Genomic DNA, 57671 nt, shown 5'->3' on the forward strand with positions numbered 1-57671 from the left:
GAGATGATTATGTCCTTATCGGCTCTGTTCCGTGTGGGATTGAACAATGGGGAAGAGCTTACAACGGTGGGGAAGGAGCTGGAGCATGTAACCCAGTATTTGAAGATTCAAAAGCTATGTTATGCGAGCCTATTTGAATACACGATTGAATGTGATGAGGAGATTAAGCAGCTTTCCACGCTAAAATTGTTGTTGCAACCGTTGGTAGAAAACAGCATCCTGCATGGTTTCAAAGACTATCGAAATGAGGGACAGATTCATATCAGGGTTAAGGTAGTCAATAAGTTCCTGCAGATGAAAGTGATTGATAATGGTCAAGGCTTCGACGTTCAGGAGCATGAGGCAGATAATCCGCATTTTGATGTGTCGGATTGTGAAGGGTTTGCTCTCAGAAATATTGGTAAACGGCTTTCCTTGTACTATGGAAGCAGAGCAGAATTCAATGTAACCAGTACACCATATATACAAACTAGCATCGAAATTCTCATTCCGCTTGAAATCGAGGGGGCATCTTAAGATGAAGCACACATTTTCATTGGTCATTGTGGATGATATTCCTGCTGTCGTTGATGGGATTGCACATGACTTGCCTTGGGACGATTATGCCATAGAAGTGGTGGGTACCGCGTATGATGGTCTCGATGGATTAAAGCTCATTCAAGAGAAACAACCCGATATTATCGTTACAGATATCCGGATGCCGAAACTGAGTGGCATTGAAATGATTGAGCAGGCGAAACAATCCGGTGCGAAACTTATTTTTATTAGTGGATATTCGGACTTTAGCTACGCGCAACAGGTACTCAATCTTGGCGGGTTTGATTATATCTTAAAGCCTTTTACACCGGATGAGCTGTTGGAAACGATATGCAGAGCCACGGCACAGCTGGAAAAAGAAAAAGAAAGTCGTTATCATCTCATGGATGTGGAACGGAAATTGCGCGAAAGTATGCCCTTGCTAAGGCAGGAGTACTTGAATCTACTGGTGCGTTATTCTTCCCATCCGGAAACGGTGAAGGAGAAGTGGGATTTTCTGAACGTCAACATGAATGACCATTATTTCACGGTATTTACCGTGGAGATGGATAATTATTACACGAATAAGGCCGGTGTAAGTGATGTTGAATTACAGCGATTCTCATTACAGAATATTTTGGAGGAGACGATTCGTACATTTACCGGGGCCGTTGTGTTCAGGGACGATATTAACCGGTTCGTATGTATTGTGAACGATCGTGCGGATGCTGACAATGAGGAAATGCTGAAAATCGCTGAAGCCTGCCGAGAGAATGTGGAGAGATACACGCGTTATTCTATATCCATTGGCGTCGGCACCAAGGTGGAGCATATTCATGAATTACCCATCACGTATCAGCAGGCCATGTATGCCTTGTCCTATAACTTCTACACTGGAGGTAACAGTGTATTCGCTTATCCAATCTATGCGGAGAATCACGCGACCTATGTGAAATTTTCGTCGGAAAAAGAACGTGAGTTGGTCTACTTGCTTCGTTCCGGGGCTACGAGCAAAATTAATGAGGTACTGGATGGCATTTTTAGTGAATGGAAAGACAGTCAAGCCATGCCTACACCCGATAAAGTCAAAATGTTCTGGATTGAGTTAATGGTCAACGTTCGTAATGCCATCAACGAAGATCTGGAGTTTGTAGAACCACATTTCTTCGATCGCAAGATTCATAAGCTGACATATGATACAGATTCACTGACAGAGTTACAGTCCATCGTGGCCGAAATCTGTCATATGTATTGTGAGAACATAGGCAAGAAGCAGAAGGAAACTGCACATGTGGTCATTAATGAATCTATCGCCTATATTCGAGAACATCTGCACCTGAATGCATCCGTAGCGGATTATGCCAAACAGGTACATCTAAGTACCAGCTATTACTCCAACCTGTTCAAAAAAGTAACCAACCAATCGGTATTGCAATTTGTGGTGCAAGAACGAATTGAGAAGGCAAAAATTTTGATTTTACAGGGAATGACGCTTCAGGAAGTTGCCATGGAGGTTGGTTATGATGAACGCTCCTACTTCAGCGACGTCTTTAAGAAAAAAGTAGGCATGACGCCTTCCGAGTTTAAGAAGCAATATCAAAATTAATCAGTGGAATCATACATTATCATCAAAAGGCAGAACGCTAGGGAGAAGTTCAAACTCTTGGCGTTCTGCCTTTTTTGAAATTCAGTTGTTTTTGGGTACCATTGCAAGTGGATTTTGGCTTCTCTTACCACCGGAAAATATATAGGATACACATAGATAAGGTTTTGCGAGGAAGTGAAAGATGCAAAATGCTGAGATACCCTAGTTTAGCTCAAGCATTTATAAAATTTTATTGAAAACGCTTTACTTTTTTCTAAAAAGTGAAATTGCTAGTTGATCCCATAGAACATATAGAGAGGAATGTTGATATGCTGGACATTACAAAACATTGGGAGGATCCAACCACTCTACACGTAAATCGGGAGGCAGCAAGAGCCTACTACATTCCATATCATGATGCTGTGAGTGCCAAGACACGAAAGAGGGGCAAGTCACCCTATTTCCAGACGTTGAACGGCCAATGGAAATTTGAGTACCATGCGAGTGTCGCTCAGATCCATGAAGCTTTCTATCAAAAGAGCTATGATGCTAGCGGGTGGGACAATCTAATAGTCCCCTCCTGTTGGCAAGTAAACGGATACGATCAGCTTCAGTATATTAACTATAACTATCCGATTTCGTGTGATCCGCCATTCGTACCCGACGACAATCCTGCAGGGTTATATGTAAGGGATTTCGAGGTGCCATCGGAATGGGATGCCAAAGAACGATATGTCGTATTTGAAGGCGTGAATTCCTGTTTCTATCTCTGGGTCAACGGTCAATATGTAGGATACAGTCAAGGCAGCCGAATACCAGCAGAATTTAATCTGTCAACCTATCTTCAGCCTGGATCCAATCGCATGGCTTTGATGGTACTCAAGTGGTGCGATGGAACTTACATTGAAGATCAGGATATGTGGCGGTATTCAGGAATATATCGGGATGTATATCTGTTGGCACGAGACAAAGCCCATATGCGTGATGTATTTCATAAACAGCAATTTACGGCAGGGGGTAATCTGGTCACACTGGTATCGGAGATTAAAACAACAGGCCGTTTGAACGTAAAGGCTGAACTCAAAGATGCTTCAGGAAAGCAAATTGCAACAGCTGAGGGTGTGATTGAAGACAAGGGCACATTGAAACTGGACGTGGAGAAACCTGGTATGTGGAGTGCAGAGAATCCAGTATTGTACGATCTATATTTAACAGCAGGGGATGAAGTACTGCTCTCTTCTATAGGTTTTCGAACGGTAGATGTGCATGAAGGGGTATTTCGCATCAATGGCAAGGCAATCAAGCTGAAGGGTGTAAATCGGCATGATTCCCACCCATTGCTGGGACAAACCATTCCAATGGAAGCCATGATTGAAGATATCAAGTTAATGAAGCAATACAATATCAACACGATTCGGACAGCTCACTATCCCAATGACCCGCGTTTTTTGGAGTTGTGCAACGAATTTGGTATGTATGTCATTGATGAGGCAGATCTGGAGTGCCACGGCATTGGGCAGGCAGGGAACTTCAAAAATGGCTGTTACCAACAATTTTCTGCCGATCCAGTCTGGAAGGAAGCGTTCCTGGAACGTGCGATTCGCATGGTAGAGCGAGACAAGAATCACGCCTCCGTCATCATGTGGTCCTTGGGCAATGAGTCAGGCTACCACGAAAATCATATTGCCATGGCTGAATGGATTCAAAGCCGGGATGAATCCAGACTAGTGCATTACGAGGGAACCGCTTCGCAATTTGGAGGACATCCAAATACCCAATTGCTGGACGTTGAGAGCAAGATGTACTTTACCTACGATGAAGTACGCAATTATGTAGAAGACAAGAACAACCATAAGCCGTTGTTTTTATGTGAATACAGCCATGCCATGGGAAACAGTTGCGGGGATTTGGGGGATTATTGGGATCTCATCTATGCACACCCGCAGCTCATGGGAGGATGTATATGGGAATGGTCAGATCACGGAATTGCTTCCAAGACAGCGGATGGTCAGTCCTACTATGCCTATGGCGGGGATTTCGGAGATTCGCCCCATGATAGCAACTTCTGTATTGATGGCCTGGTCTCGCCAGATCGAAAGCCACACTCGGGTTTGATCGAGCTGAAGCAGATTCATGCTCCAATTCGTGTAGAAGCTATAGATCTGACGCAGGGGTTATTCAGCATTATGAATCGTCATGACTTTGTAGACTTGTCCCATATCGGGCTACACTGGAAAATCACATCGGGTGGAGTCACTGTGCAGCAGGGACAAATCTGGCAGCTTGAAGCAGAAGCCGGGTGTGATCAGCACATTTCGCTTCCGTATGTGTTATCCGCCTTGAAAAGTCAGGCGGCAGAGCTAACTCTATCCTTTTGGAACAATCGGGAGACCGCATGGGCGAGCATGGGATATGAAGTAGCTTTTGCCCAATTTCTAATGAATGAAACTCAATCGCTTATCCGAGTCCAGGAGCAGATTACGGCCACCGCAATCGCTTATCGCCACATTCACGCGGAAGAGGTTCAAGGAACTCTGGTGATGACAGGTCACGGATATCGGTATGAATTTAATCTGGATCAAGGAGCATTTGCAAGTATTACACGGGAAGGGCTGGAAATGCTTGCAGAACCGCTTCGTTTCCACATTTGGCGCGCACCGATTGATAACGATACCTATATTCTGGGCAAATGGCGTGAAGAAGGGTATGACCGTGCCAAAACGAAAATATATGGAACGACCTGGGAGCAAAAGGAAAACGGTGTGTCCCTAAACGTAAAGTACGCTATAGGCGCTTCAGATCGGTATCCCATTCTGCATGGTGAAGCGATCTGGAATGTGCAACACAACGGTGTAATCCAATTGCAGACCCGTGTGAATATACGTGAGAATTTCCCTTATCTGCCGAGGTTCGGACTAGAATGGATCATGCCTGCCGGGAATGAGGAAGTTGAATATTACGGGTATGGACCACATGAAAGCTATCTGGATAAACATCGGAGCGCACGCAAAGGCAGATATCTTACACGCGTACATGATCTCTTCGAGGATGATTATGTCATGCCACAGGAGAACGGGTCTCGCTTTGGAACGGAATGGGCGATGGTTACCAATTTGCTCGGTATGGGTATGATATTTGCTTCTTCCCAGCCCTTCTCTTTCAATGCATCACACTATACACCTGAAGATCTGGCTGCTGCTTCACATACGTATGATCTTAAACCCAGACAGGAAACGGTCGTTCAGCTGGATTATAAAATGAGTGGCGTGGGTTCATCGTCCGTTGGGCCACAATTGCTGGATGTTTATCGGTTGGATGACAAAGAATTCACCTTCGAACTGTGGCTGAAACCGATCTTCAAAGAAGATGAATAGGCATGATAGTCACAGCATATGGAGAGGAGCTGGAAAATGAGCATGGTCAAGGAAAACACCAACAGTAATCAATCTACGATATGGTTCGACGAGCCAGCGAAAGAATGGAACGAATGTCTGCCCATTGGTAACGGTACGTTGGGGGGAATGGTCTATGGCGGCATCACGAAGGAAGTTATTAAATTGAATGAGGACAGCTTATGGTATGGCGGGGCTACGGATCGGAACAATCCGGATGCTGCTGCACATCTGGGGAATATTCGTGACTTACTTATGGAGGGGCATCTTCAGGAAGCTGAACGTCTTGCATTGCTTGCCCTTTCGGGAGTTCCTGAATCTCAGCGTCACTATCTGCCTTTGGGTGACATGACTTTAACCTTTCGAAATCCATTTCCAGGGAAGATTAATGCACCTCAGTCTTACCGCCGTGAGCTGAATCTGGAGGAAGGATATGTTGCGGTAACCTATATGCAAAACGGAATATCACATCGGCGGGAAATATTCACTAGTTATCCTGACAATGCAATGATGATTCATCTGACAGCTGATCAACCAGGAAGCATCCATGTGGATGTGCAGCTGTCCGGGGTGTACGCAAACGTCATATGGATGGAATGATTCGCCTAAGAGACAACTCTATGGCGATACATGGAAGTACAGGCGGGGGCGGAGTCGAATACGCGGCAGCCATACAGGTACAGACAGTTGGAGGTTCGGTACAGATTCTGGGGGAAACTTTGCTGGTGGGAAACGCGGATGAAGTATTCATATCATTTACCGCAGCAACATCATTTCGCTACGATCAACCGCTAGAGGAATGTGATACTCGTCTGCAACAGCTTGCCAGGTATTCCATAGATACATTGAAAGAACGGCATCGGAAGGATTATCAGGCATTGTACCATCGGATGTCACTCCAGTTAGGTCCAGTAAATAAGGAATTGGAGCATCTGCCTACCAACGCGCGACTAGAACGTGTAAAGGCTGGTGAATCAGATCATGGGTTGGTGGGTCTGTATTTTCAATTCGGTCGCTATCTTCTCGAAGCGAGCAGTCGGCCCGGATCATTGCCCGCCAACTTGCAGGGTATATGGAATGAACATCTTACGCCGCCATGGGATAGTAAGTATACGATAAATATCAATACCCAGATGAACTATTGGCCAGCCGAATTATGCAACCTGTCTGAATGCCATGAACCTCTGTTCGATCTGATTGAACGGATGCGAGAGCCTGGGCGACACACGGCCAAAGTCATGTATGGATGTGAAGGGTTTGTCGCCCATCATAATACGGATATTTGGGCAGACACCGCTCCACAGGATACGTATATGCCAGCTACACACTGGCCGATGGGCGCGGCCTGGCTATGTCTTCATATGTGGGAGCATTATCTGTACAGTGGCGATTTGCCATTTCTGGGACGGGCTTATGAAACGATGAAGGAGTCTGCTGTCTTTTTCCTCGACTATCTGAGTGAACTTCCAGATGGGAGACTGGTGACGAGTCCGTCTGTTTCTCCAGAAAACACCTACATGCTACCGAGTGGGGAAAAGGGGACGTTATGTTACGGTCCGGCCATGGACAACCAGATTCTACACGAGTTATTTACAGGTTGTATCGAGGCGTCGATTCAATTGAACAAGGATCAGGAGTTCCGAAATCAGCTGGTTTCGGTTCGAGATCGCCTTCCCGGAATCGAGATCGGGAAGCATGGACAGATCATGGAATGGCTGGAGGATCACGAGGAAGCAGAACCGGGACACCGCCATATGTCCCATTTATTTGCCCTGTATCCTGGTAATCGTATTACACCTACGAATACGCCGGAGCTTAGTCGTGCTGCACGTGTAACACTCGAACGTCGTCTGGAGAACGGGGGAGGTCACACCGGGTGGAGCCGGGCATGGTTGATTAATTTCTGGGCCCGGTTGCTTGATGGAGAACAAGTCTATCAAAACCTGATATCTCTGTTAAAACACTCTACGTTACCGAATCTGCTGGATAATCATCCGCCATTCCAGATTGATGGCAATTTTGGTGCGACAGCAGGTATTGCTGAAGCGTTATTGCAAAGTCACACCGGAACGTTGTTGATTCTCCCGGCTCTGCCTCCGGAGTGGTCTGAGGGGAAAGTAAAGGGGCTGAAAGCGCGTGGTGGCTATATTGTTGATATCGAATGGTTTGCAGACGGCCGACTAGTTGCCTGCATTACCGCTACACAGACCGGGATGGCCAGTATTCTGGCACAGCAGATCAACGAGATCAGACAGCAGGGAGCTGGTACTAACCTTTCCGACGATATAAACACAAACGGCGAGCCGATAACGTTGGAACTGGAAGCAGGATACACTTATGAGCTGTTCGGTAGATACAGTAACTGATTACACTGGCCGATACGCATGATTACAATACGAGAACGAATCGATAACGGAGGGGTATAAATGAATATTAATTTTCAAGGAGAATCCAAACCATTAAATCATATATGGTCAGCTTGTGTCGGGGCAGGCAGAGCCAATGAAGGACTGCGTGCAGACTGGCAGAACCACTTGTTCAAAGCAGTGAAATATGGGGGATTCCGATACTTGCGATTCCATGGTTTGCTTCACGATGATATGCATGTATACAAGATCGTTGATGGACAGGAAGTGTTCAATTTCCAGTATGTTGATGCACTATTTGATGCGATGCTGGACTTGGGGATACGTCCTTTTGTTGAATTTGGCTTTATGCCAAACGATCTGGCGTCCACGGAACGTACCCAATTTTGGTGGAAAGGTAATGTTTCACCTCCGAATGATTATGCCAAATGGGCGAAATTAATCTCAAAACTGGTTGAACACTGGACCCAGCGATATGGTCTGGAGGAAGTTAAGAACTGGTACTTCGAGGTCTGGAACGAGCCGAACCTGAGTGCATTCTGGGATGGAACGAAGGAGCAATATTTCAGGTTGTATCAAGTGTCTGTCGCAGCAATCAAGGCTATCGATGACCGTCTTCGCGTCGGTGGACCGGCTACGAGCAATTTTGTTCCGGATGCAAGGTTTGATGGTGAGTTAGAAGACATCTCCACCCATTTAACACTGGTAACGGAAGACTTAGACTCGCTGGAATGGAAAGGGGTATGGATTGAGGAATTCCTCGCTTTTTGTGAGCGAAAGAAACTGCCCATTGATTTTATATCAACTCATCCATACCCGACAGACTTTGCCCTGGATGGGCACGGTGAGTTTCAAGGAAGATCCAGACATGCCAGTTCTACTAAAGACGATATTGAATGGCTGAAACGTGTGATTGCAAGCAGCGCTTATCCAGATGTCGAAATCCATCTCACCGAATGGAGCAGCAGTCCTTCTTCGCGAGATTGTAGTCATGACTATTTGCCCGCAGCCGCGTATGTGGTCAAGACGAATCTCGAAGTGTCTGACCTGATCGACTCCTTGTCTTACTGGGTATTCACAGATGTCTTTGAAGAAGTTGGCGCAGGGCCGGCGGCTTTTCATGGCGGATTCGGAATGCTGAACTTGCAAGGTATACCGAAACCAACTTTCCATGCCTATTCGTTTCTGAATCAACTTGGAGAGCATGAACTTGCACGAAATGAAGGTACGGTGATTACTCGCACAGATAAAGGAGAACTTCGCGGGTTGTTTTACAATTATCCAGAAGACTATAAAGGGACGGTACCCATGTCCGTATATCCTGATCAGACCGTAGCGCAAACAGCACAGTCCTTCGGCAGCAGCAAAACGTTCAATCTGGTCGTGGAGCAAGTTACTCCGGGGGGGCAATATGTATTGAGAACCGTCGATCGCGACCATGGCGTTGCGGTGCAGTTGTGGAATGAGATGGGTAGTCCAAATTCCCCGAGCAGAGAGCAGACCGAACAGCTGATTGCCTATGCAAATCAATTGAACGAAAGGAAATTTACGGCTGATAGCAATGGTAGACTAACACTCGATTTTAACATCGGGCCTTGGGCTATTGCCTTATTGTCCGAAGAGGTGTAACGGCAAATATGTTTAAGGGAAGGAATTAGTAATCATGGTGAAAACGCAGGAAACCGGCTCTGTGCTGACATTGGCCAAAGATTGGGTAGAACGCGCGGTGGTGGGAACTGAACCGGGACAATATGCTGAAAGCGATTGGAAAACCATTGTCACACTGGTGGAGGCAGAAGAACAAACACAGCGAGACAAATCGACGATCCGGCATCTACTCGATGGAATGGACCAATTCCTGAGCAGGGTACATTGTTCGAACCGAGTCATCAATGAAGAGAATAACCTGCTTGAATTTTCAACGTATCGACGAGAGCTTATCCGTCTTGTATTCAAAGCCCGGGCGATACTTTTAATAGACGCAGAGCAATACACAGAAGGGGCAAAGGTAGCCCTGATGGATCAAATTACACGAGCAGAGGCGGCATTGAATGGGACGTATACGGCACCATTTGTCCGTAATCGCGCTTTTATTGAGCCACGACCGGATGAGGATATACAGGCAGTGACCGAACATTGTACGATGGCACCCAGCTACAACATGGGCACGTATGGGCTCAGACCTGCTATAGAATGGTACACCTATCAGCATATTATGGCAGACTGTTATGAGACGGAGAAGGTATATGCTTCTTCCATTGGATGTGTAAACGAGAGAACAGCAGATCTGTCACGGGGTGACCTCCCAGCCGTAGAATTGGAGCCAGGCAGCATCGCCTATTTGTCATTCGATTTGCCTTCTCTAGATCAACGCAGGCTTCGTCATGCCCGTCTGCGACTTATTAATCATCATACCGATGGGAAAAGCGTAGATCTGTATGCCTTAGAACATTCAAATCATCACTTCCAGACACTGGAGCAGTTGACATACCGCCAAATTGAACAACAACCGAAGATGCAGCCCTGTGCGGATCAGTATCTACGTTCGTTCCAACTAGGCTTCGCTGAAGGTTTCAGTTATGCCGATTTATCCGAGTATGTCATTCGTTCCATGGAGAAGGGAGGAAAGCTGCAGCTGGCACTGACCCTGGGAGAGGGAGAGCTACCTTGCGGATTTTACACCTGTAACCAATCGGAACAACAAAAAAGACCTCTGATTGAACTGTTCTGGGATGAGGTTCAGGAGGATGTTTGGCAGCAAAAAGTAAGAGAAATATGCCAGCGAGCGAAGCAAGTCCTGGCGAATGAAAAGCCCGGTAGCGAACTGGGACAGGTTGACCCCGAAGCTTATCAGCAAGTACAGCAGGAATTGTCCAATGCGGAATGCTTAGCCCGATCACAGCTAAAGACAGAAGAGGTGTCTGTGTCTGGCAGTGAACTGGTTCGTCTTCTCAACGCTATGCGTCATCTTAGGCACAGCCGGGTTTTACGAAGCGATTTGCACGGAAAGTGGAATTTATTTTTCACCACTCAGGGATTGACCGAACTTCGTGAAAAAACGGAACGCAATGACGAACTCAAACGTGAATTTCAGAAGGTCAGAGAATGGTCTGAACGGAGAAGTCTGGCTGATCTGCAATCGTACGCTTCCGTGATGCAGGACGAACCGGACTGGACTTTGCTGAATAAACAATTTGGCTTGTGGACTCGCTCGCGACTGCTTACCTTCACCCCGCCAGAAAATGCAGCATCGGCATCCCTTGCCTTCGTTCTTCCTTCAGAAGACAACGAGGAGCATTACAAACTGGGTCATGTCTGGATTGATCGTGTAAGCATTCTGCCTGCACATGATGCCAATTTGGAAATTGAAAATAGTGGATTCAATGAAGGGAAGCAGCTTCCGAAACACTGGACGCCCGTGGCAATCAAGGGAAAACCAGTATTGCACTGGGAAGACCGCGAGGAATATGTGCAGGACGGCAGTCATTCCATTTATCTGGAAAACCCGACGTCAGAAGACGAGGGGGCCTGGATTTATGACAAGGATATCCCGTTGCAAGGGGGAGTGAACCATACGCTCACGTATTTTGCAAAGGTCGAAGGAAAGTTTAAAAAGGGTGTTCAGGCTGTGCTCACATTCAAGGATGCAGTCGGCAGAGAAGTGGGTTCTTTCCACGGCATTCATAACAAGAAATCACTACCGGGCAATCCAGAGCTTAAGCTTACGGTATCTTTTCAGGCGGATGCGCTGATGTATGCCATGACTGGCGAGCGGAGTTATGCTGAGAAAGTGAAACTCCAGATGTTATGGTTGCTTAATGATTACTGTCAGGGAGTGGAGTCCTGGCTTGTTCACAATGTACGTCCTGACGGGCTGGATGCATATGGCGCAGTACAGATCGGACGTGTCACTACGCTGATTGCCACCTCGTATTCACTGATCCGGGATGCGAATGTATTCTCACAAGAGGAATACGAACGGATGATGGCTCAACTGGATTATCTGATCCGTGATCTGATGGATCTGCGTGATCGAACAGAACTTGGAGCTTATCGCGCCCAGCAGGGAACCAGTAACTGGCATACAGACATGGCGGCAGGAGCGGCGATGCTCGCACTGGCATTTCCGGAGATGCCACATGCAAGACAATGGCTGGATAATGCTAGGTTAATCCTAAAGGGCCAGCTGGACTATCACATTAACGAGGATGGCTCCTGGCCAGAGTCAATCCGTTATCTGTTCGCTGTCATCCAGCGTTATGGTACATTCGCCAAGACACTTCGCCACATGACCGGAGAGAACTGGTTTCAAGGTACTCGGTTCAGCAGTACCTTCAAATATGCGTTGTCGGTACAAACGCCGCCCTATATGTTTTTTGACAACAAAATCAGCACACCCAACTTTGGAGATCACACGCTTGATAACGGAGGCGGTTTCGCGGTTCTTGGGCTGTATGTGGATGAGATCATCTCCTCTGATCCAGAACTTGGTGCACAGGTATATGAGACTTGGATAAGAGCTGGAAAGCCATTATGCGGATTCGGCGTGGAATCGAATATGCTGGAAAACTTCTTCATGCCATCTAGCATCGATACTTTGGCCTCAGATTCAAAAACACTACATTTGGTATCGCGAAGTTTCGAAGATATTGGCTTATATCTTTTCCGCCAGAACTTTAATCGTCCGGATGAAGGATATCTGTCGGTGATCTCAAGCCGGACACCCGTAGGGCATGGACACCATGACCAAGCTTCCTTTATCTGGTATGTAAATAGAATTCCGCTTGTGGTCGATCCAGGGGTAGAAAGTTATTTTGACAGCACATTTGCATGGTATAAAGGCTCCTCCTCTCATAGCGTAATCCAGTTCTGCCATAAAGGGCAATACGTCGATATGCCTCGAGTGAGCGAAGTCCAGCATCTACGTACTTCTGATCTGTTAGATGAGATAACGATACGTATTCAGAGTCCGACAGGTCCAGGCAGCCATACTCGTCATATTGCATATATGAAAAATGGACTGGATGCCTTGATTTTATGGGATGTGATCCGGAATGCGGAAGAAGGGACGAGAATGAATCTGCCTTTAGCAGCTAAGTCAACGTCCATTAAAGGTCAGCGTGCCTTATCCAGCGGGCATTACGGTATTGATTTAGAAACAATCAGTCTGCTTCCTCAGTGTGCTGATATCATCCAAGAGTGGGGAAGAAGTTATCCCATTGCACCATTGGTGGAAGGAAATTCACAGCTGAACTATCTGAGAATAAAAGCTGGACGCAATGAACCACTACTGACTGTTTTATTTGCTCATCCAACAGGTTGCGAAGGCCTGATAACTGAACCGATTCAGTGCTCGGAAAAGCATGCGTTAGCTTACCAGATCAGGAAATTGGATCGTGTAGAGGCCATATTAGTTGTCAACACGAGTGACGAATTTGTAACAACTGAGCTGAGGTATAAACACACGTTGATGGATACAAGAAATAAGGAGATCATTCCGGAAATAAAGAGCCAGATTAGGTTATCGCTCGATGGCGGACAACTGCGCGTATTGATTCCACATTCTAACACGTAAATTACAATCGCTAAAAACTGAAGTCATGTTAGGCGTAATAAAGCAATCACACAAGAAAGCTATTTTGCAGGACTGAATGTGTCAATTCTGCAAAATAGCCCTATGTTATATATTTAAGGTGCATGATGGAAGGATGGATCACGCATGTGCTATAAATATCATATCGGAATTGTTTTCTCCTGATGATCCAGAGCACCTGTCTATCCGAGCAAAGTTTATGGCATTGTAAACATAATGGTTATCTTACTTTTTGTCTTCGCTTTTATAAATGGAGCTCACAACGTCATACGCAAGCTTGGGCCTGCGATATTCATCCACAAGTCCTTTACTATTCCGTGTGCAGGAGCGAGTCAGCAACCAACCTTCGCCTTCAGTCACTCTGCAATCACTAAATTGCCATATAAACATGCCACAAATATCTGTTGATGCTTGATATGCATTTAAGCAATTGCGCAGGATGTCAGCTTGCCGTTCTTCTGAGCCTTTTTCCCGGTTATTACTTCGAAAGCCATAAAATCCATCTGCACCAAATTCACTCATGATAATGGGTTTGTCTGCGCCACCCAGTTTATTGGCCCACTGAATGGCTTCCAAAGCTAATTCCTCAGGCTTTTCGTCCGTATACCAACCGGGATAAAGATTAAATGATACAATTTCTGCAAGATCAAAACACAGTTCCTGATCTCTGTGATGAGATGCAAAAGAACGCGGGCGACTAGGATCTAATTCGCGAATGATGGTCAGTTGTTTGGCATAATGGACTTTGCCTTCCTCCGTATTGCTGGCACATTCATTTAATATAGCCCAAATGATGATGGAGGGATGATTAAAGTGTTGTTCGACCATTTCTCGAGTTACTTGCTCACTCTGCCACGCGAAATTGGGATTACGCATTTGTTCAAGACTCAATCCTCTAGCGTGGTTCTCTTCCCAAATCACAATCCCACGCTCGTCACATAAATCAAGGAACCTTTCGTCATACGGATAATGACTCGTCCGGACTGCATTGCATCCCATTTCTTCAATTAGATCCAAATCTCTTACCATGAGCGATAAAGGAAATGAACATCCCACCATGGGATGATCTTCGTGCCGATTAACACCTTTTAGCTTGAGTTCATGCCCATTTAAAAGTAACTGTCCGTTTGAAATATTAATTTCTCTAAATCCAACCCTGTCCACTAGGTCATCTACTAGTTGTTCATTTGTTATTAGTTTGGTTTGCAACTGGTAGAGACTTGGATTGTCAAGAGACCACTCCAACACATTCGGATACGATACTGTTTGGATAAGTTCTGCTTGTCCCCCAGGCCCAACCTCACAGCTTCCTAGAATAGATTTTATTCCCGCAAGTTCTCCAATAACCTGAACTTGTTGGGGAGATTGACTGATATTGCGAATCATCACTTTCCATCGTCCATTCCATTGATTTGCTTGGAGTAGGGGAGTAAACATAATATTTTCAATGTACAAATCGCTTATTTCTTCCAAAACAACAGGGCGAACAAGGCCACCATAAGTGTAATAGTCATTAGGGAAATGTAGCGCAGATGCCTCACTAAAGGAGTTGTCAACATACACTAAAATTTCATGTTCTCCAGCAATAGCATTGGGGATTATAACTTCGAATGAAGTATAAGCGTTGTAGTGGGTTTTAACAAATTCCCCATCAAAATAGACATGGGCCGTATGACTCACCCCTTTGAATTCCAACCGGATATGGGTCTGACTGGATACCGAAATTACTCTTCTATATACAGCTTTCCCTCTATAGGTGCCAAAATGAGGGTGACTCTCCCAGCATCCTGGAACAGGTAGCTTAAAAGGAAATTCTTTTGGTCGTTCGCCTATGGTATCTACGGGAGAAAACTCCCACAGACCTTCAAGTTCAGTGCTGATCCGAGTATGATGCGTATCAAAAAGTCTAATCATTTTTCAAAATCCTCCCATGTCGAATACAATGTGCGGTAATACATTTAAGTTAACGAATTGGGAAGAGGTTATCCATGGTCAATTCGATCTTAAGGATGTATAAATCGCTCCAAATTTGATTTTATTTATCTCAACAAACATTGTAGGATAGTCTGTGTAGGAGGTTGAACGAAATGTATAATCCCTTAGATTTGGTAGTTCGAATCGTATGGAGCTCACGGAAGCAGACACCGATGGATTGGTCGGATATTCGCAACAATACGTCTGTACATACCTTTTATTGGATTCATGAAGGTAAGGGAACATTCCATACTGAAGATCAAACTTATGAGGTGATTCAGGGAATGTTATTTTATATGGAACCTGGCGCACAGATGCAGATGGAAAATTCTAAAGAGTCACCATTGACCATTAGTATGATTTTGTTTGACTGTTGTGCGGTTTCATATCAAACACCAGAGTGGCAGTTACCTCAATCTATTCACAGGATGGACATTCCATTTTACAGCAGATATCATTCAGAGCGAGCCTTACGACTAGATCATGCTTTTAATGAAATCACGGAATCGTGGTTATTAGGAAATCACTATCGTGAGATGGAAAGTTGTGCTTTGCTATTGAAACTACTTGCTATATTGCACCGCCCGGATCATTTTTCTGAACCGGGAAACACAACTTCCATTATTTTTAAGATAAAAGAAGAACTAGAGACACGGTTTGAGGAACAATTATTCATCCGAGAAATAGCAAGCAAATATGCCATATCCGAATCTTATCTTCGTAAAATGTTTATGAGTCATATTGGACAATCTCCCAAGGAATACTTAACTGAGGTGAGGCTACGTCAGTCTGAACGTTATCTGACTTATACGAACTACACATTTAAAAGAATCGCAAGACAGTGCGGATATCATGATGAATATCATTTCAGCAAGGCTTTTCGCAATTGGAAAGGTGTATCACCATCCATGTTCCGAAAGAATGAGAAACGCTAGAAACGTAAAATTTTATAGAAGTGAAAAACTTATTTACAGGCAGAATCTCCAGTAACTATATCGCCATGGATACAAAAAGAAGTGCATCGGATAACCTTTCCCAATGGGGTCAGGGCAACCAATGCACATCTCAGGCGCAAAATACACATATAGAGGAGGCCTACATTTCTGGTGCTTATCTGCAGCCGTGTAACCGCCATCAACAGGCAAGGCAACGCCTGTAATCTGACCTGCAAGATTTGAACACAAGAAAACAGCTGCGTTGGCTTGATCCTCGGCAGTTTGCAACTTACCGGTTGGAATTGTTGATTTAAACGATGCTGCTTGTGCTGGTGCATTGTCTAACCAGCTAAGAATTGGAGTCGCCGTCATTCCCGGACAAATAGCGTTGACACGAATACCTTTTTCAGCATATTCCATAGCTACACTTTTTGTAATTCCGTTTATTGCAAATTTAGTAGCAGAATAGATTGCTTGATTCTGACCGCCGATCAGACCAAAACCAGAAGATGTGTTAACAATTGCTCCGCCGCCCGTTTTCAACATAGCTTGAATTTCATGTTTGATGGCATAATAAGTTCCATACAAATTTATTTTGACCACACGGTCAAAGTCTTCCGTAGAAGAATCCGCCATGGGGGCCGGGGGCAGTGTGATTCCAGCATTATTGTGAGCAAAATCCAGTTGTCCAAATTCCGATACTGTTGTCTGTACAAGTCTGATAATATCTCCTTCAACAGCTACATTTGTTCTAACAAAGCTTGCAACGCCTCCAAAGTCATTAATTAGTTGTACAGTTTCAAGACCTGCCTCTTTGTTGATATCAGCTACCATTACCTTTGCACCTGCTTGAGCAAATGCAATTGCACTAGCTCGGCCAATACCTGAGCCTGCTCCCGTTACGGAACCCTGCCTTTTTTTCCATTAAGTTATACATTGTTATCCTCCTGCAACATGTTAATTTTTGTGTTGAATTCTTTATGTCTGGGAAAATCCTTTTCTTAGGTTGAATAACGCTGTGTTGTGTGCTTATAATTTTTAAGCAAATGAAATTCTTTATTGTACACAGATTAATCTTTGTCCATTATTAACTTGATTTTCCCAACAATTAAATTCATAATTCTGTCACATGTCAATTATAAAAGCATAAAAATTAAATTAATATAAGCAGAGTTTGTCCAATTTGTAGGATAACCTACAGATGGCACTTCATTTGTTGGATTAGAGAAAGGTGTTACGAAATGAAAACGGAACGAGATCTAAGAGTACTTAAAACACTCGAACACATAAAAAGTGGATTTTCGTTATGTGTCAGTCAAAAAACATTTAAATCAATCATAATTAAAGACATTTCAACTGCTGCGAAAGTCAATCGCTCGACATTTTATACATACTACACCGACAAGTACCATCTTCGTGATGAACTAGTTAAAGCGACTCTTCAAGACCTTGATCGTGCTATTGACCTGACGTTTATTACGTTTGACGATCAAAGTTCCTCCCAGACTCGTAGTGTTATAGTCCAGCATCTTGAGCATTTATGGAGTCAGAAAGAATGGTATCTTCTTTTGTGGAATAAAAATCTGGAACTTTATGTTTTTGAGGATATGCAGTCCTTACTGGAGAATAAAATTCGGAACATATTTACCCAAGAAGATAAGGACGAATTCTCAGAAAGAAAGGAACTTTTTGCGCGTTTGTACGCCTCCACAACGATGAGCATTTTAAAATGGTGGTATGAAGTAGCTCCGACCACTTCTGCAGCCAAAGTAGCTGACATTATTTATAATCATTGGGAATTAGGAATGCATCGGACATTTTTCTAAAGGGATGAAGACTGATTGCTTTTAATGAATTGGGAATTTGAGGTATGGGAAGGGGGGGCGATATATAGGAATGGCACCTATGTAATTTCAACTAATTGAAGGAACACAGCAGCGAAAAGCTAAAACGCATTTAAGTAAGTAAAATTGATGACCACAATTGAAACCGTTATCAATTGAGGAGAGGTGAGTGAATGAATTTTGCCGTGGTAAGAAAATGGTTGAATAATAGACCGCTATTCTTTCGTTTAGTGATTCCCTATATTGCTGTTGTTATCTTACTGGCTTCCTGCCTCGGTTTTACCTATAGTAAATCGTTAAAGATCGTTAAAAAAGATATTTTGTATGCCAACGATATGGCTCTTGAACAAACTAGGCGAACGCTAGAGATTCGTATTTCCGAGATGGAGCAGACAATGTGGGATATCGTTTCGCTTCCCTCCGTTCGTCGAGCGTTGATTATTCGCGAACCTTTCGAGCAGGCCAACCCATACCGTTTTAAAAGTGTCAGCAGTTCGCTGAAGCAATTATCTTTGAGTAATGACTTCATTCTGGATTATTTTGTGCTTTTCAAGCGTAGTAGTATGGCTGTAAACAGTGATAAAATTTATACCTTTCCACAATTGTACGAATTATACTTCCAATACGATGAGGGTTCGCGGGATCATTGGCAGGACCGATTCTTTCAACTGAACGGAAACTTCCAGCCTGCTATGCAATTGACCTTGGCTGGGAAAACTGTCTCTGGCATACCCTTCATTCGCCCAATGGGCAACGGGAGGGAAGTCCATGGGGCTCTGCTAGTTCTTATGGATAATCGGAAAATTCATGAGCTACTGGGCAGCATGCAGTTATCGGAAGGCAGCCTGTCTTATATTGCAGATCAGAAGGGGCAGATCATCAGTTACGTGTCCGGTACCGGTGTGGAAGGCCTTGTTCCGTCCGTGGTCAAAGATGTAAATCTTAAGGATATGATCACAGCATCCACCACGTCTCATCAACTCGGCTGGACCTTTGTAACTGCTCATCCCCAAGCGATTGTCGCCGAGCGTTCTCTTGAAATTACACAGTCCATTCTCTACGTGTTACTGATCTTTGTATTCCTAGGACTTGTTATCTCCATCGGACTGGCACATCGCCACAGCCTTTCCCTACACAGGCTGACCCGCCACTTTACCGAACAGAGCGAACCCAAACTGTTTTTCGGGAATGCATATAGTTGGATTGAGCAAAAGGTAGGCGGCTTGTCAGAACGTCAGCATATTATGGAGAAGTTGCACAAGGAGCAGCTTCCTATCCTTCAAACCACTTTTTATGAACAGCTGCTTAAAGGGTACTTCAGTTCTGAGGACCATCTTCAATCACTTATGAAACATGCGGGGCTCGAATTCGACAGTACCGGTTATCTTGTAATCACCATTCATTTCACAGGATATGGAGATGGCGTTGATGCGGATATATTGAGGGAAGTCGAGGGCAAAAAAATAATTGTCAAAGAGGCACTGCGCTTCAGCGATGCCGCAAAGAGCATCCACGTGCACGATTGGGATACATATCATCTGTCCATCATTTACTGTTGTGGGGACGAAGAAATTCAAGATCTTCGTTTAGTGGAACAAATTCTACTTCATATTTTAGGAAATCATTCTCTCTACCTGGAAGAAGAGCTGGATGTGGTTGTCACCGCGAGCAGTATGGTAACAAATCTATGGGAGCTTCCACATGCGTATCAGGAGGCTATGACAGCATTTCGCCAGTATGTTTGGGACCCACGCCATCGTTTTGTTTGGTACGACGGCCAGCCTGAAAACCAGTCATTTGCATACTATCCTCCCGAACTCGAAGCGATGCTTGTCCAATGCACATTGACGGGGGACATAGAACGAATGCAGGACTTGCTGCACGGTCTGTATCAAGAAAATATGGTAAACCGCAAACTGAGCTTGTCCATGCTGCAATTGTTCCTCAATGAACTTCTTGGCACGTTGGCTAAAGTGTTGATCGAATTGAAAAATATGCAAACCAGTCCGGAAGAATATGTTCAGATTCGTTGTGTCAGAGATGCTGTTGACTATTATGGACAAATTCATGACCGTTTCCTGTCGCTCGGTTCGCTCATTCACCTAAATAAACGGAGCCATAACATAGAATTGCGCGATCGATTGACTGCCTTTATTCAGAAGAACGCCTTCGGTTCCGATCTTAGTGCCTCCAAGGTAGCCAGGGAATTCAACATATCATCGGCATATTTTTCACAATTTTTCAAGGAACAGGTAGGAAGCAATTTTTCCACATATCTGGAGCAACTGCGCATAGCCCGCGCCAAGGAGCTTTTGAATGGAACGGATAGCAACGTCCAAGAAATAGCCGTTTCCATCGGTTATAATTCTTCGAATTCCTTCATTCGAGCCTTTAAGCGGAGTGAAGGAAGAACACCTTCAGAGTACCGACAAGCGTAATGGAGGCAAATCTACAGCACAGATAGAGTGCAAATATAGACTAGCAACGAAGCTGCGGAAGATTTCACATTATGATTCAAAAACTTGGCGCACATGCAGTGTGCCAAGTTTTTTTATATATAATTCGTTGTTAGAAGAACTAGATTATGTAAATCTTAAAGATTGCACATGAATCTGAAAAATGAAACTTTACGAAATTAAGCGTTTTCATTATGTTTGTTGTGTATTCGCTGCATAACCAAATATGGCATAAGGGGGGAGAAAATGAATGCAGAAGCCGCAAGTACAGGTTACAACCAGACCACCAAAAGAGATGACTGAATCCGGGCATCGTGGGAGACCCTGGATCAAAAGTTGGCAATTGTACAGCTTATTGATTTTTCCTTTAGCGTACCTGATTATTTTCAAGTATGTCCCTATGTATGGAACGCTAATTGCATTCAAAAATTATGTTCCAACCAAAGGAATATGGGGAAGTGATTGGGTTGGCCTGCTGCATTTCGAACGTTTTTTGAACTCGTATCAATTTGTAAGAATACTGAAAAATACGCTCTCCTTGGCGCTGTATGAATTGGCGGTGGGATTCCCGTTGCCGATTCTGCTGGCGCTGGGACTTAACTATGTCCGAAACACGTTTTTCAAAAAGAGTGTACAGATGATAACCTATGCTCCGCACTTTATATCAGTTGTGGTACTCGTCGGAATTACAATGCAATTTTTGCAGCCTGGAACTGGAGCGTTAAACGTTATTTTAGGTTTTTTTGGGGTTGATTCTGTTCACTTTATGGCCAAACCAGAATATTTCAAAACGATCTACGTATTGTCCGGCTTATGGCAAAATATTGGTTTTTCCTGCATTATTTATCTGGCTGCCTTGTCAGCCATCGATCCCACGCTTCATGAGGCCGCATTGATGGACGGAGCCTCAAAAGTAAGACGAATGTGGCATGTGGATCTGCCAGGCATCATCCCAGTCATTACCGTGCTCTTTATTTTGCAAATGGGTAATTTCATGGATTTGGGATTTGAGAAGGTGCTTTTGATGCAAAATCCACTAAATATGCGTACATCAGAAATTATTGATACGTACGTGTACAATATCGGCCTTAAAGGAGCTGTTCCGCAGTATTCGGCAGCCGCGGCCATCGGTTTATTTAAAAATGTGGTTGCGCTTATTCTGCTGGTCATTGCGAATAGGATGGCACGACGTACAGGCAACAGTCTGTGGTAAGCATAGGGGAGGGAGAACGATGTCAAACATATCCATTCGCAAAAGTAAAGGAGATCTCATCTTTGACATAATCAATCACAGTGTGTTGATCATCCTGCTTCTGGCTGTGCTCTATCCTCTGGTGTATATCGTCAGCGCATCATTTAGTGCAAGCGAATCGGTTGTATCCGGAAAGGTCTGGCTATGGCCTGTCAAACCAACATTGGACGGATACAAGGCTGTTTTTGCCAACGGTATGATCTGGACAGGATTTATGAATTCATTGGTTTATGCGGTTGCAGGTACTTTTATCAATGTGATGTTTACGATATTGGCGGCGTATCCGTTATCCCGTCATGACTTAAAAGGCAGAGGCATATTTACTTTTCTGTTTGTGTTCACAATGATGTTTTCCGGGGGACTGATCCCCACGTATCTCGTTGTCCGGGACTTGGGGTTGCTTGATACCCGGTTGGCGCTGATTTTGCCTGCGGCCCTGTCAGTCTGGAACATGCTCATTACGAGAACGTATTTTCAGACAACCATATCCAGAGAACTTCTGGAAGCAGGACAGATGGACGGATGCAATGACTACAAGTTTTTATGGAAAATTGTTCTGCCCTTATCCGGTCCGATTGTAGCGGTCATCTCGTTGTTTTATGCGGTTGGCCACTGGAATCAGTATTTCAGTGCGATGATCTATTTGCGCGATCCACAACTGTTTCCGTTGCAATTAGTGCTGCGAGACATCCTGATCCAGAATCAGATTGATTTTTCCACCATGAGTAGCACAGAGGAGCTCGTCAAGCGAGAAGGGATTCGAGAATTGCTGAAATATTCGCTTATCGTGGTATCTACGTTGCCACTTATGGTTGTGTATCCTTTTGTGCAGAGGTATTTTGTCAAAGGTATGATGATCGGTTCATTAAAAGGCTGAAGCATAACGTTTTGCGCTTTTGCCCTGATATACATTCCATCAGGAATCGGAAGAGAGGGGTCAGAGGATGAGAAGAAATGTACGGTTGTTCTGGATGTTAATGTTGGTTTTCGTCTTCCTTACAAGCGCTTGCTCACCTGCCGGGAACAATACTGAGTCCTCGCAGAACGAGGGAATTGTAACTGTTGAGGAAAATATGACCGAACCAGGAAGTTTTCCTATCGTCAAAGAAAAAGTGACGCTCAAGGTACTTATCCGCGGAGCATCGGGGGTTGATTTTGATACAAATACATTTACGAAATGGTACGAAGAAAAAACCAATGTACACATTCAATTTGAGGTTGCTCCCGAGAATGGCTTCGAAGAGACGCTTAATCTAGCCCTTGCCAGTGGCAACTATCCGGATATGATTATCGGCATGGAGATCAAGCCAGCTACCGAGATGTTATATGGAAAATCCGGTACATTTTTGCCTCTAAACGATATGATTGAAAAATATGGCGTCAACATGAAGAAGATCTTTGATGAAAAACCGTTAGTGCAGCAAGTCATTACTGCTCCTGACGGGAATATATACAGCGTTCCAGACATCGGGGAATGTTTTCATTGTGATTATGCCAAACGGATGTGGATCAACAAAACATGGCTGGATAATCTGGGCCTTAAAATGCCAACGACAACTGAAGAATATTATAACGTGTTGAAAGCTTTTAAGACACAAGACCCCAATGGAAACGGGAAAGCCGACGAAATTCCACTTGCGGGCGCTGTTGGAGGATGGAATACCGAAATTGAAGGTTTCCTGATGAACTCTTTTATTTATAACCCAATGGGAAGTACCCAGACAGGTATGATGCTGGATCAAGGCAAGGTTGTCGCTGCTTTCATACAAGACCCATGGAAAGAAGGATTGGCTTACATGAAGCGCCTATATTCGGAGGGATTGATTGCTCCAGAAACGTTTACGCAGGATAATGCGCAGTACAGACAGATGGGTGAGGGAGGAGATGCTCCTAGAGTTGGAAGCTGTCCTGGCGGTTTATATGGTTGCACAGCATACGGGCAGGAGCGATATAAAGAGTACGTTGCTCTTCCACCCCTAGCTGGCCCTGACGGGACGCGCATCGCATGGACGAATCCGTATGAAGGAATCACTTCGGGACGCATCGTGATTACAAACAACTCCAAATATCCTGAAGTTGCGTTCCGATGGGCAGATGGCCTATTAGATGGAGGTGAGGTCAGTCTTCGCTCAGACACAGGAACGATGGGCGAGTATTGGGACTGGGCTGAAGAGGGAACGGGAATCAATGGCAAGCCAGCAGTCTGGGAGAAATTAAAGGAAAAAACGGCAGACAGCAATGTTGGCTGGCAGACCCGTGCACCCCGTTACTATCCAGCAGATCTACGACTCGGAGAAAAACGAAACGACGAATTTCCACTGGAGGTTATCCTCTTTGAGGCTGCTAAGCAATACGAACCTTACAAAGCTGACAGCAGTCTAGTCATTCCTCCACTGTTCTATGACGAAGAGCAGGCTGCCGAACTGGTGAATCTGGAGAAGACCATTATTGATTATAAAAAAGAAATGCTAGCCAGATTCATCACAGGGGATGCTGACCTGGAAAGCGAATGGGGCACTTATGTAGATACAATGAACCAAATGGGGTTGGAGCGTTACGCACAAATTATTCAGGAAGCATATGATGCCAGTCAGAAATAAGAGGAAGATAATTTTGCTTTAGATGGTAAAGAGCGAGCTATGGACATGTACAATTCCATGGCTCGCTCTTATATAGCTATTTGCCACATATAAGAAACCACACATAACTCAAGTTTGACGTAGTTTCGGCTGCTTAAGAGTTGCATAAACAACTGTAAAGTTTAACCCCAGTTTGTTTATCAGTGAACAGAAATTACGGTTGTCAAACATAACTTGTTATGGCAGATCGTCATTTGCACATGAATAAATATTGTGCTATTCTTCGGGTAAGAAACATGATCACTCTCTTTATCAGTATTAAGGAAGAGATTCGAATTGAAGAGTTTGCTACTTTAGATGAAGAAGATTAGAAACTGCTTACGACATTAAATTATCTCTTTGGGGGAATAAAATGAGTAAAATGAATAATGAGTCTATTAATAATAGGCGAGTTGATGACCTCTCGAATGTCAAATTCATGGCTCCTTCAATTGATGGTGGACCTGATCGCGAAGTTACTGTTGTTTACCAGCGAAAGGCAAACTATGGTATGCCTTCATTCCTCAAAATTAAAAAAAAGATTTAAAAGCCATCGCTTATTGGTATTATCCCCTTTTGGTAGACATGAGAAAAAAGACATCTGTTAAGATGAACTTAATCATGTAAACGAAGGGGATTTTTTCATGGCTAAAAAAGGTCAAACATTCCGGCGGTACTCTTTGGATTTGAAATTGGAGGCAGTTCGGCTGGTCAACGAAGAACATATGAGTATACGCGAAGTAGCGACACGTTTAGATATTCAAAATAAATCTCAGGTACAAGTGTGGGCAGCAAAAGCAAAACAGGGAATGAGTCTGGAGCCTGTTACGTCCAAACGGGGACGCCCTAGAACCAAGTTTTCCAGTATGGAAGAAGAGATGGCGTACTTGCGGGCGGAGATTGAATATTTAAAAAAGCAGTATCCAAATCTACACAAGGAGTGACGAGTAAAGCGGCCAGATTTCAAATTATTGAGGACCTACGAGCACGCCACGGTCTGGTTTGGCTCTTGAAGTTAGCTGCGGTTTCCCGCTCGGGTTATTACAAGTGGAGAAAAAGCATAGCAGCAGCAAAAGAGCGTAGACACAAGGAACATGAACTAGAATCCCATTTGCTTGCCATTCATCGCGTGCATCCTTACTTTGGCTATCTTCGAATGACCGTTGCTTTACGACGGGAAGGCCTTCGAGTCAACCACAAAAAGGTGTACCGATTAATGAAACAATTAGGCATCTGTTCGGTCATTCGAAAAAAGTGTCGATTCTTTGGAAAACAAGCCTCTGTGGTGAACCCGAATCGGCTGGAGTGTCAGTTTCAGGCGGATACACCACGAACGAAGCTGGTTACGGACATTACCTATATTCGTGCTGGAGAACACTTTGTGTATCTCTCTGTTATTCAGGATTTATACAATAACGAAATTGTAGCGTGGCATCTTTCTGAACGAAATGACCTCGCTTTAGTTCATGACACGCTGGATAGACTCCGTCAGCACGTGGATCTGAATGGCGTAATCCTACACTCAGATCAAGGATTTCAATATACGTCGAAGCCATTTAACCGTAAACTAAACCAGCTCGGCATGCTAGGCAGTCACTCCAGGCGTGGAAATTGCTTAGATAATGCCTGTATTGAACCTTTTTTCTCTCATTTGAAGACGGAGAAAATTTATTTGAATAAGGCAGCAAACAAAGCAGAGGTTGAACAGCAAGTGAGTGAATACATATTGTTTTACAACCAAAACCGATTTCAGAAAAAACTAAACGACCGCTCCCCGGTAGAATACCGGGAAACGGCCGCAGCTTAAATCTTGTCTTTTTTTGTACTGTCTACTTGACAGGGTTATGACCATATACGTTGGCTTTTTTCTTTAAAGATAATATTCCACTAGCCGAATTTTCTCAATAATAAATGGAGACAATCTCGAATACGAGTCAATTTGAAGGTAAACTGAATCCGAAAATCATTTCGAAGCATGGAGGCGAGCGTCATGAAACTGGATGCACCCTCAGTATCAACAATACAAAAATGCAATGCTTACTTGATCAGCATCGGCTCAGCAGCGCTATTGTAGACAAATCAAAGCGTTTAGGCAGCTGCAGTGTTGACGTCATAGGAAAGCGTGATTTCCGCCTAACAGGAAATATACTGTATAAACTCAAATAATAGATTCAATAAGAGACGTTCCACTCACAATTAAGAGGGAGGTTTTTTATAGTTACATAATATGGTTATTTAAGCTGTACATAATTCTCAATATAGCCAGTAATCCAAGTGGTTTCCCAGCACCATTTGCTAGTGTTAGGGCCGAGATGGACGATGAAAGAAATTCTACGGAAATGGTTACGTTTTAAAACAAAGTATGTAGCTGAACATTGTGCTCTGCTCCTTTGACTAATACTCATGTGTTTGCAATAAGAAAGTTACTTTTTATCTTCTTAAAATCTTTCTCTCGGATAAAATATAGTTCGTGTGTTGATCGGGTCATCGCAACATAAAGAGTGTTAACTTGCATAGGGGACAAATTATTATACGAAAAATGCTCATCAAATAAATCATCAAATGTTTTAGTTAAAATAATACAACATTTTTCATAAGTATCGCCTTTTGAATAACTCCAATTTATTGCTGGTGATATATTGTAAATTTGACTGTTGTTATAAAATAACTTAACAACAGTAGGATCGTTAAGAACACCTACTATTTCTGAATGTTCAAGCAATAATTTGAAAAATCCACTTACTTCACTTATAGATTCTATACGAATCCCAAGTTTCTTTTTTATAACTGAACATATTTCTTTAGGAACACGTCTGCTATTGATTAGTGAGAATTCATCAATAAAAACTTTTTTTCCAAAAAGCTGTTTGTACTCTTCTATAAACAAATACCTTTTATTCGTTTTTTGGAATGGTTTAGTTGCTGTGAAATCAGACTTACTTACTGAATGCTGATTAAAGTCACCTACTGCAAATAATTGAAGATTTGGAGTTTTGATTAGTTTTACTAGTAACTTGAAATCATCACCCATAAAGTCTTGTAATTCATCAAAGTAAATATGATTACAAAAAAATTGCAACCGTTGTAAAATCATTTTTAAAACTAATGGAGATTGAGAAAGAAACAGTGAGGACATACGAGATGAATAATATTTTTTTTTTAAAATATAATGTTTGTGGTTATTTTGTCTCACATATTTGGGATTGTAACTTCCTAATTTCCTTAAAGGTTCTGGTTCCTGAAAAATTTCCACTCCTTCAGAGATTAAACCAACCTTATCACCAATTTCTAAAACAGGTTCAAATGGTTTCAATAGCCATCTATAGACGAAGCTAGAGAAAGTTAAAACCTGTGTTTTTGAAGGGATAGAACCGTACTTTAAAATCAGCTCTCTTTTCAAATTTTCAACATTTTGTTTTGTGTAGGTAATTACTAAATTATTTAAAGTAGGATCTAACTCATTTGCGATATAATAGGTTTTTCCTGATCCTGCAACGGCAAGCATTATTGTTGAACGAGCCATTGAATTCCCTCCTGGATATACCTTGGTAACTTTATATTATTTTTATATGTTTCTTCTTCAGAAATTCTTAACGCAGATTCAGTTTTATTTTTCAACATATAAGCTAGATTTTTGTCCACTTTTTTATTTCGGTACTCAGAGATTGTTTTTGGTTTTTTTTTAGAGATACTTGAAAGTTCTTCTTGGTTCTCATTAAACAAACATATTTCAAAAGTGAACTCTTCAATGTTTGAGGGACATTTTACGCAAATGTTTAACTCTGCATCATTGAGCCCAGAAATTGTATCGATAATCTCTTGATCACCATCGTTGTCTGTAATAACGAGTAAAGTATTTTTGAGTACTTTAGAAAGTTCAATATAATGTTTATACGTAATTCCACCACCTGATATTAATTCAATTTTCTTTTCATCTAAAGTATAGTTAAGAGTATTCTTTATTAATTGAGGGAGTAGGATGTACTCACTATTTCCTTCAACTAATAACACTTTACGAGCAAGGATGTAATTAAGGAGCTGTAGGTTATCAGTTCTCATAAAGTATGATGCAGTCTCCTTAGGTACATCTTTTAGAGAAAGACATCCATTCTCAGTTACCCAAATCGTATTTTGGATATTTAAGCGGCTTACAATTAAAGGATTATGTGTCGTGATAATAATCTGAGACATGCTGTAAGTGCCTTGAATGTCAAGAATTAGTTTTCGAGTGTTGATGTAACTTAAATGATTTTCAGGTTCTTCGAGCAGTATCAGATCACTTGAAGCATCAAGTGCTATTTCAGTCTTTATGAGATTTTCTTTTCCTTTTCCCATATTCTGAATTGATATTCCGTCACTTTTTAAATCTAACAAGTTTTCAAAAATTGTTTTACTTTCATCAAAGCCAAAACTATAATCTTGTATTTCTAACTTTGTAGTGTTTTCATTCATGAATTTTTGAATGTTTTTACGAAATTGGAAAGATAGATCTTGTCTGCTGATTGTATCAACGGTATTTAAAAACACTTTTTTTGAATAGGAATCAAAGATATTATTTTTTCTTATCGAGTTATCAATTAAAATGTTTTTTAATGGTGATTTTCTATTTATGTACTTTCGACCAGCAAATGTAGTCCACTCCGCAATGTAATAGTCAATAGGGATAGTAATTTCATTTTGGTACGGTGTATCGAAGAGATTCTCAATTAATCCACGATAATTTTCATCAAATTGATATGTGAATTTCAAACCAATGCAAGGTTCTAGAGACGAACAGTGTAATCCATGGAAATATTCCATATTTAAATCTGTACTTGAACTTAAAAATAATTCTATCTCTATTTTAGGAAGAGTTTGTATGGAGGGTTTAACTTTAAATGTATTTACATTATCTATATTGAAGTATTTCTCTACCATATTGTTCGAATAGAATATTTTCTGATTCAACACAATATCAATTGCTTCTAAAATTGTACTTTTCCCAGCTTCATTTTCTCCTATCAACACATTGACTTGGGGTTTAAATGGTATTGAAAATTGTTTAAACTTCTTAAAACCTGTTATCTTTAATCGATCAATATACATATGTTCCTCCCAAAATGGCATTGTTAAAATACAAATTAGATTCTAAATTGTTGTTTTTAACACAAAACCAACAATCAAATTTAAAATTAAACTTTATAAAGTATTCATATTTCAACCATCGGTGACTAGAGTATGCTTTGACAAGTATATTTTCGTGGGTAATGTTGGAAGATAATCAATGCGTAGCTACATTTCTTTGATTGTAAAGTTCAGTAAACACTATGCTATAATCATTATGTTATGTCATTTGCAATCAATAAGCTAGAAATATTATAAAATTCTGATTGAGGAGTTTATGAACAGCATGATCAATGAATTGAAAGAGAAAATTTATCATCACAAAACAAAATCATATTTTGGAGAGATTGTCAGCTCTATAGAAAATGGAAACTATAGGTCGGCAGTAGTTGTTCTTTATTCGGTTGTAGTTTGCGATTTGGTTTTTAAATTAATGGATCTAAGAGATATTCATAATGATCTAAAAGCTTATAAAATTTTAAGTGATTTGAACGTTGAAAAAGAAGACTCACCCGTCTCATCTACATGGGAAACAAATCTAATAGAAAAGTCGTTTAAAGAAGCAAAACTTCTCGAAAATGATGTTTATACGCACATTATAACTTTAAAAAACTATAGGAATTTAGCGGCTCATCCTGTTATCAACTCAATAGATATATTATTCGAACCAAGTAAAGAACTTGTTGAAACACTAACTTTAAATATGTTGAATGGATTATTGATTAAGAGTCCAATTTTTACAAAGAATGTATTTGTACCTTTTTTAGAAGAAATCGAACGCATAAAAAGCGAGTTTGTTGAAACCGAGAGACTTATAAAATATATAAAATCCAAGTATCTGCAACATTTTAACAAAGAATTAACTGAATATGTTTTCAAGAATTTATGGAAGATGGTATTTAGAAATGAAGGACCGAGAGAGACAAAGAACCGTGAAATTAACTTTAAAGTGCTAACGATTATTTATGAACATAATGAAGAAGTTCTTTTTACATATTTTAGGAATGAGCAATCTTTCTTTAGCGAATTCCTTGATAAGGAAATGATTTTAAGTAAACTTTTTGATTTCTTCACTATTTTCCCAAATGTATATGTACAATTAAGTAATCATGCTATTGAAATTTTAAGAAATCGAGCTAAGTCTAATCATAATCTTATGATTAAATCATATTTTATGTCAGACTCAATTGAAAAACATTTTGACCTTATCGAATCAAGTTTATGGCAAGTTGGAGAGTATTATAATCAGCCATATACTCATATGTACCAATTACAAATAGATGAAATAAGGTTCTTATATCAACTAGCAGTGGATAATCAAGTAATATGGAAATTTAACGATACTATGATTAGCTATTATATACATAGTGGGCACTATAGGGCAGCTGATTTTGCATATGATCTTTGTATTGAACCTTATTATGTTAATTTTACTATTGATCAATTTCGAACCTTGTTAAAAGGATCTCATTCAAATGAGCAATGTCATGGTAATAGGTATTCAAACTCGAGATACCGGAGATTATTAGAAGAAGTAACAAGTCAGTATGGTAAAATTGAAGATTTAGAAAAGGATTATCCAGAATTTTTTCAATAAAAACATTTAACTAAATATGTTAATTACTTTTGAGGAAAACCGGGGCAAGAAAACTTTACACTTTTCGTTTGGTAAGGAGTGCGTATATATGAACTCATTTTTCGAAACTGGCATTCCAGCCCTTGTTACAGCCCTGACTGCGGCTGTATAAATTATTTAGTCATTAATTAAAGAACAAAGCACGTACACCTATTAATTAAATCTAAATTCCTGGAACCTCCTCTTATTTTAAGGGGAGGTTCTTTAAACATAAAAATAATACTTTCATTGTTTTTCAAAGTACACTTTGTCTGTATAAAACAAATAACAATGGTCAATACCACTCACTAATCTGATCACAAAGGAGAATAGATTAGTGAGTATAGAGAAAATCATTCAATTTGTTCAATCATCACACTATGAGCAAATGAACTCGACAGGTGCAAAAGTAAAATTGCTGAGACAAGCTATTGGTGAATATCAATCATCCCTGGGACTTCAACGACTTGAGTGGACTGAGCATGGTGTTGTTGGAAAATTCATAGCAAATAAACAATATGATATGAAAAATCCACAATTGTTCGACTTATTAGAGAATCATGGAGTTCTGTCTAAAGTGGTCCGGATTAAATTAAAACAATTAAATGAGACAGAGAAATTATTGCTTCAAGAATTCTGCACGGCCGGCAACACATATTTAAGATTTACTCCTATTAGAGGAATCGGTGGCCACAATGAAGAGGAACTCATTTTATACAGAAAGTATGTAACTAACAAGAATATAAACCACCTCTTAGACCAATGGAAGCATTATAAAAGGATATATTCTAGCTTTGTTGAACATTGGGAATCTATTCGTAATCTGGCATGTAAGGAGATGTTGAGCACGAATCAGCACAAAGTAACCTTACCTGCAGGAAAGCTAAGTATAGTAATTCCAGATCCAAACATTGATACCGATGCTGCATATAAAATGGGAGGGGGGAAGCTGCTACAACGAAGCGGAAAGATTAATATGGAACAAGTAAGATTATATGTAGCTAAAGGATACTTTTCATTATCAAAAGTGTATGAGCTTCTACATGTTCAGAACATCCAAACGAAATATTTGCTTTTAACATTAACGAGTGAGCGTAATATGATGGAGGGACTAGTACAGCAGAATAATAGATACTCTTGGATTAACATACAAAGTGAAGCAGCCTGGAAGGAATAAATGAAACACAAAAAAGCCGATGTCAGATACATCGGTTTTTTTGTGTTAACTATCGAAAAATTCAGATAAGAGCAGGTTAACCTTTTTTAGATCGGAAGATTTCATAGGCCAAAGCTTCTCATTGATTTCGTTTAGCAATTTCTCTTTATCATTTTTGCCAGTCTTAACATATTTGCTGTAAAAAAAGAGTTCATGGACATTGACTTGAAGAGCATCCGCAATTTTCTGAAGATTTAACAAGGTAATATTTTTCTCAGCACGTTCAACGCCCCCGATGTAGGAGAAGTGAAAACCAGCCATTTCGCCTAATTCTTCCTGTGAATATCCTTGTTTTTTTCGTAATTCGCGGACACGTTGTCCTACTAATCTTAAAACAGGTTCGTTCATTGCCACACCTCTAATTCAGTCTAAACAATGGGAAACCTTCGATACATTAATGTATATGGATTATTTAATTAAAATAATATGTTTATATATCATTTTATCTGGACATAAATGATAAAGGAGGTGGAGAGGATGATAAGTCACTTAAGAGCAGATATTGGAATTGCTACCGTAACAGCTCAAGGAATTATATTTAATGGCAGATTATACACGAACAGTGCAGTGATTAAGAAGAAATGGTTTGTGCTAGCGAGAGAGGAAGGAGAGTGGAAGATACCCGTAGTGTACTTACACAACTATTATGAAGCCATAATTATTATATCTTTAAAACACCAGGAGGTAAGTCTGGCCACATGGGTTAATGTTAGAGATTTGAATTTGGAAGAAGTAGAACACTATCATAAGCAATTAAACCAGTTAAAGGAGCTGAAGAAAAACATAACTGGACAGATAAACTAGGAGCTATTATTTGAAAAACCAAAAGAGCCTCATCTGGCTTAGATAAGGCCACCTTGTAATGAAGTTCATTTGATAATACTAGACAAAATTAAATACTTCTCCACTGCTTCAATATTTCGTTGGGCCAATTGCTGCTTTGTGTTTCTCACAGTATTTTTTTCAGCATACAGTAGACCAAAAGAATGGGTAAGTTGCCTAGTGGTCACTTCCGAGGCACCGAATTTTGAAGCATACTTTTTAACAAAAACTTGAATAGTCCTTTTAGAAATTCGTTTCCCGTGTACTTCACCATTGCTCTTAGCTAAAAAGAATGCTTCTTCCTCATTTTGAGGATTATAAAATTTCGTTCTCGTATTCATGTATTCAATAAGGTATTGTTTAGCTTTTTCCCCAAACATAACTTTATGTCTCATTCTGACTTTGGCTTGTTGTCTCGTGATTAGGATATAGTTATCGATCAGATTTAAATCATTTATGTCCATATTAACTAAATCACTTACAATTAAGCCGGATTCCAAAAGTAATGTAATAATACTCACATCTCTGGCTCGATTTTGAATATAGAACCACTGAGCTTGGAGGTTATTCTGCTCAGAAACTCCTTCCTGAACGAATTGAACAAATTGATAGATCTCATTAAATCTTAAAACTTTGTTTTGCATCTGACGAGCAACTTCCATTGGACCTTTGGGCCTCTCCATAGTAAATGTAGCAAACCAATTACGGCGTAAAACTGGAACCCCCTTGATCTCAAACTCGAGATGTATGAAGCTAAATAATGAACGTAATGCGTTAAACTTACGTACCATAGAGCTATATTGCAAATTTCTTGACACATATAGATGGTCAACAAATTGCTCCACATGCTCACGTTTAATATCATTAAACAACTCCAATTTCAGCTCACTTTCTGATGCAACGTATGGCCAGAGTTTTGGTCTGATCCAACTAAAGAATATACGAAAATCCCTTGAGTATTCTAATAGACTTGAAGGCGAGACGTTCTCATCTAGCTTCTGCTCAATAAAGTTAGTAACTACCTTAGGCAGCTCATTTGCTATGTCTGATAGTTTTTCTAAATCACGATATTCTTGTACCTTCATAACCTGAACCACATCCTTAATTCTTTTCTGGCTGTGTTCCCATTTTGCCCTTGATTTATACATTTATGATTTATTTCTTCCTTCATACGATTGGTTATTAAATAAAGATTCCAGAGGAATTTCTAGAATATGAAGTAGCAAATATAAGTTATATGCACTGATCATATGCCTACCTCGCTCAATGTTTGCTAGGGAAGAGCGGGCAAGAGGGTAACTCTGACAAATCTCTTCTTGTGTTTGCTTTTTCGATTTCCGAAGGTCTCGTAGACATTCTCCTAGCCACTTATAGAACTGTTCTTCTGACATTTGAACCCCTCCGTCTATAATTCTATTACTTCTTAGTATGTTCATAGATAGGCACTAGTTATACATAGAGAGTATAAAAAAGCGTTTCTTTGTTCATAACTTAAACAAATTATGAAAGGGATGTTCTTTGTGAAGAAAAATCAAGACATTAAGTATCATCCTCTCAAGATATTACGCAGTAAGAAATATGGAAATAATTATTGGATTTCACGTGGAAACAAAGTAAATAAACGCAATATTGAGCTGTACAGTGATTTGGAATTTGATCACTGGCTTACTGTGGAAACAAATCCGGAGGTTTTAACGTATTGTGAGCAACCTTTGCAAATATCATATGTTTTAAAAGGGCACTTACGTACAAGCATATTCGATATGTGGACTTTGAATCAGGATGGTAAGGAAACCTTTATAGAAGTCAAATATGAGAAAGAACTTACTTCAAATCATCCTAAATATGATCGAACCAAACGTCAGATTGAGGCACAACAAGAATGGTGCAGATTAAATCACAAAGCCTATGAAGTTCGCACTGAGAAAACCATTAGAAGGGGGCGGCATTCAATAGAAAACAGGAAATCCATTGTCACAGCAGTTCTGAATAGTGAAAAGCCCGCTTGTATCTCAGATGTATTGGCTTCCATAACGGTGCGTAACAAGAAGATTCAAGAAATCATCAAAGAGATATCTTGTTTTCCAGCAGACGATGTAAATTTGGCACTCAAGTGGTTATATTACACGGGCAATCTCACAGTAGACATTGAAAACCAAATTTGGGGAAGCCAAATGGAGGTATGTAAAAATGAGTAGATCACGTATCTATGAACAAAGTGGATTAGAGCAGGAACAAATTAATCCTGTACATTGGCCCAGTGTTGATGAAAGTTCAATTAAGGAGCCGATGCGTACGAATTACATTCAGCGTAAAAAAGCCGTTAATATGTACTTTAGTAGAGATAGATTAGAGGAAATCCAAGAAGTGACTGGAGTTTCTCCTCGAAACTTGAGAAGGTTAGTTCAACGATGCATGCAGTATGATCGAGATGGTGTCGTTATAGGATTTCGGGGATTAATTCCACAGAAAAACGTAAAAGTGTACCAACTTGACGTATTTAATAAAAATCAAAATAACGATCGAAAAACAGGTGAATTTAATCGATTCCTTGATATTCATCCTGATATTAGAGAACTAATCGAAGATTTATTTCTGGGAAGAAAGAATCGCTCCCTGGAGCCGGTAATGAAAGTAAAGCACGTCCACAAACGATTTATAGAAGAATGTCGGTCAAAAGGAGTAACTTACTCAGATTATCCCCTTAATACAGAATGGATGGGATATAAAGCAGTACAACGTTACCTTAAGCAATTAGCTCTACAGAATTTCAGGAAATCCGTCGCTCGACATGGCAATGATGCAATGCAAAAAGCAAGACATGTTGGAGAGGAAACACAAAACCACATTTCAAAGTTATTCCCCTTCCAAGAAGTTCAGTTTGATGCTCATCGAATCGATGGTTTTTTTGCAATAGATTTGACTACACCTGATGGAGATCTGGTAACTAAGCTTCTGGAGCGTTTTTGGATTCTAACAATTATTGACGTGGCTAGTCGTAACATTCTGGGATACTCCATAAGTTTGAGTAAAGAATATAGCGCCAGTGATGTCATGCACTGCGTTCGTAATTCAGTTATGCCACATAAGCAGTTAGAGCTGACAATACCTGGTTTATCGTATCAATCTGTTGGTGGATTCCCATCAGAAAAGTTTCCTAAACTAACCTGGGCAGTTTGGGATGTGATTTGTTTAGATAATGCTAAATCACATTATGCCAAAATGGTAAAAGATCGACTGGACAACTTAATTGGTTGTTCTATGAATTTAGGGCCTGTAGCACTACCAATGAGAAGGGGCATTATTGAAAGATTCTTCAAAACACTGGAGGAAAATGGATTTCATCGTCTACCAAATACTACGGGTAACGGGCCAAATGATCCACGAAGAAACAATCCTGAGCAGAAGGCTCTTCGCCTAAACATTACCTATGATCATTTAAAACAACTGATTGATGTACTGATTTCTAATTACAATGGCACTCCTCATGGTGGAATTTATCACCAAACACCTCTCGAACTTTTGGAAAAAAGAATGAAGACAACTGGATTAATGCCAAGACGTCTTGAAGAAGCCAAACGATCGGAGTTGCTTTTTATGCAGACTACTCAAAAAAGAACTGTAAGAGGCTCTTTAAAATCCGGTAAGAAGCCGTACATCCAGTTTGAGGGCGCTGAGTATCGAAGTGAAAGGCTTGCTAACTCAGCTTACTTGTTAAACACAGAACTTGTGCTACATGTAAACGTGGATGACATTCGAACGTTAAAGGCTTTTCTTCCAGATGGAAGTGAATTTGGTTATTTAACAGTAGCCGGCCGATGGTCACTTACAGCTCACTCTCTACAAACTAGAAAAGCCATTAACTCTCTAGTTCAAAGAAAACTTCTCCACTACACTACGTGGGATGATCCTATTTTCGTTTACACTGACTATCTCATGCGTACAAAAAAATCAAGGAATATGACAAATAAAATTACTCAAGTTCATGAAGTAAGTAAATATGAACCTTCAAATTTACCCAAAGAACAAACTAAAGGTTTGGAAGAAGCCCATCGACAAAACGAGTTATTAGATAACGTAAGAGAAGAGCAACTCAAAAAAGAGAAATTAAATGAAATGGATATATACGATCAACTATTGAAACAATTCAAAACAAAATCATTTTAATAAAGGAGATATTTTCACATGAACAAACCCACGGTTCGTATCGGAACACATCCGATTGAAATTGGTCACTATCTGCTGCCAACTAAAGAAGTTCTTCGACTAATTGAAAGTTTAAAAAAAATTGTTATGAATCGCTTACCTGGGATGATTGTATATGGGCGCCCTAGAATAGGAAAAACATTTGCAATAAAATTTGCAATTGAAAATTTCCCCACATACATCGAAGCTCCTTTACCAATCTTGATTGCTAATACCAACTCTTATAAAGTTCCTAGCGAAGAAAAGTTTTTTGTTGACATGTTAAATGATTTTAAGTTTCCTTTTATAAATAGAAGAAAGCCATCCGATTTGCGAAACCAAATTGTCAATCTGTTAATGGAGAAAGCTGAAAAGTCCCGTTTAAGAAGAATTATACTTATCATGGACGAAGCGCACCGGCTAACTGAGTACCATTATAACTGGTTAATGGATATCTATAATCAGTTGGATCGTGAGAAGATAAGTATGTCAGTGATATCGGTTGGGCAAGAGGAACTGTTGGGAAGACGAACATTCTTTCTCGAACAAAAAAAGTCACAGATTATTGGTCGCTTTATGACTCATGAACATCGTTTTTTTGGTCTTACTTCCGTTGAGGAAATAAAGCGTGTTCTGCGATGCTATGATGAACCAGACATATCTTGCTATCCAGAAAATAGTGGATGGAGCTACACACGTTACTTTTTTCCTGAGGGATTTCAAAAGGGTTATCGACTTGAGATGGATGCTGATACAATTTATCAACAATTTATGTCACTTCGAAAAGAACATGGAGTATCTTCTGATCTAGAAATTCCGATGGAATATTTTACTTATGGCATTGAAAATGCGTTGAAAATTTATGGATCACATGGCGAACAGTTAGATTGGATTACTTCACAACATTGGTTGGAAGCAATTAAGCTTTCTGGTTACATTGAATCTGAGATTTATATGGCATTAGCACACAAGGGAGCTAACTAAATGAACGTCATTTGGAGAAAAGAATGGCTTTATGAATATGAGTCACCCTGGTCTGTATTCGAGAAATTAACTCTAGTTAACTTAGCTGATCGAAACGAATTACTTCGTTATTTTGGAAATGAAAATATAAAAAACGTAAAGCATGACGTTGGTGATAAAAAGAGAGAGCTTATGGAATTGAAAAGTTTCAATGAAGAATTACTATATCAAACTTTAAAAATTAATCTAAAGGAACACAATAATCATATCATTCAATCCTTGATTAAGCCTTTTCATGGTTTGTATAGTTCCTGGGAGCATTGGTTTTACAAAGACCTGCATTGGTGTGAACGTTGTTTAAGCGGGGGATATCATTCTTGGTTTCATCAGTTTAAACTCTTTAACGAATGTGTATTTCATAAGAGTAAGTTGCTTAACTCATGCCCTAAATGTAGAGAGAAAATACCATTCTTGTTAACAAACAAACAATTGGGTCATGCATTTATGTGTAAGTGTGGGTATTCTCTCGCACACTTACATTCATCTAGTTGGAATGAATGGATGGGACCGAACAATCTGGACCAAAATATACTCCGATGGCTTCAAAACTCAGATGATAATAAAAATCAGTTTAAATGGATCATTCATGCACAACACTGCAACTTAAAATCGTTAATCAAAGCTTCTCCAGAGGAAACTATTGAATTTGACGATTCTAACCCTGTTCAGCATGATCAATATTTTTCCAGCCCATTTCAAAATAAATTATTACGTGTTTGTTCCGCTGCATACCAGAGAGTAGAGGAAGAACTACTAACAACTGTATTGGAGGAACATAGACATTGTATTTCTCAACTAATGGAACTCAAAAAAACAGATGAATTAGCTGATTTCCCGACTATATGTACATATGCATATGCCTATGTATTTTGGAGAAAATCTCTGTTGAACAAAGAGTATTTTTACTGTGATACCCTGTGTAGAACAGTAGATAATGATTCTTTTTATAGAGGACCATTGATCATAAGAGATCACTTAGAATACTTTGCGGACCAAATCATTAGTTATCAAATGAGAAGTGCAGGGGGGATTAATCAGAACGTATTATTCTGGGTATTAGAAAAGATAATAACTAAATTTAGTGCAAACTTTTTTATTGATTGGTTGAAAGTTGCAGGCGAAAGAAGTATGGAAGCCAGTGTACCTCAATGGAACGAAATTGAACAAATAAGAGATAACAGTTTCCCAAACATAGCAATAAAATATATTAAATGTGAAAATTCTTCATCAAGCTCAATTGAGTTTTATCATCTAGATGAAATTCAATCGGGATCTAAATGGAAATGTCCGCATCAGGATGAGCGTAACAAAGAAGAGATTAAATCCATGAAATCTTTTACACCTCAGAAAATCGCAATGCTCGTTATGAGTAACCCTAATGAGGAGAACTTAAAGCTACAAAAGTCAGTTGATAAATATGTGAAAAGATTAAGTTTTTAAACCCCATTAATTTTCATTTTAAAATTAATGGGGTTTTTATATGTAATAAGCGTTAAAAAAATGAAGGGAAGAACAACGTCAATCGTCAATGGGTACAAGTTCTTGTCCTTTAACGGTACAAGTTCTTGTCCTCAGACACGTTACTATATGGCCTAACGGGGATGTGATGTATGAAGCATATACATATGTACAAAATACGAGTTTTGTGAAACAGTTGTTATAATTCAAATGAAACAATCAGTTAAATCTCATGGATAAATGTGGCTTTTTCTTTTTATAACCCCCGAGATATTTTTAATTTCGTATGGATAAATATGTGATCCCGCATATTATATTTGTCGTATCACACAACTCAGTTATCTTAAATATAATATGCACTCATTCCAGCTTTATAATGAGCGCATATTATATTTGACTCTCTGAATTTCTTTTGATTTTTATCCTATGTCATTTTTAATTCACGTGCACCCAAAATTCAATAATGCTGTTCCAGGTATTGGATTCGTTTCCTTGCCCAACATAACGAATGTATTTTGCCTGAACCGGTTCAAATTCAAATGTTTCATAAGCAGCCTGTTTTTTACTGGTCACGTTACTTAATATATTTTGGTAATTAATACCATCAGTTGATATCTCCAAATCGAAATAATTGGATCGCGTATGTCCATTATAGAATTGAATGCTTACCTGCCCTACTTGAGTCTGTTGCTCAAGCTCCAACTGCAGGTATTGTCCCTTTCCATCTGCAGACCATCTGGAGTCTGGATCACGATCGATCGTATGGATCGGCAGATTGCCATCATCTGCACTTGCCGTAACTTTGGTTACAACAGCGAACGGTCCTTCCGGTTCGGCCATAGGCTCTTTGACTTCAAATTTCTCCCGTGCCTCGACCGTTACGCCATTAAAGACGCAGCTCACGATAATGTCGACCTTTCCCGCTTTTAACGCATGGAATGTAGTCCCTTCCGTATATCCGATCGTATCATCACTCGATGTGTACGTCACAGGAACGTTCAATTCTGCAATGTTTACAATCTCCCCATTATCTAATGTCAGAAACGAAGATAATTCTCCGCTTCCGCCTGCGCTGATTGCATTCCCTGCAACTCTCCAGCCGGGTACTGCTTTATTGGGACTTATGGAGATATTCTCTGGAAGTACGGGTGTATCAGCTACCTTAAACTTCACACGCACGTTCTGGGTGTGCCCCCGATAGGATACAGTGATCTCTCCAGTTCCATTAGTTCCTTGCGGTTGCTTAATTTTAACCTTTGCATCCTTGGCATAAGCTTTTGCAGAGATGATCGGCGTTTCGGTTGTGCCATAGGGCAAAATATGAACGTAATCCGTTCTTAAGAACTGCATACCCCCTATAGCTTCGCCATTCACTAACAGGGATTGAAGCCCCAGATGAATATCTTTGATTCGTTTCTTGCTCTGGTCCTGATATAAACTTTGCGGGGATAAACGATCGCCCTGTCCAATACCTTCCGCCATATCAAATGGCAGCGTATTCGCATCCGGAATGGAACCCACAATATTAACGTTTACGCCGGTGTCCTTTCCTTTTGTTCCAATGACATATCCGTTCCCGAATTGTTCTGATTCTACAATAATGCCGGATTTACTAGGGTGTGCCGCCTGACCGGTTGTATTCCAAAACACACTTTCAGTGGTTACCACTCCATGACGATTCGTTTCGGATGATCCATAATCCCGTGTAATGGCAGAGATCCCGTCCCCGTTAACGACCAGGTTATCGATCAGGTTCGCCATGCTCAAATACATATGAAAATCAGTCAATAATGATGGCTTCTCAGAATACGAACTTTGCAGGACATTCCCGTTCGCAGAGAAGTTGGCGTATGTGAAGCTATGTCTAGCTCCTATCGCCTTACTATTCATAATGAGATTATCATTGCCAATAAATTGATATAAATAACCGTTCCCATTCGCTCCACGATACTGCGGGTACTGCATGGTTACATGATCGACTGTGACGTTCTTCGTACGATCCAGAATAATCCCTTTGGATAACAGATGATAATCTGTATTGCCCGCTGGTTTATAGGTGTTAATATTTCGAATCCAGCTGTTCGCCACTGCAATCACATTGACTGCTTTGGCATTATCAGCTTCATATCCAGCAGTCCCAACGACTTTGAAGTCATCTTCACCAAGCCCTGACTTCGCATTTTGAATGTTTGCAATCGAGAAATCTTCCAACCCTACCTCCACAATCGGATCTGCGGTCTGACTAATCGTAATATCATCACGCAGCTTCATTGGATAACGCGTCGGAATGTCTAGCGTGATCGTTTTGTTCTCCGGATCTACGCCTACAATTTGGCGATAGAATAACGGTTCTACTTTCCCGAGACGTGACGACCACTTGTTTTGCATGCCAAGTTCACGTAAGAAACCTGGCGTCGTTTCGAATGAAATGACCACGTAATCATTCACCGCCAACCCGCTTGTGTCTTCAACGGGTAGCAGGACGGTTGGATCTGTAACCGATTTGCGAAGTTTCGTGGAAATTCCGGTTTTCTTCCAATCTCCGTTACCAATCCGGATAATATCCTTGTTTTTCATATTTTGCTGTGCATTATAGATATGAGTCTTGTTCATCCCGTCACCTTTCAGGACTACACGACTTGCAGGAATGTTTAGTGAATAATCCTTGCCGTCCTGAGGGTTAACCTGATATGTACCCTTGGGAAGATACACGACACCCCCACCTAACCCAACAGCAGCATCAATTGCCTTTTGAATAGCCTGTGTTGCATCACGGCCACCTGAAGGATCGGCAAAATACGGTGATTTGGTAACGTCAATCCGTTTGTTTTTAGCCGTTTTAGGTAGTTCTGTTTCCCCGCGCTGATAACCGGCATACGAATAGTCATGCAGAAACCTTCCCTGTTCATCTTTAAATCCTGGATACCAATCGTTTGGATAGAGTCTGCTTCTGCCATCCGTACCCAGAGACAGATTCTCACCCGCAAGATCAATAGATGGCTGTGAGTCACCCTCTGAAGCTCGAACCTCCTGGGTTCCAGGTACAGACCATCCAACAGTCAACGTAAATGCCAACAATAAAAAAGGCCACTTTCTACGCATGCTTTCGTTCTCCTCCTTTTGGATTCCAGAGTATGTGAGCGGTTTCAAGAAACCCTATAGTCACCTCCGATCCTGCTCAAGCAAGAGTCATGTGCATGCCAACTCAGCATGTCATAACCGATTGTAGAGCACGAGGGAAAGAAATTACATGAACAAAAACGACACTTCAATGCCCATTTTATGCAATATAAGGATTTATTTAGAGGATACAGCGCGATTATATCGCTCTAACGCCTGCTGCTGAATCTCAATCGCACGATCAATCTGTAATGACTTGATTTGCTCAACATACGTATCAAAAGCATCTATTGGCTCAATCCCAAAAATGATTTTAAGCGACATCTCGTCCACCACTTTGTTCACTTCCTGCATAATGACTGACATCTCCGTGCTTTCTTTCTCGGTTTTGGGCAGAGTTGGTACCTGATGCAGAACAGCATCCGTGCTGGACCATAACTGCACCGCCTCTTTCTGTTCCGGCAAAATATAATATTGTTCCATATATCGCGTATCCTGGACAAATGGACCGAAATAACTCGCTCTGGTGTACATCGCAAGCGCTTGTGCCGGCGACCACTTATCAGGGTTTTTCAAAATAGTCTCGGTATATGTCGGGTACCCGTCCTTCATCTTAAAACTAACACCTTCAATGCCAAAGTTGAACAGCAAATGTCCCTCAGGCCCATACCCGTAGTCCAGCATCCGTGCTGCTTCTTCTACATGATGACTGTTGCTGGATATGGCGACTCCACTGGAACCGATCGCGGGAGCAAGTTGACCAAATTTCGGGCGATCTCCTTTGTTCATGACAGGATATGGCGCTGGCACAAGCTTTGCATGGGGATCCGTCTCCTGCAAGATGGGTAGCCATGTACCGATCCCCGCACCTGCATTCCAGATACTCGCGCCGCTGCGTCCTGTGGTCATGTTTGTATCCTGAGTCTCCGAATCGACGGCGGCCAGGTTCTTGTCAATGAGTCCTTCTGCGTACCATTCACGAAATAAGGAGAGAAACGCTTTATATTCAGGTTCTTGTGCCCCAAACTTAATTTGGCCATCTTCCACGTAGAACCCCTTTTTAATACCAAATGCGCCAATAAAACCGCCGCCTTCAATACCAAACAACGGATTCGGAACACCCAGAAAAGTAAGCGGGGCGTCAGCTCCCTTTTTGTCCTTAAATGCCTGAAGCATCGTATGCCATTCGTCAATCGTGGTTGGCACATCAAGTCCAAGTTCATCCAGCCAGTCCTTCCGGATAATCGGCCCTTGATAGGTTCGCAGCTTATCATCTCCCTGGATAAAAGGAAACGCATAATAACTTCCGCTGGCTGTGCGAATCTGCATATCAATGTCTGGATGCTCCGTCAGGTACTGCTTCAGATGAGGTGCGTATTGATCAATAACATCGTTTAATCTCAGAATATATCCGTCTTTGATCGCTTTCTCCGGCCCACCGGGATAATTGCTCCACTCGTATTCAATCATATCCGGCAGTTCTCCGGACGTAAGCAGCACATTAATCGCTTCTTTGGCCTGATTGGCGGGAGGCCGGATGAATTGCAGGTTGACGCCGGTTCTCCGCTGCCACTCCTGAAAAAAAGGAACCTCATTGAAACTGGACTTAATGCTTGCTGCATTGCCATTCAATTCTGCCCAGTAAGTTAATTTCCCAGCGTCATTGGGTGCAGCAATTGAGACGGTCTGGTACTCTGATGAGCCGGAACGTTCATCCAGCTTGGCATCAGACTCTGTCCCGTTCTGATCGCAAGCAGTCAGCATGCCAAGCAGCAGGATGAATCCTGTCAACTTTGCTATGAAGGCCAACTCCCTCTTTACGTTCATGTTCCGGTCTCCTTTCATATCAATTAACTGATTTCTTTATATTTTCCGGGTGTAATGCCTTCGTATTTCTTGAATACCCGGATGAAAGTTGCTGCATCGTTATATCCGACCAATCGGGATATCTCGTTAATGGATGCCTGTTTATGCTCAATCATTTCTTTAGCCTGTCGGATACGGCACTTATGAATACAGTCCAGCAGACCCTCACCAGTCTGATTCTTGAAGAGTTTGGATAAGTAACTGCCCTTCAGTTCAAAATGCTCACCAATAGCGTTGACGTTCAGATTCACGTCCGTATAGTTATTCTCAATATACTGTGTGACTTGGGTACTGAGATGACGCAGGGAATCCTCACGTTCTTGCGATACATTTGTTGCGCGCTTGTCAGCGGCATAGGAACATACCTCCTCAAGCAAATTCTGCAAAGCCTCCTGCATCTCCTGGATGGTATCCCCGGCAATAATATCCTCAATCCGTTGCGGGTATTGGGTTAGAATATGATTATCTCTATCCCCCAGATCATTGATAGCTTTTATCATTGTACCTACCAGATTAAAAATCAGGCAACGTGCAAGTGTGAGCGACATAATCGGTTTATCAAAATTTCGCTCTGTAATCTCGTTCATATAAGCGCTGGCTTGGTCGGTATCTCCCGCTTTGATGAAATTAAGAAGCTGCTGTTCCACCTGAAGCGGATAGTAGTAGCCAAACGGGTCATCCGCCATCGCATCACTGCGGACATCACCATAGGTAATGATGCCTTTCTTGCCTAGCACCATTTTGTATTCCATCGCGTCTACTGCTTCCTGGTATGCTTCGGCGATACCAATCCACGACGTATGGCGTCCGCTGATCGAGATCGTCAGTTCCATATCATAGCGCTCCAGGAAGCGCTGCGCTTCTGCCGCAATGTGATGAAGATCCTGGTTCCAATCCGAAGAATCCGCTTTCATATTTACAAGGCAGACCATCATATCATCGACTTCAGCCACATATCCGACGTGCTGACGCTCTGAAGCCAGTTCTTCAACCACATTGGAAATAATGAGATGGATCAATTTGTTTCGTTCGTTGATATCAATACCCGGCAGTTTTCCATAGAGATTCTCTTCATTCTCGATTACAAATAGGATAACAGCAAATTCACTTGAATACAGCGGCATATGAAAGGAACGGAATGCATCTTCATAGGGCACGAGCGTATCCTGTTTCCCTTTCAGAAGCCGATTAATCATATTGGAGCGCAGCACCTGCTGATGTTTCTGCAACTGCTGGGCAATCTCGTTCTTTTCTGAACGTGTGTTCATGATGACCTTCTGAATAAACCGAAGTTCGTTCCGATCAGCAGGCTCGTTCTGACTATTTTTGTCTTTTAGTGATTCCACGAGCTGTTGGATTGGGGAGTAATTCCGGCGCATGAAGAACCAAGTCAATACACCTGCACTAATGAGACTCACCACGATGCTGATATACGTAAAATTACGGACATATACTGCCTTTTCCCAATACAGGCTGCTGGGAATAATCAATGCATACTTCAGATCGGATACCGCGGAGTCCATGTAAAACATCTCTGATTTGCCTACCTTGGCGTTATCCAACTGAACCTGATTGCCATTCATGAATGGCTTCAATTCCTCTGACCCCGGATGATTGCTCATCAGAATCTCGTTATTCTGGTTCAGAATCAGCAGCGTGGCATCACTAAAACCTGAAATGCTCTCAATCGCTTCTTGGAACCTTCGCGTATCCGCCATGACGACAACCGTACCGGTCTCCTGACCATTCAAATCATCAGGCAGACGTGTAATGTACGCAATCGAAGACTCCGCCGGAGCTGCATTCTGATGTGGCAGTATGACGAACTGATTCGTCTCTGTACCCAGCATCTGATCCCGCCACGCTTCGAAAGACATTGCACCTGTGTTATGTAGGGTATGAAATGCCGTTCGCATATCCCGAATATTACCAGAACGGAGAATGGATTGGTCTTTTTTCCACACGACGTAGAATTCATCGATGGATGCGTAGGATGTTTTATAGAGACGGAGTTCCTTTACCAGTTGGTAAGCCGTATAAGGCGCCTCTTTGGCCGGCTGATTGGAATACATCAGCGTCTGCAGATTCGGACTCCATGTCATTTCCATGTTTAACCGCTTCATCAGATCAACTTGTGTATCGATCGTATAACGCATCTGCTTCAATAAAGAATCGTTGGCCCGATGTATTTCACTCTTCAATGTCTCATTTGCTTGCATGTAAATAACCAAACTGATCAGAATCGGCACAATCAAAACAGCACTGTAAGAGACAAGCCAGGTCACAATTATGCTTTCTCGTTTTTGCCACAAATATCGAATGTTTAGCAACAACTCATCACCCAACTCTTCGTAGATTATCTATGTTTGGATCAGGAATTTATTATAACGGTCAGAGCGCAATTGGGATATAGATAAAAAGTTCAATTCGATTGACAAAAAGGATAGCAACCACCGATTTTCCCCGTCAAATCAAGCACAAATAGCCCGAATAGACTACTTTCGTCTATCGGGCTCCGTATCAAGTGGAGAATGTTTTTTAAATATTCTTATACATTTTTTAGAAAATACGATGTTTCCAACTGTTTAATTTGGCAGTCGCCTCGACGTAGAAATAGTCACCGTAAATGAGGGAGACGTTTACGTTCTGACCTGCCGGTTTATGACCGGTTCCCTCGAGAAGCATACCTTCGTGCTCAGGAAGATCCCAGGTTCCATAATGATCCCGTAGGGAACTCAGGATACGTTTGGCAACGGTAGCATAGAGTCTGCCTTCCGGATCAGGAAGTACATCTGCAAGCTCAAGCAATCCGGAAGCAGCAATGGCACCAGCGGAGCTGTCTCGTGGGATCTGCTCCCCTTCTTCGGGCTCAGCACGGAAATCCCAATGCGGAACGCTATCCTCAGGCAGGCTGGAAATGAAGAAGTTCGCCACACGCTGTGCAGCATCCAGATATGCCGGGTCCTCTGTATACCGATACGTATTCGTTAATCCATATAAAGCCCACGCCGCTCCCCGACTCCATGCCGAATCCGGCGCCGCGCCCTGACCCCCTATCGCTTCTGCACGTTCACCTGTCTCGGGATCAAAGCGAATGATATGATGCACAGAACCATCTTCCCTCACAAATTGCTTCATGACCATATCCGCATGAGCTTTGGCGATATGGCTGAAACGAGGATCTCCACTTTCCTCAGATGCCCAGAAGAGCAAAGACAGATTCATCATGGTGTCGATGATCGACCAGCCCAGCATGTCTCCATTCCAAGCCCGAATGAAGCTGCCTTTGGTATTGAAGCGGCCAGCCAGGAAGTTGGCGGCAAATAAGGCACGCCTTGCGGCATCGGCATCTCCGGTGAGCTTGTATTTGATGACGGCCGTAGGCAGGAAATGAAAGCCCACGTCGTGATCAAAGTAGTTGTTTTCTAGGAACCGTGCCGATAGTCTTTCATCCCAATTCCATGCAGCCTCTTTATATTTCTCATCACCCGTCATATCGTACACAATCCATAATATGCCCGGCCAGAATCCCGAGGTCCACCAATCGATTCTCATGTCGTCATAGATGCCATTTGCTCCAGCGACATGCGGAGACTTTTCACCTATGGCAGCAAGCATCTGATCGGCTTTACTTTTAATCTGATCCCATACTTCCTTGTTCACTTCATTTAATACGCTCATGTAACGTCATACCTCCTTACTATTCTCCAATACTTTGATTTAACCTTTCAATGAACCAACCATGACACCTTTAACGAAAAAGCGCTGCAAAAACGGATAGATGCACAGGATTGGTATCGTCGCTACCATAATCGTTGCATACTTGATGGTTTCCCCGATCTGGAAGCGATCCCCAGCCGATGCACCGGCCGACATGCTCTCTGTAGAATTGGCGATCAGAATCTCACGCAGCACCAATTGCAATGGGAACAGTTCTCTGCTCTTGATAAATACAGATGCATAGAACCACCCGTTCCACTTATCGACTGCGTAATACAGAATCATCACGGCAATGACTGGCATGGACAATGGGATAATAATACGGAACAAAATGGTGAAGTGATTGGCTCCATCAATCTTGGCCGACTCTTCCAGGCTGTCCGGTATGCCCATAAATGACGTTCGCATGATGATCAGGTTAAATGTGCTGATGGCAAAAGGCAGAATGGTCGACCACAATGTATCTAACAGGCCAACGCCTTTTACTACCAGGTACAGTGGAATCAATCCGCCGCCAAAGAACATCGTGAACACGATAAAGAACATGAACACCTTGTTCCACATCACGTTTTTACGGGATAGCACATACGCACCAAGCGCAGTCATGAACAGGTTGACGATAACGCCGAACACAAGAATAAACAATGTATTACGGAAACCTGTGGCTATACCTGGATTGGCAAGTACACTCTTGTAAGCTTCCAGGCTGAAGCCGACCGGCTTCCACAGGAGACCTTTGTTTGCTAACAGCTGCGCCGAATCACTTAAAGACGCGAATAACACGTAGAGCAGTGGATACAATGTGACGATGACGAGCAGGATTAGAAACGTATAATTGAAGATCGTAAAGATTCGGTCAAACCAACCGCTTTCCTTAATCAAAGTTACCACCTCACCATAAGCTGTTTTGACTCACTCTGCGGCTGATATAGTTCGCCGAAATCAGAAGAACGAGATTGATCACCGAGTTAAATAGACCGACTGCCGAGCTGTAACTCCATCCGAACTCCAACAATCCCTTTCGATATACGAAGGAGGAGATTACGTCAGCCGTTTCATAGGTCACCGGATTATAAAGGAGAATGATTTTCTCGAACCCGACATTCAGCATATTACCCATCCGCAGAATGAACATGATCGTAATAATAGGCAGCAATCCGGGTAGCGTAATGTGAAACATTTGCTTGAGACGGCTCGCTCCGTCTATCTTCGCCGCTTCGTACTGCTCCAGGTCAATGCTCATCAACGCAGCGATATAGATAATGGATTCCCAACCGATCCGCTGCCATATTTCAGACAAAACATAGATCGGACGGAACAGCTCCGGCTTTTGCAGCATCGCCTGACCGTCATATCCAAGCATCATGATCAGGCGGTTGATTAAACCATCCGCGTTCGTGAAGTCCGTAATAATACCGCATATGACGACGAGAGAGATGAAATACGGCATATACGTAATCGTCTGAACGACCCGCTTGAATGTGCGCTTGCGTACTTCATTGATGAGCAGCGCCAGAATAATTGGTGCGGGGAATTCAAAGACCAGGGTGTACAAACTGATAAAAAGGGTGTTCTTCAGCACACGCAAGAAATAATAACTGTTAAAAAACTCTTCAAAGTGCTTCAGCCCAACCCAATCACTCCCCAAAATACCCTTCATCGGAGAATAATCTTTAAAGGCAATAATTGCGCCGTACATTGGACCGTAATGAAATATTAAATAATATCCAATAACGGGAATCATCATGATGTATAAATACTTGTTCATCATGAAGTCCCGCACGAACCGGCTTCTAAAGGATTGACGATTGCTCATGATGTACCTTTTCACCTCTTTTCAATCGGGAGGGCTAGAGCCCTCCCCTTTTACAATTACCGGTTGTTGTAGCGTTCGAGTGCTGCTGTCTGGATTTCAATCGCTCGATCCAGATGTAACGATTTCATTTTCGTGACATAGCTCTCGAATTGATCCACTGGTTCGTTGCCCAGAATGATCTTGATGGTCATCTCATCCACGAGCGTGTTGATATCATTCATGATGGTCGCGTATTCGGAGCTTTCTTCAGGTGTAGGTGTGATTGAAGGCAGATTATATTTGGCGGCCTGTGTATTCTTCCATACATCAATGGCATCACGCTGGGTCTGTAATGCAAAGAACTGCTCGGCATAACGTTTGTCTTGAACGAATGGACCGTTATAGCTGCTGCGGGCATATAGGGAAATCGCTTGTGCAGGAGCGAGTTTATCCGGATTCTTCAGCAGCAAGTCCGTGAATTTCGGATAATCACCTTCCATGTTATAGCTGACACCTTCTTCACCGAAGTTGAAGAACATGTGCCCTTCCTCACTGTAGCCATAATCCAGCATACGAACGGCAAGTTCCGGGTCCTTGGCTGCTGTTGTGATGGCAACCGTGCCTTCCGAGGCATAACCCTGGTTAAGCTGGCCGAATTTAGGAATATCCCCTTTGTTAAGCACCGGATATGGTGCGGCGACCAGAACGGCATCCGGATCATTTGCTTCAACGAGCGGCTGCCATTTGCCGATACCTCCACCTGCGTTACCGACACTAGCGCCAGTAGCACCCGAAGCGAGGTTACCGTCGACGGATTTGGTATCCGCTGTTGAGATGTTTTTATCAATCAAACCTTCTTTGTACCATTCTTGGAATAACGTCAGGTATTCTTTGAAACCCTCTTCCGCAGGACCAAATTTGACCTGTCCGTCTTCCTGATAGAATCCGCGGTTTACACCGAAGGCGCCCAGGAAAGCACCATTACCGGAATCGTTAAAGAATCGTGGCTTACTTACAACAGAGAACGGAGCGGATGCGCCTTTTTTCTCTTTAAAAGCTCTCAGGGTTGTTGTCCACTCATCAATCGTTTCCGGAACAGGCAGTCCCAGCTCATCCAGCCAATCCTTACGAATGATGGGTCCCTGGAAGACACGAAGATACTCATCTCCCCGAATGAACGGGAATACATAGTAGCTGCCACTGTCCGTTTTGACCATCTTGTCGATGTCCGGATTGTCCTGCAGGTATTTCTTCAGATTCGGAGCATACTGGTCAATCAGATCGTTCAGCTTGAGGATATAACCATCATTGATGGCTTTCTCCGGTCCACCAGGGAAATCTCCGATAAAATTGTACTCCAGCATGTCTGGCAAATCCCCGGATGCCAGCATTACGTTAAAGGATTCTCTGACCTGACCGGTCGGTGGTGCCGTGAATTTGAGTGGTACGCCGGTTTTTTCCTGCCATTTTTGAAAGAATGGAATTTCGCTGTGCGAATTTTTGACCCCGATCAAGTTTCCGTTAATTTCACCCCAGTACGTAAGCGTCTTATCCGTTTGAATTGGATAGGTTGTTGCTTCCGTTGATCCGCTTGGTGTCCCTTTATCAGCATCGCCCGTTTTACTGTCTCCGGACGAACACCCCAGGATCGTTGTACCTAATAACAGAATCATCAAACTCGTAGATAACACTTTTCTTCTCATGGACCTTATCCTCCACCTTTTGGGAATGTCTGTGCTCTACCTCAGAGTAAGGGAGAGTGCATTGTAGCGATATTCGCAAAAGATGAAATGACATGTTGATTTCGTCAGAACCAAATGATCATTTAGCCAAAACGATAGACGAATTCTCTATATCATCATCTGCAATGCATTGAATTTACAGTGTTGGCGCGGGTTTGTGAGTGTACTTATGACAGCACAAAAAACAGACCATGAACACTGTTCATCGTCTGTCACGTGGGTGAATAGGAGTGGATTGGAATATCACGAATATATTACGGCAGAGCTCGCTATCTCATTTTTAGTCCCAGACCACTTCGGTACCTGCGATAAAATCATGTATTGCACGTTTGTCTTCTCGTACAGCAACCATGATGACACTCGCAATGAAACCAATGCCGAATGTGATTCCATATACCAGTCCTGCAACAACAACTCTCATCAGCATGGTTCCAATTCCAGGGGGCTCATGTGTATCGTATTTTCGAATTCGAATTCCGCAAATACGTTTTCCTATCGTTCTACCGTACCAGAAAACGGGCAATAAAATGGAATACAATGCACTTAATATTTTGGCTATAGGTTCATCACTATCAAAGTTTCCTGTAATCAGTCCTGCGATAACCATTAACGGCAATGCAATAATAATAGCATCCAGAATACTGGCGCCGAGCCTTATCCAAAAACCTGCATTATACAAAATGTTTCCTCCAAACTTTCTTTACTAAAAAGACGAATAAATACGTTATTTAACTCCTTTCATTCTTTTGTTCTAGCTCAACATGGGTTTAAGAAGCTCATGGGAACCGGTATTCACCATCACCTATCTGGGTGTATATACTGTTCATATCTCTACCACATTACACCATTAAAACCAAGTCTAACACATTTCATTTGAAGGCCGACATGGAACACCTAAGGTATTATCATACGTTATAGATGTTTTATTATTTTAAGACCGAGGAGGATGAAGCACATGCATAGATTCAAGTACTATGGAGATCCACAAGATTATGCCTTATCCGCAGCTCCGCAATATTATCTGAATAGAGATGTACAACACAAGAATACTTTGGCATTACCGAATTATGTGGAGCCCAAATTCACCGAGCTATTATTCCAACACATAGGGTTAAAGATTGTCATCACGACAACTGTCGGCAAATTGATAGGTATTCTGGATGATGTTTCTAGTGATTACGTAACTCTTGATGTTCTTGGAAAAAAGCATCACATTCGATTATGTGAAATCGTTTATTTTGAAATAGCAAAAGAGTAATCATGAGCAAAAAAGATGTTTATAATACGCGAGGCAAAGCAGCTTTCATCCTCCCCAGTATGTGAAGTCTGTTTGTGGCATCACTAAGATGAAACATTTCATTTAAGCATGAAAAGCTTTCCAGAATGAGCCCTCTGTATTAATAATATCCTTGATCTGGGCAAAAGGAATCGTAAATGTCGGGAATCCCGCGACGTAAGGAGCGATTTCATAAGGGCTAAAGTATAGGTGCAGTGCATCCGCTGTGACAAAAAAAGGCTGATCCGGGCTGATTCCCTCATATGTGTCCGGAAAAACATAAGAGTATTGCGGATCATTCTTGATCTGATCTCCTACGATTTTGCTAAGCACCTTCACATAATCACTGTTCGGTTTAAATAAATCCTTAAGTTCATACATCTGACCGGTGCTCAGATTAATAATCGCATAGATCATCGTCGGCATGCCATGTGCAGCACCAGCCGGGTAGTTATAGCCCGTGAGTTTAAGCTGAAGTAATTGCTGTTGGTAGAACGTAATATCAAAATCCCCTGTATATGTGTAACCCAGCTTCTGATTCGCAGGGATTGGCTTCACTTGGGATAGTGCCTTTAACTTGGCATTTACTGCAAGCTGAACGGCTTGGTCCGTTAACCCTTCCAATTGCGGATAATACACGAGGTAATCCGGGTTGGGTTTATATTTTTCTTCGCGTACACGATATGGCGGGTGAAGGGGAACGATTGTATTTTGCCGCCAAATGATCTGCCCTGCCCGGTTTACATAGGATACCCGCTGGTCGACATACGCCTTGATTAGATCTGGAGCTACCAATTCAAGGGTGCCCGACCCTTCAACACGGGGGTATCCTGATGCAGGTCGCCCATTGAGATCCAGAAAGAACGTTTGTGTCCCATTCGTGGCTGAAGCCAGTCCTCCCTTGTAATTTGATACATCCGTATATACAAAATCCGAAAGTTTCCTACCATTGACATCTGCAATTGCATAGATCGAACCAATAAAAGACTGTTTGGGGTCAATCGCTTGCCCCAGGGCCAGCCGATGTTCTCCCAGATCTCGAATGTCATTGTAGGCGGGTTGGATGATAAAAGAGCCTTGTGTATTAATAACGCCATAGATGGAGTTGTAATCCTCCGCTGTATTCACAATAGCGTATCCACCACTGAACGGAAATGCCGAAGTGAAGCTCGGCTGAATCCGGATATGACCACTTTCGTCGATATAACCGTATTTCCCTGATGCTTCTTTCTGAAAAGGAAGTAATCCGTTACCCAGAGGACCTACATAGGCATATGGATACGTTGCCAGCCGCTGACCATTTCGGTTAATTAACGCATATTCATTTTCCTTGATCTGCACAACGGCCTTGCCATCCTGAAAATCGTTCGCTGAAGCGAACTGCGCCCGAATGACCTCATTTCCAGAGGTGTCCAAATAACCGTAACGACTGACTTCCCCGCCTGTCTGACTGTTGTCTGAAAGGTAAAACAGCGCTCGGCCGTCCTTCACATCGGCAATAAAGGGATATGCCCGTTTGGTCAATACTGCGCCTTGTTCATCAATCATCTCGAACCCTTGGGAATCAATGACAATGGCCCGACCTTCTGAAAAAGGATTAATGGAATCGTATACAGGTTGAACGACAAATTGCCCGTTAAGATTGATGATGCCAGTCTTCCCGTCTTTCACTACGACAGCCAGGCCATTTCGTTGAAAGTCTTGGGCATCGTCAAGGATCGGTTCAATTCGAATACGACCTTGGGCGTCCATATAACCCCACCGGGTTCCAGTTGTCGTTCTGACCGATATCGGAAATAACCACGTCGTTTCACGCGGCCCCTCTGTGCCCATGGCTTGCCTAATCTTCTTTTCCAGCTCAAGCAGTGCTTCCCGCGAAGGGTATGGTTCATTGAATCTTAACGCTTGTTGGACCGAAACGAGCGCGGCAGGAGATAATCCGGCCTTGTACTGGGCATCTGCAAGATAGTACCAATAGAAAGTGTAGTCTGGATAGTGTTCAGTCAATTGTTCATAATACTGTACGACCTTAGGAAAGTAATATGGATACACATCTGTTGCGGGCACCCAATTACCATTCTGCCAGCGGATGATCTCGACCCGATAAGCTTCACCTGTATCATGAATCCAGAGTGCAATTTCTACTTTGCCATCTCTGCCGTGGGGACCAGGCATATCGATGATTTCCGCATGGCTGTAATACAAATCTTCTGGCGCGAGATCAGTCAGTCCTGATTCTGTCCAATCGTATACTGCAAGCTTTGACCAGATCGCACCGACCTGCCAGCCGACAATGAGATTGTTCCGCGCCGTGGATGTCACAGATGCCGCTGTCAATAAGGTAACTCCATAACCCAAGCCTTTCGTCAAAGACATCTTGATCCAGTGACCCTGGTAAAATTTCAGAACAAGCAGGATTAATTCACCGCCCTGCTCATATACAGCAGCAATCTCCGGCATTCCATCTCCGGTTAAATCTGAAGCATAAATAGCCGGATGTTTGACCGGTTTATCAATGGTGACGACAGTCGCGCCAGCCGGAATATGTTGATTGACAATTTGCGTTAACAGAGGTTCACTCATGGACATGCCTGTTTCCTCCTTAAGACAGCATTCGCCTAATGTATGGGTATGCATCATAAGTGGGGATATGACATCTGAGCGAATATAACCGTTAACTTGGGAGATTCAGAAACCCATTTTACTCCAATAAAATAAAAAGAATTGCAGAGGCTCATGCTTCTGCAATTCTTTATGTGCCGATTTGTTCAGGATGATTCTTGAGTGCTGAGCTGCACATATTGTGTGAGGCGGCAATAATGAAGCAACATAAGCTCCTCATTACCGCTCCCCAAAGCGGTTTTTCGGCCCTCTTCTATCATGTGTTCCAAAATCTCGCGAAGAAAAGTCATTTGAAATCTCGAGGTCTCTACAATTAATTGTTCCAACACATCAATATCTTTCAGTGTGAATTGGGATAATCCGCGAAGCAACAGCTCTTCTGACCAGCTGCTAATCTTCTGCATCAACTGATTATAGTCTTCCAACTCTTCCCGTCCTTCCATAACCCGTATCCAGTTTCAGACTGATCACTGTTGGACCCTTCAGGAAGCTGATCGGGTATATCCGTTGCTGCTCTATACGTACAAAAGCATAGAAGTCTTCGAGTGTTCCTGCTCCATAGCCAGACTCTAGCCGTTTGATCATGGTCTGCCATTCCGTTGAATATGGAAGAGTCAGATCCAACGTCTCCCCATGGTCACTCTCCATCGTTAGAATAAGGTCCTGCGATTGCTTATCGAAGCGATGCTCTACAACCCGGGCAACCTTGATCATCGCCAGTCGTTCTTTCGGAACGGAAAACAACTCAAATGAGCGTGCATCCTGAGCGAGTACGGAGGGTATATCTTGCATGTACTTGCCCAGATTCATCTCTTCCACTGATGTTCGTGGCAACAGTGTAAGCTTTGCGCCTTCACCGGAGGAGAGTCTATGCTCTTCATTTACTTTAACCGAACGAAACTGAACCTCTTCCCCGGCAAATTGACGAAAAGTCAGATTGGGCAGCCATGGAGTGAAGGAACCATAATGCTCTGTATATGAGAATTGATTATCTTCATAGTATACCGCCCGCACATCGCTGTACGTATAGATTTCGGCATCATCAAAGCAATAGAAATAATAAGTGATTCCACGGTAACCGGAGCGTGTCTCCCATGCATCAGCCCCCAATCCATACAGATGCAGCTCTGGAACCGCATAGTATTTACTTCGAAAACTGCCAATGAGCTGACTTTGTTTGAACGCAGATACCTTCTCTTGTTCAAGCACCTGTAGTGCAAGATACAACTTGCTTATCCGATCAAGCATCGATTGCATGGAGAACCGTACGTGTCGGTTAAAAAACAGTTGCAGTTCTCCTTGAATCCCACGTAAACCTCGCTCAATGTCGGGAAGATGACCACTATGAGCGGCAATCGCCAATGTCTCCAATTGGGCCATATACGATTGCGGTAGACGAGCAAGTCCCGTCTTTAGCAGGCCTGTCAGCATGGAACGACATTCCTTCACTGTTTGAAGTGAAAACGTGGTATCATGGACTCTTCCACTTATGACATCCGTATCATCCAAACCTTGCTGCATCCGATACCGCAGTATTGCTTCAAGTTTGGCCATATTACCGGCAGTTTGTTTTACTT

41 protein-coding genes (2 of these 41 only partly in view) are annotated in these 57671 nt (G+C 42.2%); 23 read left to right on the top strand and 18 right to left on the bottom strand.

Features of this window, described 5'->3' with window-relative positions; genetic code table 11:
• The 7 genes from HW560_RS22185 to HW560_RS22210 form a co-directional block, all read left to right on the top strand.
• Positions 1–516, top strand: partial view of a sensor histidine kinase gene (locus HW560_RS22185; RefSeq protein WP_179264763.1) — the end only. Its footprint begins 1245 nt before the window's first position; the window shows 516 of its 1761 coding nt (coding positions 1246–1761); the start codon falls outside the window, past its left edge; it ends in the stop codon at positions 514–516.
• A gap of 1 nt (position 517) precedes the next feature.
• Positions 518–2122, top strand: coding sequence for a response regulator (locus tag HW560_RS22190; RefSeq protein WP_179264764.1), 1605 nt, complete (start codon positions 518–520; stop codon positions 2120–2122).
• Between the two features lie 308 nt (positions 2123–2430).
• Positions 2431–5475, top strand: coding sequence for a glycoside hydrolase family 2 TIM barrel-domain containing protein (locus HW560_RS22195; protein WP_179264765.1), 3045 nt, complete (start codon positions 2431–2433; stop codon positions 5473–5475).
• 36 nt (positions 5476–5511) lie between these two features.
• The gene (locus tag HW560_RS34055; protein WP_257031408.1) at positions 5512–6093 is read left to right on the top strand and encodes a glycoside hydrolase family 95 protein; all 582 of its coding nucleotides are present in this window, start codon (positions 5512–5514) and stop codon (positions 6091–6093) included.
• A 20-nt stretch (positions 6094–6113) separates the two neighbouring features.
• On the top strand, positions 6114–7859 hold the full coding sequence (locus HW560_RS22200; RefSeq protein ID WP_257031409.1) for a glycosyl hydrolase family 95 catalytic domain-containing protein: 1746 nt from the start codon (positions 6114–6116) through the stop codon (positions 7857–7859).
• Positions 7860–7919: 60 nt separating this feature from the next.
• Positions 7920–9488, top strand: a complete 1569-nt coding sequence (locus HW560_RS22205) for a GH39 family glycosyl hydrolase (RefSeq protein ID WP_090898458.1) — start codon at positions 7920–7922, stop codon at positions 9486–9488.
• Positions 9489–9522: 34 nt separating this feature from the next.
• Complete coding sequence (locus tag HW560_RS22210) at positions 9523–13434, top strand: heparinase II/III domain-containing protein (protein WP_179264766.1); 3912 nt, start codon at positions 9523–9525, stop codon at positions 13432–13434.
• Between the two features lie 243 nt (positions 13435–13677).
• Here HW560_RS22210 and HW560_RS22215 read toward each other — a convergent pair whose 3' ends face one another.
• Positions 13678–15366: a glycoside hydrolase family 2 protein gene (locus HW560_RS22215; protein ID WP_179264767.1), complete on the bottom strand. Its 1689-nt coding sequence runs from the start codon at positions 15364–15366 to the stop codon at positions 13678–13680.
• 173 nt (positions 15367–15539) lie between these two features.
• Between HW560_RS22215 and HW560_RS22220 the strand changes: the two genes are divergently transcribed.
• Positions 15540–16361, top strand: coding sequence for an AraC family transcriptional regulator (locus tag HW560_RS22220; RefSeq protein WP_179264768.1), 822 nt, complete (start codon positions 15540–15542; stop codon positions 16359–16361).
• Between the two features lie 33 nt (positions 16362–16394).
• Here the strand turns inward: HW560_RS22220 and HW560_RS22225 are convergent, their stop codons facing one another.
• The gene (locus tag HW560_RS22225; RefSeq protein WP_179265888.1) at positions 16395–17243 is read right to left on the bottom strand and encodes an SDR family NAD(P)-dependent oxidoreductase; all 849 of its coding nucleotides are present in this window, start codon (positions 17241–17243) and stop codon (positions 16395–16397) included.
• A 359-nt stretch (positions 17244–17602) separates the two neighbouring features.
• Here HW560_RS22225 and HW560_RS22230 point away from each other — a divergent pair, with 359 nt between their 5' ends.
• From HW560_RS22230 to HW560_RS22260, 7 genes are all read left to right on the top strand, one after another.
• A complete protein-coding gene (locus HW560_RS22230) occupies positions 17603–18187 on the top strand; it encodes a TetR/AcrR family transcriptional regulator (RefSeq protein WP_179264769.1) in 585 nt (194 codons plus the stop codon).
• A 191-nt stretch (positions 18188–18378) separates the two neighbouring features.
• Complete coding sequence (locus HW560_RS22235) at positions 18379–20643, top strand: AraC family transcriptional regulator (protein ID WP_179264770.1); 2265 nt, start codon at positions 18379–18381, stop codon at positions 20641–20643.
• Between the two features lie 268 nt (positions 20644–20911).
• Positions 20912–21874: an ABC transporter permease gene (locus tag HW560_RS22240; protein WP_090898437.1), complete on the top strand. Its 963-nt coding sequence runs from the start codon at positions 20912–20914 to the stop codon at positions 21872–21874.
• A gap of 19 nt (positions 21875–21893) precedes the next feature.
• Positions 21894–22790, top strand: coding sequence for a carbohydrate ABC transporter permease (locus tag HW560_RS22245; RefSeq protein WP_179264771.1), 897 nt, complete (start codon positions 21894–21896; stop codon positions 22788–22790).
• A gap of 67 nt (positions 22791–22857) precedes the next feature.
• On the top strand, positions 22858–24513 hold the full coding sequence (locus HW560_RS22250) for an ABC transporter substrate-binding protein (RefSeq protein ID WP_179264772.1): 1656 nt from the start codon (positions 22858–22860) through the stop codon (positions 24511–24513).
• A gap of 391 nt (positions 24514–24904) precedes the next feature.
• Positions 24905–25078: a hypothetical protein gene (locus HW560_RS22255; RefSeq protein WP_179264773.1), complete on the top strand. Its 174-nt coding sequence runs from the start codon at positions 24905–24907 to the stop codon at positions 25076–25078.
• Between the two features lie 97 nt (positions 25079–25175).
• Positions 25176–26338 (top strand): IS3 family transposase gene (locus HW560_RS22260; RefSeq protein WP_373564954.1). Its coding sequence is split into 2 segments (ribosomal slippage): positions 25176–25440 and positions 25440–26338, totalling 1164 coding nucleotides; the frame shifts between segments, so codons are not numbered across the junction.
• Positions 26339–26932: 594 nt separating this feature from the next.
• On the opposite strand, the gene HW560_RS22265 is transcribed toward HW560_RS22260, so the two are convergent.
• Together HW560_RS22265 and HW560_RS22270 are read right to left on the bottom strand one after the other, a co-directional pair.
• Entirely contained in the window at positions 26933–28054 is a 1122-nt protein-coding gene (locus HW560_RS22265) for a DEAD/DEAH box helicase family protein (protein WP_179264774.1), read from the bottom strand.
• Complete coding sequence (locus HW560_RS22270) at positions 28036–29616, bottom strand: ATP-dependent nuclease (RefSeq protein ID WP_179264775.1); 1581 nt, start codon at positions 29614–29616, stop codon at positions 28036–28038. Before HW560_RS22270 ends, HW560_RS22265 begins: the two co-directional genes overlap by 19 nt.
• 304 nt (positions 29617–29920) lie before the next feature.
• Here HW560_RS22270 and HW560_RS22275 point away from each other — a divergent pair, with 304 nt between their 5' ends.
• Entirely contained in the window at positions 29921–31231 is a 1311-nt protein-coding gene (locus HW560_RS22275; protein WP_179264776.1) for a hypothetical protein, read from the top strand.
• 355 nt (positions 31232–31586) lie between these two features.
• The gene (locus tag HW560_RS22280) at positions 31587–32426 is read left to right on the top strand and encodes a hypothetical protein (protein ID WP_179264777.1); all 840 of its coding nucleotides are present in this window, start codon (positions 31587–31589) and stop codon (positions 32424–32426) included.
• A 45-nt stretch (positions 32427–32471) separates the two neighbouring features.
• Here HW560_RS22280 and HW560_RS22285 read toward each other — a convergent pair whose 3' ends face one another.
• On the bottom strand, positions 32472–32813 hold the full coding sequence (locus tag HW560_RS22285) for a helix-turn-helix domain-containing protein (protein ID WP_179264778.1): 342 nt from the start codon (positions 32811–32813) through the stop codon (positions 32472–32474).
• A 129-nt stretch (positions 32814–32942) separates the two neighbouring features.
• On the opposite strand from HW560_RS22285, the gene HW560_RS22290 reads away from it, so the two are divergent.
• A complete protein-coding gene (locus HW560_RS22290; protein WP_179264779.1) occupies positions 32943–33269 on the top strand; it encodes a hypothetical protein in 327 nt (108 codons plus the stop codon).
• Positions 33270–33334: 65 nt separating this feature from the next.
• On the opposite strand, the gene HW560_RS22295 is transcribed toward HW560_RS22290, so the two are convergent.
• Entirely contained in the window at positions 33335–34372 is a 1038-nt protein-coding gene (locus tag HW560_RS22295) for a tyrosine-type recombinase/integrase (protein ID WP_179264780.1), read from the bottom strand.
• 63 nt (positions 34373–34435) lie between these two features.
• Entirely contained in the window at positions 34436–34723 is a 288-nt protein-coding gene (locus HW560_RS34495; RefSeq protein WP_373564955.1) for a helix-turn-helix domain-containing protein, read from the bottom strand.
• 84 nt (positions 34724–34807) lie between these two features.
• On the opposite strand from HW560_RS34495, the gene HW560_RS22305 reads away from it, so the two are divergent.
• From HW560_RS22305 to HW560_RS22320, 4 genes are read left to right on the top strand one after another with little or no spacing between them, the layout of a single operon-like run.
• Positions 34808–35485 (top strand): TnsA endonuclease N-terminal domain-containing protein, encoded by a 678-nt coding sequence (locus tag HW560_RS22305; protein WP_179264782.1) that lies wholly within the window; start codon positions 34808–34810, stop codon positions 35483–35485.
• The gene (locus HW560_RS22310) at positions 35478–37454 is read left to right on the top strand and encodes a hypothetical protein (protein ID WP_179264783.1); all 1977 of its coding nucleotides are present in this window, start codon (positions 35478–35480) and stop codon (positions 37452–37454) included. The genes HW560_RS22305 and HW560_RS22310 overlap by 8 nt, the downstream gene beginning before the upstream one ends.
• Positions 37455–37472: 18 nt before the next feature.
• Complete coding sequence (locus HW560_RS22315; protein ID WP_179264784.1) at positions 37473–38456, top strand: AAA family ATPase; 984 nt, start codon at positions 37473–37475, stop codon at positions 38454–38456.
• On the top strand, positions 38457–39935 hold the full coding sequence (locus HW560_RS22320; protein WP_179264785.1) for a hypothetical protein: 1479 nt from the start codon (positions 38457–38459) through the stop codon (positions 39933–39935). It begins immediately after the preceding gene.
• 453 nt (positions 39936–40388) lie between these two features.
• Here HW560_RS22320 and HW560_RS22325 read toward each other — a convergent pair whose 3' ends face one another.
• From HW560_RS22325 to HW560_RS22360, 8 genes are all read right to left on the bottom strand, one after another.
• Complete coding sequence (locus HW560_RS22325) at positions 40389–43055, bottom strand: discoidin domain-containing protein (RefSeq protein ID WP_179264786.1); 2667 nt, start codon at positions 43053–43055, stop codon at positions 40389–40391.
• Between the two features lie 195 nt (positions 43056–43250).
• Positions 43251–44900, bottom strand: a complete 1650-nt coding sequence (locus HW560_RS22330) for an extracellular solute-binding protein (RefSeq protein WP_179264787.1) — start codon at positions 44898–44900, stop codon at positions 43251–43253.
• Positions 44901–44923: 23 nt separating this feature from the next.
• Positions 44924–47224 (bottom strand): helix-turn-helix domain-containing protein, encoded by a 2301-nt coding sequence (locus HW560_RS22335; protein WP_257031410.1) that lies wholly within the window; start codon positions 47222–47224, stop codon positions 44924–44926.
• Positions 47225–47498: 274 nt separating this feature from the next.
• A complete protein-coding gene (locus tag HW560_RS22340) occupies positions 47499–48620 on the bottom strand; it encodes a glycoside hydrolase family 88 protein (RefSeq protein WP_179264789.1) in 1122 nt (373 codons plus the stop codon).
• Positions 48621–48659: 39 nt separating this feature from the next.
• A complete protein-coding gene (locus HW560_RS22345) occupies positions 48660–49541 on the bottom strand; it encodes a carbohydrate ABC transporter permease (protein WP_063563855.1) in 882 nt (293 codons plus the stop codon).
• Positions 49542–49551: 10 nt separating this feature from the next.
• Positions 49552–50475, bottom strand: a complete 924-nt coding sequence (locus HW560_RS22350; RefSeq protein WP_179264790.1) for an ABC transporter permease — start codon at positions 50473–50475, stop codon at positions 49552–49554.
• Between the two features lie 56 nt (positions 50476–50531).
• Positions 50532–52157 carry an extracellular solute-binding protein gene (locus tag HW560_RS22355; protein WP_179264791.1) on the bottom strand — a complete coding sequence of 542 codons (1626 nt, stop codon included), beginning with the start codon at positions 52155–52157 and terminating at the stop codon, positions 50532–50534.
• 319 nt (positions 52158–52476) lie between these two features.
• Positions 52477–52875: an RDD family protein gene (locus tag HW560_RS22360; RefSeq protein ID WP_090898378.1), complete on the bottom strand. Its 399-nt coding sequence runs from the start codon at positions 52873–52875 to the stop codon at positions 52477–52479.
• A 276-nt stretch (positions 52876–53151) separates the two neighbouring features.
• Between HW560_RS22360 and HW560_RS22365 the strand changes: the two genes are divergently transcribed.
• A complete protein-coding gene (locus HW560_RS22365; RefSeq protein WP_090898375.1) occupies positions 53152–53454 on the top strand; it encodes a DUF2642 domain-containing protein in 303 nt (100 codons plus the stop codon).
• 102 nt (positions 53455–53556) lie between these two features.
• On the opposite strand, the gene HW560_RS22370 is transcribed toward HW560_RS22365, so the two are convergent.
• The 3 genes from HW560_RS22370 to HW560_RS22380 all read right to left on the bottom strand — a co-directional run.
• On the bottom strand, positions 53557–56061 hold the full coding sequence (locus HW560_RS22370; protein ID WP_179264792.1) for a WG repeat-containing protein: 2505 nt from the start codon (positions 56059–56061) through the stop codon (positions 53557–53559).
• 179 nt (positions 56062–56240) lie between these two features.
• On the bottom strand, positions 56241–56519 hold the full coding sequence (locus HW560_RS22375) for a hypothetical protein (RefSeq protein WP_143067022.1): 279 nt from the start codon (positions 56517–56519) through the stop codon (positions 56241–56243).
• Positions 56506–57671, bottom strand: the 3' portion of a protein-coding gene (locus HW560_RS22380) for a hypothetical protein (protein WP_179264793.1). The gene runs 616 nt beyond the window's last position; 1166 of the gene's 1782 nt are visible here — the last part of the coding sequence; the start codon falls outside the window, past its right edge; its stop codon occupies positions 56506–56508. Before HW560_RS22380 ends, HW560_RS22375 begins: the two co-directional genes overlap by 14 nt.

Origin of the sequence: Paenibacillus sp. E222 (genome assembly GCF_013401555.1) — a bacterium.
Taxonomy (GTDB): Bacteria; Bacillota; Bacilli; order Paenibacillales; family Paenibacillaceae; genus Paenibacillus.

Excerpts from the sequence above, each read along its gene's own strand:
- HW560_RS22190 (WP_179264764.1), top strand. The coding sequence starts at position 518 with ATGAAGCACACATTTTCATTGGTCATTGTGGATGATATTCCTGCTGTC.
- HW560_RS22195 (WP_179264765.1), top strand. The coding sequence starts at position 2,431 with ATGCTGGACATTACAAAACATTGGGAGGATCCAACCACTCTACACGTA.
- HW560_RS34055 (WP_257031408.1), top strand. The coding sequence starts at position 5,512 with ATGAGCATGGTCAAGGAAAACACCAACAGTAATCAATCTACGATATGG.
- HW560_RS22200 (WP_257031409.1), top strand. The coding sequence starts at position 6,114 with ATGGCGATACATGGAAGTACAGGCGGGGGCGGAGTCGAATACGCGGCA.
- HW560_RS22205 (WP_090898458.1), top strand. The coding sequence starts at position 7,920 with ATGAATATTAATTTTCAAGGAGAATCCAAACCATTAAATCATATATGG.
- HW560_RS22210 (WP_179264766.1), top strand. The coding sequence starts at position 9,523 with ATGGTGAAAACGCAGGAAACCGGCTCTGTGCTGACATTGGCCAAAGAT.
- HW560_RS22215 (WP_179264767.1), bottom strand. The coding sequence starts at position 15,366 with ATGATTAGACTTTTTGATACGCATCATACTCGGATCAGCACTGAACTT.
- HW560_RS22220 (WP_179264768.1), top strand. The coding sequence starts at position 15,540 with ATGTATAATCCCTTAGATTTGGTAGTTCGAATCGTATGGAGCTCACGG.
- HW560_RS22230 (WP_179264769.1), top strand. The coding sequence starts at position 17,603 with ATGAAAACGGAACGAGATCTAAGAGTACTTAAAACACTCGAACACATA.
- HW560_RS22235 (WP_179264770.1), top strand. The coding sequence starts at position 18,379 with ATGAATTTTGCCGTGGTAAGAAAATGGTTGAATAATAGACCGCTATTC.
- HW560_RS22240 (WP_090898437.1), top strand. The coding sequence starts at position 20,912 with ATGCAGAAGCCGCAAGTACAGGTTACAACCAGACCACCAAAAGAGATG.
- HW560_RS22245 (WP_179264771.1), top strand. The coding sequence starts at position 21,894 with ATGTCAAACATATCCATTCGCAAAAGTAAAGGAGATCTCATCTTTGAC.
- HW560_RS22250 (WP_179264772.1), top strand. The coding sequence starts at position 22,858 with ATGAGAAGAAATGTACGGTTGTTCTGGATGTTAATGTTGGTTTTCGTC.
- HW560_RS22255 (WP_179264773.1), top strand. The coding sequence starts at position 24,905 with ATGAGTAAAATGAATAATGAGTCTATTAATAATAGGCGAGTTGATGAC.
- HW560_RS22265 (WP_179264774.1), bottom strand. The coding sequence starts at position 28,054 with ATGGCTCGTTCAACAATAATGCTTGCCGTTGCAGGATCAGGAAAAACC.
- HW560_RS22270 (WP_179264775.1), bottom strand. The coding sequence starts at position 29,616 with ATGTATATTGATCGATTAAAGATAACAGGTTTTAAGAAGTTTAAACAA.
- HW560_RS22275 (WP_179264776.1), top strand. The coding sequence starts at position 29,921 with ATGATCAATGAATTGAAAGAGAAAATTTATCATCACAAAACAAAATCA.
- HW560_RS22285 (WP_179264778.1), bottom strand. The coding sequence starts at position 32,813 with ATGAACGAACCTGTTTTAAGATTAGTAGGACAACGTGTCCGCGAATTA.
- HW560_RS22290 (WP_179264779.1), top strand. The coding sequence starts at position 32,943 with ATGATAAGTCACTTAAGAGCAGATATTGGAATTGCTACCGTAACAGCT.
- HW560_RS22295 (WP_179264780.1), bottom strand. The coding sequence starts at position 34,372 with ATGAAGGTACAAGAATATCGTGATTTAGAAAAACTATCAGACATAGCA.
- HW560_RS34495 (WP_373564955.1), bottom strand. The coding sequence starts at position 34,723 with ATGAACATACTAAGAAGTAATAGAATTATAGACGGAGGGGTTCAAATG.
- HW560_RS22310 (WP_179264783.1), top strand. The coding sequence starts at position 35,478 with ATGAGTAGATCACGTATCTATGAACAAAGTGGATTAGAGCAGGAACAA.
- HW560_RS22315 (WP_179264784.1), top strand. The coding sequence starts at position 37,473 with ATGAACAAACCCACGGTTCGTATCGGAACACATCCGATTGAAATTGGT.
- HW560_RS22320 (WP_179264785.1), top strand. The coding sequence starts at position 38,457 with ATGAACGTCATTTGGAGAAAAGAATGGCTTTATGAATATGAGTCACCC.
- HW560_RS22325 (WP_179264786.1), bottom strand. The coding sequence starts at position 43,055 with ATGCGTAGAAAGTGGCCTTTTTTATTGTTGGCATTTACGTTGACTGTT.
- HW560_RS22330 (WP_179264787.1), bottom strand. The coding sequence starts at position 44,900 with ATGAACGTAAAGAGGGAGTTGGCCTTCATAGCAAAGTTGACAGGATTC.
- HW560_RS22340 (WP_179264789.1), bottom strand. The coding sequence starts at position 48,620 with ATGAGCGTATTAAATGAAGTGAACAAGGAAGTATGGGATCAGATTAAA.
- HW560_RS22350 (WP_179264790.1), bottom strand. The coding sequence starts at position 50,475 with ATGAGCAATCGTCAATCCTTTAGAAGCCGGTTCGTGCGGGACTTCATG.
- HW560_RS22355 (WP_179264791.1), bottom strand. The coding sequence starts at position 52,157 with ATGAGAAGAAAAGTGTTATCTACGAGTTTGATGATTCTGTTATTAGGT.
- HW560_RS22365 (WP_090898375.1), top strand. The coding sequence starts at position 53,152 with ATGCATAGATTCAAGTACTATGGAGATCCACAAGATTATGCCTTATCC.
- HW560_RS22370 (WP_179264792.1), bottom strand. The coding sequence starts at position 56,061 with ATGTCCATGAGTGAACCTCTGTTAACGCAAATTGTCAATCAACATATT.